Annotated in this window: 54 protein-coding genes and 1 riboswitch (2 of these 55 cut by a window edge); of the genes, 25 read left to right on the top strand and 29 right to left on the bottom strand. The window is 60.9% G+C overall.

The window, feature by feature from the left end; all coding sequences use genetic code 11:
- A protein-coding gene (locus ACM3N8_RS13095; RefSeq protein ID WP_290018920.1) for a carbon-nitrogen hydrolase family protein crosses the window boundary here: on the top strand, positions 1-226 show its final stretch. It extends 581 nt beyond the left edge of the window; the window shows 226 of its 807 coding nt (coding positions 582-807); its start codon lies off the left edge, out of view; its stop codon occupies positions 224-226.
- Positions 227-497: 271 nt separating this feature from the next.
- Positions 498-1946: a metalloprotease TldD gene (tldD, locus tag ACM3N8_RS13090; protein WP_181003619.1), complete on the top strand. Its 1449-nt coding sequence runs from the start codon at positions 498-500 to the stop codon at positions 1944-1946.
- 145 nt (positions 1947-2091) lie between these two features.
- Here the strand turns inward: tldD and ACM3N8_RS13085 are convergent, their stop codons facing one another.
- From ACM3N8_RS13085 to ACM3N8_RS13075, 3 genes are all read right to left on the bottom strand, one after another.
- On the bottom strand, positions 2092-2295 hold the full coding sequence (locus ACM3N8_RS13085; RefSeq protein ID WP_042868639.1) for a hypothetical protein: 204 nt from the start codon (positions 2293-2295) through the stop codon (positions 2092-2094).
- Positions 2296-2456: 161 nt separating this feature from the next.
- Entirely contained in the window at positions 2457-3173 is a 717-nt protein-coding gene (locus tag ACM3N8_RS13080; protein WP_043139769.1) for a MarC family NAAT transporter, read from the bottom strand.
- A gap of 135 nt (positions 3174-3308) precedes the next feature.
- The gene (locus ACM3N8_RS13075) at positions 3309-4625 is read right to left on the bottom strand and encodes an MFS transporter (protein ID WP_274453267.1); all 1317 of its coding nucleotides are present in this window, start codon (positions 4623-4625) and stop codon (positions 3309-3311) included.
- Between the two features lie 246 nt (positions 4626-4871).
- Here ACM3N8_RS13075 and ACM3N8_RS13070 point away from each other — a divergent pair, with 246 nt between their 5' ends.
- Positions 4872-5552, top strand: coding sequence for an adenine nucleotide alpha hydrolase (locus ACM3N8_RS13070; protein ID WP_274453268.1), 681 nt, complete (start codon positions 4872-4874; stop codon positions 5550-5552).
- Here the strand turns inward: ACM3N8_RS13070 and ACM3N8_RS13065 are convergent.
- Genes ACM3N8_RS13065 through ACM3N8_RS13045 form a run of 5 tightly spaced genes read right to left on the bottom strand, consistent with a single transcriptional unit; the run spans position 5549 to position 12037 of the window.
- Positions 5549-6679 (bottom strand): HD-GYP domain-containing protein, encoded by a 1131-nt coding sequence (locus ACM3N8_RS13065; RefSeq protein WP_043134915.1) that lies wholly within the window; start codon positions 6677-6679, stop codon positions 5549-5551. The two genes, ACM3N8_RS13070 and ACM3N8_RS13065, sit on opposite strands and share 4 nt — an antisense overlap.
- A 10-nt stretch (positions 6680-6689) precedes the next feature.
- Complete coding sequence (locus tag ACM3N8_RS13060; RefSeq protein WP_416016209.1) at positions 6690-9356, bottom strand: response regulator; 2667 nt, start codon at positions 9354-9356, stop codon at positions 6690-6692.
- Entirely contained in the window at positions 9357-10421 is a 1065-nt protein-coding gene (locus tag ACM3N8_RS13055) for a SpoIIE family protein phosphatase (protein ID WP_416016208.1), read from the bottom strand.
- Between the two features lie 5 nt (positions 10422-10426).
- On the bottom strand, positions 10427-10798 hold the full coding sequence (locus tag ACM3N8_RS13050) for an anti-anti-sigma factor (RefSeq protein WP_098984970.1): 372 nt from the start codon (positions 10796-10798) through the stop codon (positions 10427-10429).
- Positions 10799-10813: 15 nt separating this feature from the next.
- Positions 10814-12037: a PAS domain-containing protein gene (locus ACM3N8_RS13045; RefSeq protein WP_103471768.1), complete on the bottom strand. Its 1224-nt coding sequence runs from the start codon at positions 12035-12037 to the stop codon at positions 10814-10816.
- Between the two features lie 293 nt (positions 12038-12330).
- On the opposite strand from ACM3N8_RS13045, the gene aphA reads away from it, so the two are divergent.
- The gene (gene aphA / locus ACM3N8_RS13040; protein ID WP_416016207.1) at positions 12331-13041 is read left to right on the top strand and encodes an acid phosphatase AphA; all 711 of its coding nucleotides are present in this window, start codon (positions 12331-12333) and stop codon (positions 13039-13041) included.
- Between the two features lie 64 nt (positions 13042-13105).
- On the opposite strand, the gene ACM3N8_RS13035 is transcribed toward aphA, so the two are convergent.
- Both ACM3N8_RS13035 and ACM3N8_RS13030 read right to left on the bottom strand, forming a co-directional pair.
- Positions 13106-13951 carry a neutral zinc metallopeptidase gene (locus ACM3N8_RS13035; protein WP_416016206.1) on the bottom strand — a complete coding sequence of 282 codons (846 nt, stop codon included), beginning with the start codon at positions 13949-13951 and terminating at the stop codon, positions 13106-13108.
- Positions 13952-14058: 107 nt separating this feature from the next.
- The gene (locus tag ACM3N8_RS13030) at positions 14059-14322 is read right to left on the bottom strand and encodes a hypothetical protein (protein ID WP_043134924.1); all 264 of its coding nucleotides are present in this window, start codon (positions 14320-14322) and stop codon (positions 14059-14061) included.
- 174 nt (positions 14323-14496) lie between these two features.
- Here ACM3N8_RS13030 and ACM3N8_RS13025 point away from each other — a divergent pair, with 174 nt between their 5' ends.
- Positions 14497-15318 carry an HDOD domain-containing protein gene (locus ACM3N8_RS13025; RefSeq protein ID WP_043134925.1) on the top strand — a complete coding sequence of 274 codons (822 nt, stop codon included), beginning with the start codon at positions 14497-14499 and terminating at the stop codon, positions 15316-15318.
- Positions 15319-15435: 117 nt separating this feature from the next.
- A complete protein-coding gene (locus ACM3N8_RS13020; protein ID WP_416016205.1) occupies positions 15436-15957 on the top strand; it encodes a GNAT family N-acetyltransferase in 522 nt (173 codons plus the stop codon).
- Positions 15958-16109: 152 nt separating this feature from the next.
- Here ACM3N8_RS13020 and ACM3N8_RS13015 read toward each other — a convergent pair whose 3' ends face one another.
- Positions 16110-16286, bottom strand: coding sequence for a hypothetical protein (locus ACM3N8_RS13015; protein ID WP_098980954.1), 177 nt, complete (start codon positions 16284-16286; stop codon positions 16110-16112).
- Between the two features lie 465 nt (positions 16287-16751).
- On the bottom strand, positions 16752-18029 hold the full coding sequence (locus ACM3N8_RS13010; protein WP_103471759.1) for a cation:proton antiporter: 1278 nt from the start codon (positions 18027-18029) through the stop codon (positions 16752-16754).
- Between the two features lie 203 nt (positions 18030-18232).
- Here ACM3N8_RS13010 and metH point away from each other — a divergent pair, with 203 nt between their 5' ends.
- From metH to brnQ, 3 genes are all read left to right on the top strand, one after another.
- Entirely contained in the window at positions 18233-21928 is a 3696-nt protein-coding gene (metH, locus tag ACM3N8_RS13005; protein WP_416016204.1) for a methionine synthase, read from the top strand.
- A 238-nt stretch (positions 21929-22166) separates the two neighbouring features.
- A complete protein-coding gene (rimK, locus tag ACM3N8_RS13000) occupies positions 22167-23063 on the top strand; it encodes a 30S ribosomal protein S6--L-glutamate ligase (protein ID WP_043134929.1) in 897 nt (298 codons plus the stop codon).
- A gap of 514 nt (positions 23064-23577) precedes the next feature.
- A complete protein-coding gene (gene brnQ / locus ACM3N8_RS12995; protein ID WP_098980951.1) occupies positions 23578-24912 on the top strand; it encodes a branched-chain amino acid transport system II carrier protein in 1335 nt (444 codons plus the stop codon).
- Between the two features lie 74 nt (positions 24913-24986).
- On the opposite strand, the gene ACM3N8_RS12990 is transcribed toward brnQ, so the two are convergent.
- Both ACM3N8_RS12990 and ACM3N8_RS12985 read right to left on the bottom strand, forming a co-directional pair.
- Positions 24987-26246 (bottom strand): sensor histidine kinase, encoded by a 1260-nt coding sequence (locus ACM3N8_RS12990; protein ID WP_416016224.1) that lies wholly within the window; start codon positions 26244-26246, stop codon positions 24987-24989.
- 131 nt (positions 26247-26377) lie between these two features.
- Entirely contained in the window at positions 26378-27046 is a 669-nt protein-coding gene (locus tag ACM3N8_RS12985; RefSeq protein WP_241325999.1) for a response regulator transcription factor, read from the bottom strand.
- Positions 27047-27136: 90 nt separating this feature from the next.
- Here ACM3N8_RS12985 and ACM3N8_RS12980 point away from each other — a divergent pair, with 90 nt between their 5' ends.
- Together ACM3N8_RS12980 and ACM3N8_RS12975 are read left to right on the top strand one after the other, a co-directional pair.
- A complete protein-coding gene (locus ACM3N8_RS12980) occupies positions 27137-27553 on the top strand; it encodes a hypothetical protein (RefSeq protein ID WP_043134934.1) in 417 nt (138 codons plus the stop codon).
- A gap of 87 nt (positions 27554-27640) precedes the next feature.
- Complete coding sequence (locus ACM3N8_RS12975; protein ID WP_290018903.1) at positions 27641-28114, top strand: hypothetical protein; 474 nt, start codon at positions 27641-27643, stop codon at positions 28112-28114.
- Between the two features lie 35 nt (positions 28115-28149).
- Here the strand turns inward: ACM3N8_RS12975 and ACM3N8_RS12970 are convergent, their stop codons facing one another.
- Positions 28150-29679, bottom strand: coding sequence for an aryl-sulfate sulfotransferase (locus ACM3N8_RS12970; RefSeq protein ID WP_290018902.1), 1530 nt, complete (start codon positions 29677-29679; stop codon positions 28150-28152).
- Between the two features lie 652 nt (positions 29680-30331).
- On the opposite strand from ACM3N8_RS12970, the gene aerA reads away from it, so the two are divergent.
- From aerA to ACM3N8_RS12930, 8 genes are all read left to right on the top strand, one after another.
- Positions 30332-31813, top strand: a complete 1482-nt coding sequence (gene aerA, locus ACM3N8_RS12965; RefSeq protein ID WP_290018900.1) for a beta-barrel pore-forming toxin aerolysin — start codon at positions 30332-30334, stop codon at positions 31811-31813.
- Between the two features lie 105 nt (positions 31814-31918).
- Positions 31919-32032, top strand: a riboswitch (TPP riboswitch).
- Between the two features lie 279 nt (positions 32033-32311).
- Positions 32312-34345, top strand: coding sequence for a phosphomethylpyrimidine synthase ThiC (gene thiC / locus ACM3N8_RS12960; protein WP_290018898.1), 2034 nt, complete (start codon positions 32312-32314; stop codon positions 34343-34345).
- Entirely contained in the window at positions 34342-35916 is a 1575-nt protein-coding gene (thiE, locus tag ACM3N8_RS12955; protein ID WP_416016203.1) for a thiamine phosphate synthase, read from the top strand. Before thiC ends, thiE begins: the two co-directional genes overlap by 4 nt.
- Entirely contained in the window at positions 35906-36679 is a 774-nt protein-coding gene (locus tag ACM3N8_RS12950; RefSeq protein ID WP_290018894.1) for a HesA/MoeB/ThiF family protein, read from the top strand. Before thiE ends, ACM3N8_RS12950 begins: the two co-directional genes overlap by 11 nt.
- Positions 36676-36888 carry a sulfur carrier protein ThiS gene (gene thiS, locus ACM3N8_RS12945; protein WP_098980943.1) on the top strand — a complete coding sequence of 71 codons (213 nt, stop codon included), beginning with the start codon at positions 36676-36678 and terminating at the stop codon, positions 36886-36888. The genes ACM3N8_RS12950 and thiS overlap by 4 nt, the downstream gene beginning before the upstream one ends.
- 1 nt (position 36889) lies before the next feature.
- Positions 36890-37657 carry a thiazole synthase gene (locus tag ACM3N8_RS12940; RefSeq protein WP_290018891.1) on the top strand — a complete coding sequence of 256 codons (768 nt, stop codon included), beginning with the start codon at positions 36890-36892 and terminating at the stop codon, positions 37655-37657.
- A gap of 29 nt (positions 37658-37686) precedes the next feature.
- Positions 37687-38898 carry a 2-iminoacetate synthase ThiH gene (thiH, locus tag ACM3N8_RS12935; RefSeq protein ID WP_416016223.1) on the top strand — a complete coding sequence of 404 codons (1212 nt, stop codon included), beginning with the start codon at positions 37687-37689 and terminating at the stop codon, positions 38896-38898.
- 595 nt (positions 38899-39493) lie between these two features.
- A complete protein-coding gene (locus ACM3N8_RS12930) occupies positions 39494-40033 on the top strand; it encodes an REP-associated tyrosine transposase (protein ID WP_290018888.1) in 540 nt (179 codons plus the stop codon).
- Between the two features lie 501 nt (positions 40034-40534).
- Here the strand turns inward: ACM3N8_RS12930 and ACM3N8_RS12925 are convergent.
- From ACM3N8_RS12925 to ACM3N8_RS12910, 4 genes are all read right to left on the bottom strand, one after another.
- Positions 40535-42139, bottom strand: a complete 1605-nt coding sequence (locus ACM3N8_RS12925) for an anti-phage dCTP deaminase (RefSeq protein ID WP_290018886.1) — start codon at positions 42137-42139, stop codon at positions 40535-40537.
- 54 nt (positions 42140-42193) lie between these two features.
- Complete coding sequence (locus ACM3N8_RS12920) at positions 42194-42385, bottom strand: hypothetical protein (RefSeq protein WP_146047116.1); 192 nt, start codon at positions 42383-42385, stop codon at positions 42194-42196.
- Positions 42386-42626: 241 nt separating this feature from the next.
- On the bottom strand, positions 42627-43163 hold the full coding sequence (locus ACM3N8_RS12915) for a GNAT family N-acetyltransferase (protein ID WP_290018882.1): 537 nt from the start codon (positions 43161-43163) through the stop codon (positions 42627-42629).
- A gap of 22 nt (positions 43164-43185) precedes the next feature.
- On the bottom strand, positions 43186-43821 hold the full coding sequence (locus ACM3N8_RS12910; RefSeq protein ID WP_290018881.1) for a Vat family streptogramin A O-acetyltransferase: 636 nt from the start codon (positions 43819-43821) through the stop codon (positions 43186-43188).
- 237 nt (positions 43822-44058) lie between these two features.
- Between ACM3N8_RS12910 and ACM3N8_RS12905 the strand changes: the two genes are divergently transcribed.
- Positions 44059-44640: a penicillin-binding protein activator LpoB gene (locus ACM3N8_RS12905; protein ID WP_274453287.1), complete on the top strand. Its 582-nt coding sequence runs from the start codon at positions 44059-44061 to the stop codon at positions 44638-44640.
- A 33-nt stretch (positions 44641-44673) separates the two neighbouring features.
- Here ACM3N8_RS12905 and ACM3N8_RS12900 read toward each other — a convergent pair whose 3' ends face one another.
- From ACM3N8_RS12900 to ACM3N8_RS12890, 3 genes are all read right to left on the bottom strand, one after another.
- Positions 44674-45183, bottom strand: coding sequence for a hypothetical protein (locus tag ACM3N8_RS12900; protein WP_290018876.1), 510 nt, complete (start codon positions 45181-45183; stop codon positions 44674-44676).
- Entirely contained in the window at positions 45180-45593 is a 414-nt protein-coding gene (locus ACM3N8_RS12895; protein WP_290018875.1) for a GNAT family N-acetyltransferase, read from the bottom strand. The genes ACM3N8_RS12900 and ACM3N8_RS12895 overlap by 4 nt, the downstream gene beginning before the upstream one ends.
- 146 nt (positions 45594-45739) lie before the next feature.
- Complete coding sequence (locus ACM3N8_RS12890) at positions 45740-46057, bottom strand: DUF6968 family protein (RefSeq protein ID WP_103471742.1); 318 nt, start codon at positions 46055-46057, stop codon at positions 45740-45742.
- Positions 46058-46428: 371 nt separating this feature from the next.
- Here ACM3N8_RS12890 and ACM3N8_RS12885 point away from each other — a divergent pair, with 371 nt between their 5' ends.
- Both ACM3N8_RS12885 and ACM3N8_RS12880 read left to right on the top strand, forming a co-directional pair.
- Positions 46429-47319 carry a sensor domain-containing diguanylate cyclase gene (locus ACM3N8_RS12885; protein ID WP_241326012.1) on the top strand — a complete coding sequence of 297 codons (891 nt, stop codon included), beginning with the start codon at positions 46429-46431 and terminating at the stop codon, positions 47317-47319.
- 695 nt (positions 47320-48014) lie between these two features.
- A complete protein-coding gene (locus tag ACM3N8_RS12880) occupies positions 48015-49067 on the top strand; it encodes an amino acid permease (protein ID WP_240485580.1) in 1053 nt (350 codons plus the stop codon).
- A 66-nt stretch (positions 49068-49133) separates the two neighbouring features.
- Here ACM3N8_RS12880 and ACM3N8_RS12875 read toward each other — a convergent pair whose 3' ends face one another.
- Positions 49134-49772 (bottom strand): exopolysaccharide biosynthesis protein, encoded by a 639-nt coding sequence (locus tag ACM3N8_RS12875; RefSeq protein WP_042868709.1) that lies wholly within the window; start codon positions 49770-49772, stop codon positions 49134-49136.
- Positions 49773-50019: 247 nt separating this feature from the next.
- On the opposite strand from ACM3N8_RS12875, the gene ACM3N8_RS12870 reads away from it, so the two are divergent.
- Both ACM3N8_RS12870 and ACM3N8_RS12865 read left to right on the top strand, forming a co-directional pair.
- Positions 50020-50640, top strand: coding sequence for an outer membrane beta-barrel protein (locus ACM3N8_RS12870; protein WP_241280184.1), 621 nt, complete (start codon positions 50020-50022; stop codon positions 50638-50640).
- Between the two features lie 40 nt (positions 50641-50680).
- A complete protein-coding gene (locus ACM3N8_RS12865) occupies positions 50681-51214 on the top strand; it encodes a GNAT family N-acetyltransferase (RefSeq protein WP_241326014.1) in 534 nt (177 codons plus the stop codon).
- Here ACM3N8_RS12865 and ACM3N8_RS12860 read toward each other — a convergent pair.
- Positions 51195-51500, bottom strand: coding sequence for a monooxygenase (locus tag ACM3N8_RS12860; RefSeq protein ID WP_241326015.1), 306 nt, complete (start codon positions 51498-51500; stop codon positions 51195-51197). The genes ACM3N8_RS12865 and ACM3N8_RS12860 overlap by 20 nt on opposite strands.
- Before the next feature lie 121 nt (positions 51501-51621).
- On the opposite strand from ACM3N8_RS12860, the gene ACM3N8_RS12855 reads away from it, so the two are divergent.
- On the top strand, positions 51622-51990 hold the full coding sequence (locus ACM3N8_RS12855) for a winged helix-turn-helix transcriptional regulator (RefSeq protein ID WP_416016202.1): 369 nt from the start codon (positions 51622-51624) through the stop codon (positions 51988-51990).
- Here the strand turns inward: ACM3N8_RS12855 and ACM3N8_RS12850 are convergent.
- From ACM3N8_RS12850 to ACM3N8_RS12830, 5 genes are all read right to left on the bottom strand, one after another.
- Entirely contained in the window at positions 51987-52421 is a 435-nt protein-coding gene (locus tag ACM3N8_RS12850) for an N-acetyltransferase (RefSeq protein WP_378080808.1), read from the bottom strand. The genes ACM3N8_RS12855 and ACM3N8_RS12850 overlap by 4 nt on opposite strands.
- A 126-nt stretch (positions 52422-52547) precedes the next feature.
- Positions 52548-53120 (bottom strand): hypothetical protein, encoded by a 573-nt coding sequence (locus ACM3N8_RS12845; RefSeq protein ID WP_043556967.1) that lies wholly within the window; start codon positions 53118-53120, stop codon positions 52548-52550.
- A 146-nt stretch (positions 53121-53266) separates the two neighbouring features.
- Positions 53267-54304: an acyltransferase gene (locus tag ACM3N8_RS12840; RefSeq protein ID WP_241326018.1), complete on the bottom strand. Its 1038-nt coding sequence runs from the start codon at positions 54302-54304 to the stop codon at positions 53267-53269.
- Between the two features lie 177 nt (positions 54305-54481).
- Entirely contained in the window at positions 54482-55102 is a 621-nt protein-coding gene (locus ACM3N8_RS12835) for a PepSY-associated TM helix domain-containing protein (protein WP_290018865.1), read from the bottom strand.
- A 65-nt stretch (positions 55103-55167) separates the two neighbouring features.
- Positions 55168-56564, bottom strand: partial view of a TonB-dependent receptor gene (locus ACM3N8_RS12830; protein WP_290018864.1) — the 3' portion only. Its footprint extends 646 nt past the window's final position; only the last 1397 of its 2043 coding nucleotides appear in the window; its start codon lies beyond the right edge, outside the window; it ends in the stop codon at positions 55168-55170.

Here is a 56564-nt window from a genome sequence, read left to right as displayed (position 1 = left end):
GGCCCGCGCCATCGAGAACCAGTGCTATCTGGTGGCCGCCAATCAGGGCGGTACCCACGAGACGGGGCGCCAGACCTGGGGCCACAGCATGGTGATCGACCCCTGGGGCCGGGTGCTGGCCTGCCAGCCAGCGGGCCGTGCCACAGTGCTGGCAAAGATGGATGCCGGGCTTGTCGATGAATTGAAGCGCACCATGCCGGTGCTGAGCCACGCCCGCCTGCTTTGACGGTATGGTGGTGAATTGAAATGCAGCCTGTTGGCGGTGCTGAGCTGTGCCCGCCTGCTCTGATGGCGTGATGAAAAATTGAAACGCAGCCGCTGACCGCTACTAAGCCGGGTCCGGCTGTGGTCGGGTCGATTGGGCAAAGCCTGTTCGGCCGTGATGCAGACCCTATGCAATTGGATTCGCAGCCATTCGATGATGCCGCCATGCGGCCAATCGACCCTGCGAGTCGACAAACGGTTAAAACATCTCGTTACGAGAGTGGAGAAGAAGATTGAGTCTATTGAGCCAGGTTAGTGCCTCATTGTTGGCCCCGAACGACCTAGATGAAGGGCGGCTGCAACAGCTGCTCGGCAGCCTGATGAGCCATCAGGTGGAGTTCGGCGACCTCTATTTCCAGCGTAGCTGGCACGAGTCCTGGATGCTGGAAGACGGCATCGTCAAGGATGGCAGCTACAACATCGACCAAGGGGTCGGGGTGCGCGCCGTCAGTGGCGAGAAGACGGGCTTCGCCTATTCCGATGAGCTGAGCCTGCTGGCGCTGCAACAGTCGGTTACCGCTGCCCGTGGCATAGCCGCCGCCGGGGCGCAGGGCAAGGTGAAGGCCTGGGCCCGCACCGAGGCCAACCTGCTCTATCCGGCCATGGATCCGCTGCAGACCCTCGACAAGCACCAGAAGATCGCCCTGCTGGAGCAGATGGACAAGTTTGCCCGCAGCCTGGATCCCGCCATCAATCAGGTGATGGCCTCCATCAGCGGCGTCTATGAAGAGATACTGGTGGCCGCCACCGACGGCACGCTCGCTGCCGACGTGCGCCCGCTGGTACGCTTGTCGGTGACAGTGATCGCCGAGAAGGGGGATCGCCGGGAGCGCGGCAGCGCGGGTGGCGGTGGTCGCTGTGGTTACGACTATTTCCTGGAGCTGGACGGGCTGGAGAGCCGGGCCTTTGGCTATGTGCGCGAGGCGGTGCGTCAGGCGCTGGTCAACCTCGAAGCCATAGACGCCCCGGCTGGCACCATGCCGGTGGTACTCGGTGCCGGCTGGCCCGGCGTGCTGCTGCACGAAGCCGTGGGCCACGGTCTGGAGGGGGACTTCAACCGCAAGGGCTCGTCCGCCTTCGCCGGTCGCATTGGTGAACAGGTCGCCTCCAAACACTGCACCATAGTCGATGACGGCACCCTGCCGGGTCGGCGCGGCTCCGTCAGCATAGATGACGAGGGGACGCCGGGCGGTTACAACGTCTTGATTGAGAACGGGATCCTGAAAGGCTATCTGCAGGACAAGCAGAACGCCCGCCTGATGGGGGTGCCGCTCACCGGCAACGGTCGCCGCGAATCCTACGCCGCCCTGCCTATGCCGCGCATGACCAACACCTACATGCTGGCGGGTCAGTATGATCCGGCGGAGATCATCGCCTCGGTGAAGAAGGGCATCTATGCCCCCAACTTCGGCGGCGGTCAGGTGGACATCACCTCCGGCAAGTTCGTCTTCTCCGCCTCCGAGGCCTACCTCATCGAGGATGGCAAGATAACGACCCCCATCAAGGGCGCGACCCTGATAGGCAATGGCCCAGAGGCCATGAGCCAGGTCTCCATGGTGGGTCGGGATCTGGCGCTCGATCGCGGAGTCGGCGTCTGCGGCAAGGAGGGGCAGAGCATTCCAGTCGGGGTCGGCCAGCCCACCCTCAAGCTGGACCAGCTCACAGTGGGTGGCACCTCCTAGGTTGGGTCGGCCGCGCCGTGCATAACCCGACGTGGCATCTGCAAAGTCAAACCCCGGCACCTGCCGGGGTTTTGTCATTCAGGCAGATGGCAACCAACAAAAAGCCCCGGTACATGGCCGGGGCTGGTGGATAGGGGTGACTGGGTCAGTTGACCGATATGGCTCTGGCGTCTATGTAGAAGCGTGCATTGCCTTGTGGATCGACCCTGATCTGGGCAACCAGACGATCGCTCTGTTTGTATTCCCACCGTGTTTTTATCCTGGCCAGGGCGGGGCTGGCTGCACCGACCACATTCAGATATTCATGAAACAGGCTGTAGCTTCCAATCTCGGTCAGCATCTTTTCCATTTGCACATCTCCTGCAGTGAGTGGGTGTCTCCACCCACAAACCTATCAAGCACACTCTGAATCGAGTCTGTACAAAAAACACACTATCTCATTTATGTGTCAGCAACATGATCAGGCGCAAGATCAGTGACGATTGTCGGCGGTTATGACACCGTTTTCAGTCAGGGCTGGCGGGCCTCTTCCAATTGTTCGAGTGCACCGGATACATGTGGCAATGCAGGTGCCGTTTGTGCCGCAGTGGCGCCGTGGAACACGGGATCCTGTGCCACTTCCTTGATGCCGTTGATGCAGAACTGCATGCCCATGCACACCAGCAGGAAGCCCATGATCCGGGTCATGGCATCTATACCGGTGGCACCGAGGATCTTGCAGACAGGATCTGCCAGCTTGAGCACGCCCCAGCTGAGTGCGCTCATCAGAGCGAAGGCGGTCACCATGGCGGCATAGATGGTGAAGCGGTTGTACTCGTCGGGCAGCTCGGCTATCTGGGCGGCGCCGCTGATCACCAGCGCCATGGTGCCCGGCCCGCACATGCTGGGCATGGTCAGCGGCACGAAGGCGATGCTCTGGTTGATATCGACCCCGGCCGCCTGGCTGGGGGCCGGGAACAGCATGCGAAAGCCGATGAAGGCGATGATGAGACCGCCGGCCAGGCGCAGGCCGGGAATGGAGATCCCGAACAGATCCAGGATGGAGGAGCCGATGAAGAAGCTGACGCAGAGGGTGCAGAACAGATAGATGGCGGCCAGATTGATCTGGCGGCGCACGTGCTCGCGCGACATGCCCTTGCTCAGCCCCAGCAGCAGGGTGGCCGTGGTGGGTGGATTGACCATGGGCAGCAGGGCAAGCAAGGCGAGAAATACGACCTGAAAGAACATCATGAACCTCGGATGACTAGAGTGGAGGAGTGTCCTGGGCCGTCGACAGGCCCGAGAGGGAGGCTATCTTATGTCGGCCGGGCTGAACACCAGCCATATGAAAAAAGCCCCGATTTCAGCGGGGCTTGCGAGGGGTCAGGCGATTTGCGGTGCAGCCTGCCGCTGGTTGCGCCGTTGCAGCCAGAGCAGCAGGCCGATGGCAAAGCCCAGTGCCGACAGGCTCACCACATAGTGGGAGGGGGCCAGCACGTCGTTCTTCATCCACAGGGTCACCAGCATGGGCGTCAGGCCGCCGAAGATGGCGTAGGCCACGTTGTAGGAGAACGACAGCCCGGAGAAACGCACCACTGCCGGGAAGGCGTTGACCATGACGTAGGGCACGGCGCCGACGATCCCGACCGCGAAGCCCGCCAGCATGTAGAGCGGGATCAGCTGATCCATGCCGGCCGCCAGGCCGTGGTAGAAGGCGTAGCTGGCGCCAGCCAGCAACAGGGAGCCCAGCATGAAGGTGGGACCGCTGCCGAGGGCATCGATCAGCCGGCCATAGAAGATGCAGCCCAGGGTCAGGGCCAGGATGGCCAGGGAGTTGGCGGTCAGGGCATCGGCGGGGCTGATGCCATGCACCTTCTGCAGGTAGGTGGGGGTCATCAGGATCACCACGACTATACCGGCGGAGAGCAACCAGGTCAGCAGCATGGAGATCAGCACGCTGCCCTTGTGATTGCGCAGCACAGTCTTGAGCGGCAGCTCTTCCGCCAGCGCCTTGTTGGCCTGCATCTCGGCGAAGACAGGGGTCTCGTGCAGCCAGCGGCGCAGGTACATGGCGACTATGCCAAACGCTCCGCCGAGTACGAAGGCCAGACGCCAACCCCAGTCGCTCACCTCGGCCGGGCTCATGCCGCGGTTGATGGCGGTGGCCACCAGGGAGCCAAGCAGTATGCCAGCCGTCAATCCCGCGGTGAGGGTGCCGCAGGCGACGCCGACCCGGCGGGCGGGCACGTGCTCCGCCACGAACACCCAGGCACCCGGCACTTCGCCACCGATGGCGGCTCCCTGCAGGATCCGTAGCAGCAGCAACAGCAGGGGGGCGGCGATGCCGAGCGTGGCGTAGGTGGGCAGCAGGCCGATCAGCAGGGTCGGCAGCGCCATCAGCAATATGCTGAGGGTGAACATGCGCTTGCGGCCGATGAGATCGCCGAAGTGAGCCATGATGATGCCGCCGAGGGGGCGCGCCAGGTAACCGGCGGCGAAGATGCCGAAGGTCTGGAACTGGCGCAACCACTCGGGAATGTCGGCCGGGAAGAACAGCTCGCCGATCACCACGGCGAAGAAGACGAAGATGATAAAGTCGTAGAATTCGAGGGCGCCACCGAGGGCGGCCAGGCTCAGGGTCTTGTAATCCTGTCGGTTGAGGGGACGGCTGTGGTCGTAAGCTTGCGTGACTGTCGTCATATCCTTATGTTTCCCATCGTTTTTTTAGTTATTGTTCCCCATCCTTTGAGGGGACACGCTCATGACCGAGGGTATGCTTTTGCATCCCGGTATGTAAATCGCACAATTCGCAACACTGTCTTGCAGCTTTTTGGTGCAGTGAGACGGAGCGACACGCTCAAGCGCCGGGCTCCTCGCCCGGACGAATAATCAGGACGATGGCCGGCGCCTTGCCGGCTCCGACCTCAAGATAGCTGGAGAAATCATATGAAGACCAAGGTGCTGCTCTCCTGGAGCAGCGGCAAGGACAGCGCCTGGGCGCTGCACGCACTGCGGCAGGATCCGGCCATCGAGGTGGTGGGACTGTTCACCACCCTCAACCAGGCGTTCGAACGGGTGGCCATGCACGGGGTGCGCAAGCAGTTGCTGCTGGCACAGGCCGAGTGCGTGGGCTTGCCGCTGACCACCATCGACCTGCCCTGGCCCTGCAGCAATGAAGATTACGCCCGCATCATGACCGACTTCATCGTGGACATGGTGGCGCAGGGGATCCGCCACATGGCGTTTGGCGATCTCTTCCTCGAGGATGTGCGCGCCTATCGGGAGCGGCAGCTGGCGGGGACGGGGATCACGCCGTTGTTTCCGCTATGGGGCAGCAAGACCGACGAGCTGGCTGGCGAGATGATGGCAGCAGGGCTCAGGGCCAGGATCAGCACCCTGGATCCGCACAAGCTGCCTGCCACCCTCGGCGGACATGAGTTTGACGCGGCCTTGCTGGCGGTCCTGCCCGCCGGGGTGGACCCCTGCGGCGAGAACGGCGAGTTTCATACCCTGGCCTGGGACGGCCCCATGTTCCAGCGGCCGCTGGCCATCCGGGTGGGGGAGACGGTGGAGCGGGACGGCTTCGTCTTCACCGACCTGCTGCCTGCCGATCTCCCTATCGTCTAGTCGGTATTGGTCTCCCGCTCGCCCTTGTCGTCGTTGTAGCGCAGGGCTATGTCGTGAAACTGCGAGTGGATGCGGGCGAAGGTATCCGTGATGTCGGGGTCGAAGTGGCTGCTGCGCCCCGCCAATATGATGGGAACCACCTCATCGTGGGACATGGCGGCCTTGTAGCAGCGCTTGCTGATCAAGGCATCGTACACATCCGCCAGCGCCATCAGCCTAGCAGAGAGGGGGATCTCGTCCCCCATCAGGCCATAGGGGTAGCCGGTGCCATCCCACTTTTCATGGTGGTAACAGGCGATCTCCTTGGCCAGGCGCAGAAACTCGACCTCCACCCCCAGCGCCTCCTCGGCATGGACTATGGCCTCCTTGCCGAGGATGGAGTGATGCTTCATCTGGGCAAATTCGTCTGCATCCAGCTTGCCGGGTTTTAGCAGGATCCGGTCCGGCACGCCGACCTTGCCGATGTCGTGCAGGGGCGCCGACTTGAACAGCAGTTCTATGGTCTTGGGGGTCAGCTCGGCGCGAAAGCGGGGGTGATCGCACAGGGTCTCCGCCAGCAGCTTCACGTAGTGCTGGGTGCGCAGTATGTGGTTGCCGGTCTCGTTGTCGCGGGTCTCGGCCAGAGAGGCAAGGGAGTGGATGGTGATGTTCTGGATCAGCTCGTTCTCCCGGGTGCGCCGTTCCACCTCCTGCTCCAGATAGGCGTTCTGGTCGTGCAGCAGGTCCCGCGCGGCTTTCAGCTCCAGATGGTTTCTGACGCGGGCCAGCACGATGGCGGGGGTGATCGGCTTGTGGATATAGTCCACAGCGCCCAGCGCCAGCCCGTGTGCCTCCGCGCTCTCCTCCACCTTGGCGGTCAGGAAGATCACTGGAATGTCCCGCGTCTGCGGCATCTCCTGCAGCGCCTGCATCACCTGGTAACCGTCCATCAGGGGCATCACCACATCGAGCAGGATCAGATCCACCCGGGTGCCGGCCGACAGTATCTCCAGCGCTCGCCGGCCGCTGATGGCCACCTTGACTCTATAGTGAGGGCTCAGCAAGGCGCTGAGCAGGGAGAGATTCTCCGGCGTGTCATCGACCACCAGCAGGGTGGGTTTGGTGTCGGGATCCAGCAAATTGAGCATGATGGTGCCCTCACTCTTGGTTGAACAGATCGGGCTTGAGGGCCCGGACTTGTTGCAGATGTGCCAATGCGTCGGTGAAGCGGAACCGGGTCATGGCGTTGGCCATGGCCGGTGCGGCCTCCTCCAGCAAGGGGGCGAGCCTGGCCTGATGGTGCTGGAACAGGATGAAGGCCTCGGCATCATCCTCCAGCAGCAACTGGGTCAGCCGTGTCAGTACGGACGCTATGTCCGGTTGCGTCAGCTCGGATCGAGCCGGGGAGGCCTGGGGGGGCAGCAGGGGGAGCAAGCCATCGGTCAGTTGCTGCTGCATCTGCAATCCCTGCTCGGCCAGGGGTAACAGGCTGCTGGTATCGTCTCCCCGGGCGATGGCACTCTCCAGCCGGGCCGCTATGTCCCGTAGCGGGTCGGCGCCCAGGGTGGCGGCTATGCCCTTGAGAGTATGGGCTTGCCGATGCGCCTCTTCGCTATCGTTTGTCTGCAGGGCGGCGATCAGATGCTGCATGGGTTGAACGCCCTGCTGGGCGAAGCGGCGCAGCAGGTCCCGATACCACTCCCAGTTGTGCATCAGGCGTTGCAGTGCTGTCTCTGCCTTGAACCCGAGCGCCTGCAACTGCGCCTGCAAGGGCTCCTCGCGCTGGGTCACCGAGGACTTGATCCGCCCCCCGGTTTCACGGCTGAAGGAGGTCGCCCAGCGCTGCAGGGCGGCATAAAGCTTGTCGGGATCTATGGGTTTGGCGATGTGATCATCCATGCCGGCCTCCAGGCAGCGCTCCCGATCGCCGGCCATGACGTTGGCCGTCATCGCCAGGATCGGGATGTGATGCCCCTCGCGCTCCTGCAGGCGCAGTAGCCGGGTAGCGGCCAGCCCGTCCATCACCGGCATCTGCATGTCCATCAGGATCAGGTCGTAGTGCGCTTGCTCCGCCATTTTCAGGGCGATGGCGCCATTGGCGGCTATGTCGACCTTGGCCCCGACCGCTCGCAGCAGCTCCCGCGCCACCTGCTGGTTCAGCTCGTTATCTTCCGCCAGCAGTATGGTGAGCCCGTCGAAGCGGTAGCTGTGGGCCGGTTGTTGTGACTTGAAGGCGACCGGCGTGGCTTGCTGGCCAAACAGACCTATGACGGTATCAAACAGCACTGAGGCGCACACCGGCTTGACCAGTACCCGGTCAAATCCGGCGGCCTCCGCCTCGCGAAATACCTCCTCCCGTCCGTAACCTGTCACCATGACCCGGTAGGGGCGTTGGGTGAAGCCGCGGGCGATGAGGCGGCGACCCGTTTCTATGCCATCTAGCCCCGGCATGTGCCAATCCAGCAGCACCACCTCATAGGGTCTCCCCTCCTGCTCGGCGCTGGCGATCATCTGCAGCGCCTGCTGGCCAGACTCTGCGGTGTCCACCACGAAGCTCATGCTGCTCAGCAGGGCGGCCAGTATGGTGCGGGAGCTGGCGCTGTCGTCGGCTACCAGCATGCGGCGGCCGCGCAGATCCAGGCTGGGCAGGTAGCGGGATCTGTACCTGCCCCGGCCAAGGCGGGCGGTAAACCAGAAGGTGCTGCCCTGGCCCGGTTCGCTCTGCACCCCCACCTCGCCTCCCATCAGCCCAGCCAGTTTGCGGGAAATGGCGAGTCCGAGGCCTGTGCCGCCGTACTTGCGGGTGGTGGAGCTGTCCGCCTGCTGGAAGGACTGGAACAGCCGCTGCTGCTGTTCCTGGCTCATGCCGATCCCCGTGTCCTGCACCGAGCAGTGCAGCAGCACCTCCTGCGGCAGCTTCTCCAGGCAGCTGACCTTGACCAGGATCTCGCCCTGTTCGGTGAACTTGACCGCGTTGTTGGCGTAGTTGATCAGGATCTGGCCGAGGCGCAGCGGATCGCCATAGAGCAGGGTATCGAGCTGGTGGTCGACCTCGAACAGCAACTCTATGCCCTTGGCTTCGGCCTTCTCGCCCACCAGGGTCGCCAGGTTTTCCAGTACATGGTCGAGATCGAATTCGATCCGTTCCAGATCCAGCTTGCCGGCCTCTATCTTGGAGAAGTCGAGGATGTCGTTGATGATGCCGAGCAGGTGCTGGGCGGAGCGCTGGATCTTGCCCACGTAGTCGAACTGCTGCGGGTCGAGCCGGGTTTGCAGGGCGAGGTGGGCCATGCCGAGGATGGCGTTCATGGGGGTGCGGATCTCGTGGCTCATGTTGGCGAGAAAGTCGCTCTTGGCCCGGGTCGCGCTCTCCGCCAGTTCATAGGCTTGTTCCAGCTCCTGATTCTTGGTCTGCATCACGGCGAACAGCTCTTCCCGGGTCGGCTCGGCGAACTGCTGCTGCATCTGTTGCAGCATGCCGTCATCCGGCCAGTGGGGCAGGTGGCAGACCAGGGCGATGGCACTGTCCGAGTGAGAGACCAGCCGTATGGTGCCATGAGAGGCGCCAGAGGAACCGGGTTGCAGCGGTTCATCGGCGGCCAGAGAGAGCCAGAGCTCCTGCGTCTTGCTCTCCAGCCACAGCCGCAGTTGCAGCCAGCCGGTCGTCGCCGCCAGCTGGCGCACCAGCTCCGAGGTGGCCCCCGCCAGCGGGGCCACGAAGGTGGGGCTCTTGTCGATGCAGGTGAGAACCTGGATCACCTTGCGTCTGGCGGTGAGGGCCGCCGCCGGGCCAGAGAGCCGGATGTCACCTATCAGCTGTTGCATCTAGCTTTCCTCCTCCGGTTGCACCCGCAATATTATGCAGCTCGCATCGTCCGTGCTGCGGCCGCTGTGGGCTATGACCTGGCGAGCCAGGGTGGCGGGATCCGCCCCCAGTTCCAGTGCGCCGTCGCGCAGGTTGAGTGATTCGCTGATGCCATCCGAGTAGAGCATCACCACATCCCCCGGCACTATGGGTTGACGTTGCAGCAAGGGGGTTGGGAAACGCTCCCCCAGCACGCCGTCGCGGGAGATGCCGCGCCAGGGCTCGTGGCCACGCAGGCAGATGCGGGTATTGCCGATGCCGGCATAGCTCAGCTCGCCGCGTTCGCCATTGATCAGCGCCACGCCGGCGGCGGCTCCCCGGGTGCCGATGCAGTGCTGGTGGAGCAGTTGCAGCAGACGGGCAGGCTCCTGCTCCCGGCTGTTGTGCAGCGCCTCTTCGAGGATCTGCACCAGCTTGTTGGCCGAGGCGCCGTGGCCGCTCACATCGATCAGCACCAACGAGACCCCATCGGGGCCGGGGCGGATAAAGGCCAAGTCGCCCGAGACCCGCTCCGGATAGCAGGGCCGGTTCTCGCTGGCCCACTCCAGTGTCAGTGTGCGGGGGTTCGACACCTGAGTGGGCAGGGTGACGCGGGCCATCGAGGGTGCCGCCCCGAGCCACTTGCGGGCCTGTACCAGGGTGCCCCCCTCGGGCGGTGTGCTGATGGTGAGTTCGGACATCATGCGCCGCACGCCGGGCAGCCCCAGCCCAAGCGTGCCCGAGGTGCTGTAGTGATCCTGCATGGCCTGGTGCACGTCCGGGATGCCGGGCCCCTTGTCACGGGCGATGATGTCGATGCAGGGGCGTCCCTTGGGGTGATGGAGAGCCAGGGTGATCTCCCCCTTCGTGGCGTATTTCAGGATATTGCTGCCAAGCTCGGAGACCACGGTGGAAAGCATGGTACGGTCCACCTCGGACAGGCTGGCGATGAAGGGGAGGCGACGCACCGCCATCACCGTCAGGTGCAGGTCGATGTCGTGGCGCAACGGATACCTGGCTTCCTGCGCTGTCTGTTCCAGTTGCATGGGATTTACTCCTCGGCCTTGAGGCGATTGACATGGGCGAAGGCATCGTCCATGTCGATGAAGCAGCGCAGCTGTCCCGGCTGCGCCTCGGCCAGCGCCAGAAAGGCGGCGATCCCAGCATTCAACCCGACCAGCAGGCAGATGGCGCCGAGCAGGCGGCACACGTCGGCCAGCTTGCACACCTGTCTGAATTCGTGGTGATCGAGCAGCATGACGCCGGAGAAGTCGAGCAGCACGGCGCGCTGACGGCCCTGTACCAGCCGTTGGGAGAGGGTCTGCATCAGCAGTTGCATGCCGTCGTCACCGAGATCGGGACGCATGCTGACCACGACGCAGTCAGCCACATTGGCTATGCCCAGATCGTTGTTGAGCTGCATGGTCATGGTCGCCTCCTAGAGGGTGGATCCGACCCGCTTGAGGGCAATTTCGAAGGCATCCCTCAGGGTCGCCGTGGTGCGGATATCGCCGACCGAGACCCCCAGCTCCACCATGGTGCGGGCGATGGCGGGAGAGACCCCTGAGATGATGGCCTCGCACCCCATGAACTGGGTCGCCTTGGTGATCTTGATCAACTGGTTGGCGACCCCGGTATCCACGGTGGCAACGCCGGCTATGTCCAGCACGAAGACCCGGGCTCGGGTCTCGGCAATCTTGGTGAGCGACTTGTTCATCACGTCGGCGGTACGCATGGAGTCTATGATCCCCACCAGTGGCAGCAGCAGGATGCCGTCCCAGATGGGGGTGACCGGGGTCGACATCTCCTGCAGCGACTTGTGCAGCTCCTCGCGCACCCTGGCGGCCTCTTCCGCCTCCTCCATGGCTCGTTTGAGCTGACGGTGCTGCTCCACCTGGGCCGTGATGTCGGTGGCAAACTTGACGATCTTGCTGGGCTTGCCGTTCAGATCCAGCACCGGATTGTAGGAGCCCTGGATCCAGACCTCCTCGCCCTGCTTGCCGAGCCGGCAGAACTCGCCGGCCAGGTACTCGCCGCGGCGCAATGTCTCCCAGAAGGCGCGATAATCGGGCGACTGGGCGTAATCCGGGTCGACCAGCAACCTGTGGTGCTGACCCTTCAGCTCCTCCAGTTGATAGCCCACTATGTCGAGAAAGCGCGAGTTGGCATCCAGAATGGTGCCATCCAGGGAAAACTCCACCTTGCCCATGACCCGGCTCAGGGCATTGATCTGGCCCTCGAAGTTGGCGTTGAGCTGCTTTTGTTCGGTCAGATCCATGGCGTATTCGATGATCCGGATCAGCTTGCCCTGTGCATCCAGCATCGGGCTGCAGGTGCCCAGGGTCCACACATCTCGCCCCTGCTTGTCCAGCCGGTGGAACTCCCCCTCCTGTGGCTGGCCGCTGCGCAGTGCCTCCCAGAAGGCGGTATAGGATGGGGATTGCGCTTCATCCCGTGAGAGCAGCACCTCGTGGTGCTGGCCCTTGAGTTCGTCCAGCGAATAGTTCATGAGGGCGAGAAAGCGCGGGTTGGCGTCCAGGATCTGCCCGTCGGGGGAGAGTTCGAGCCGCGCCAGCATCTTGTCGATGGCGTCCATCTGGGCTTGGTGAGGGGATGATGCTGAGCCGGTCTTGGTGGAATGGGCAGAGGTGTGTGCGTCCATGGCATCTCCAGTGAGAGAATGTCGTTGATGTTGATGTCAATAATGGGTGTTAAGCAGTTATAGCTCACTCGGGCTCTTTAGGCCTGAATTAAGGGTCAAAAGGGGCTGATGGTGATCAGATGTGACGATCGCTCGGGTGAGGCCACATTCACGCGGCGCCTGGCGTTCATCCCGCGTGGAAAATGCCGGTTGGCGCGAGTCACCTGGTTCCGTTTTGTGGTCGGTTTCACGGTTTCGGTCGACAGCATGGGGCAGGATTGGCACCCTGTTTTATTCACGTCACGAGTCGTACCATGCCCGCTTTTCCCCGTCTTGCCCTGCTAGCCTCCCTGTTCGCCGCAACCCTCAGCCTGCCCGCCCTGGCCGATCAGGCCGTGACCAGCCCGACCGGTGTCACGACTGTGACTCTGGCCCAGCAGGCGCCCATTCACTGGGTGTCGGTGGCGCAGATTGCCGCCAGTCTGGATGGCCTGCCGCCGATGGCGGTGGGCTTCGACATCGACGATACCCTGCTCTTCTCCAGCCCGGGTTTCTATCGCGGCAAGCGGGAGTTCTCGCCCAACGACGAGAGCTACCTCAAGAATCCCGCCTTCTGGGAGAAGATGAACAATGGCTGGGATGCGTTCAGTGTGCCGAAAGAGGTGGGCAAGGCGCTGATCGCCATGCACCTCAAGCGCGGCGATCACATCTATTTCGTCACGGGTCGCTCGGCGACCAGGACCGAAACGGTGAGCCAGACGCTGCAGCAGACCATGGGGATCCCGGCCGCTCGGCTCAATCCGGTGATCTTCGCCGGCGATCAACCGGGTCAGAACACCAAGGTGCAGTGGCTCAAGGATAAACAGATGAAGATCTTCTACGGCGATGCGGATGGGGATATCAAGGCGGCGCAGGCCGTGGGTGTGCGCGGCATACGCCTGCTGCGGGCAGCCAACTCCACCTACCGGCCGCTGCCGCTGGCGGGCGCTTTGGGGGAAGAGGTGATAGTCGACTCTCAGTTCTGATCGCCGTCTTGCGGTTGGCAAAAGGGCCGGCTCCTGTCAGGAGCCGGCCCTTTTTTCCTGGCGTCTAGCGGGCGGCGAAGGTATTGCAGCTGGCGGGTTTGCCGCTGTCAAAGCCGCGCTTGAACCAGGCGTAACGCTGGGCCGAGCTGCCGTGGGTGAAGCTGTCCGGGATCACCCGGCCCTGGCTCTGCTGTTGCAGGCGGTCGTCACCTATGGCCTGGGCGGCGTTGAGCGCCTCTTCCAGATCGCCGTGCTCCAGCACCTGCTCCCGCTCCATGTAGTGGCCCCAGACGCCGGCGAAGCAGTCGGCCTGCAGTTCGAGTTTGACCGACAGCTTGTTCTGCTCGGCGCGGCTCAGTCCCTGTTGTTGCTGGCGCATCTTGCGCTCTATGCCGAGCAGGTTCTGCACGTGGTGACCCACCTCGTGCGCCACCACATAGCCCTGGGCGAAGTCGCCGTCGGCTCCCAGCTTGTCGCGCATCTCCTGATAGAAGGAGAGGTCTATGTAGACGGTGCGATCCGCCGGGCAGTAGAAGGGACCCATCACCGACTGGCCCTGACCGCAGCCGGTGCGGGTTGCGCCGCGATAGAGCACCAGTTTGGGGGCCTGATAGGGGTTGCCGCTCTGCTGGAAGATCTCGCCCCAGGCATCTTCGGTGGAGGCCAGCATCACCGAGGTGAACTTGGCCAGGGGATCCTTGGCCGGTTGAGACACCTCCTGACGCTTGGGCTGGCTCTGGGTCGTCGGCTCGCTGAGCAGGGGGGAGAGATCCACCCCGTAGTAGCCGGCCACCATGACCACCACCAGCAGGATCAGGCGACCCTTGCCGCCGATGGGAAGCCCGCCACCGCCGCCCTGCTGGCGCCTGTCTTCAACATTGTTGCTCTCACGGCGATTCTGCCAGCGCATAGCCTTGCTCCCCTCATGTGCAATGGCAGTAATGATAATGGCTGGCGGTGCGGCTTGCCTAACGGGGCCAGGCCTGCGGCCGGGCCGCAATCGGCTGGCAAGCGTGTTTATTCGGCCCAGGGCATCTCGGGCAGGGAGTCCAGAAACTGGGCGTAACGCTCGAGGTTGAAGGGACCCTGTTCCGCCTCCATCGCCATCAGTTCGGCGCCCAGGGCACAGGCGATGTATTGCAGCGCCTCTTCCCGTGGGGTGCCCTTCATCACCAGCCGCATCAGGGTCGCCTTGACCTGCAACGGGTGACCATCGATCAGCTGGTTGTCGACCATCTCCAGCAGGGTCTGTTCGTCAAAGAACTCGGTGGGTTCGCTCATGTTCAACTTCCTCGTCATGTCATAAAGGGTGCCAGTATAGCCATAATGCTATTAACACATTGAAATATGTCGATAAAAACATTCCTGTGAGGCCGCTTTTTGTTACCCATACTTACTGAGGGTTTGCTGTCGGCAAACGAAAGCCATCATAAAATTGCATGGACGGATATCAAGATGCCCACCATAGACTCGCTGTTATCCAAGCCCCAAAATCTGCCCAATGTGCCCGAAGTCATGCGCGATCTGGTGCAGACCTTCAGTGAGAAGGAACCGGATATCCTGTTGATCGCCAAGAAGATCAACAAGGATCCCGTCATTTCGGCCAAGCTGCTGCGGCTGGCCAATTCCGCCAAGTTTGGCGGCAGTCGCCAGGTCGCCACCGTCAACGAGGCTGTGGTGCGACTCGGGGTCGATGTGGTGCGCAACATGGTGCTGGCCTGCGGTTTGACAGGCTCCATCAATGCGGTGCCCGGCATCGACCTCAAGCACTTCTGGGGCAAGGTGTTCGACGTGGCCGAGCTGGCCAGACGGCTTGCCAAGCTCAAGGGCATGAAGGGGGAGGAGGTGTTCACCTGCGCCCTGCTCTACGACATGGGGCGGCTCATCATGCATGTGGGACTGCCGGAGAACATGGTGAACCACATCAAGGATCTGGAGCCCAGCAAGGGGCGCGCCAAGGCCGAGGAGCTGGTGGTCGGCTTCAACTATGCCCAGACAGGGGCCGAGATGGCCAGGCGCTGGCAATTTCCCCTCAGCATCTGCCATGCGGTGGAGTATCACTACAACCCCTTGCTGGCCAAGGAGTTCTCTGCCGAGGCTGCGCTGATCCACCTGGGCATAGTGCTGGCGGCGCAGTCGGATGTGGGGGAGGAGGCGCCACCCGAGTGGCCCGTCCAGGTGGCCGAGCGACTCGGCCTGGCCTGGCCGGATTGTGCCGCCGTGTTCATGGCCTTGCGCGAGCAGGGCAATGGCTATGCGGGTCTGCTGGCGGCCTGAGCCTGCTCATCCTGTTATCGGGGTCGCACTGCGGCCCTTTTTCATGGGGTTTGCCTTGCCAACGAGGCGGAGCAGGGGCAGTCTTGAGGGCCTGTTTTTGTTGAAAGAGTCCTTGCCATGATCCTCTCCGAGCGCCTGCAGCTGCGCGAACTGACCACAGCCGATGCCCCCTTCATTCTCGAACTGCTCAACGACAGCGACTTTCACCGTTATATCGGGGATCGCGGCATACGCACCCTGCTCGACGCCGAAAACTACATCCAGCAGGGGCCGGCGGTCAGCTATGCCCGCCATGGCCACGGCCTCTATCTGGTCGCGCGCAGGAGCGATGAGGCCAGGCTCGGCATCTGCGGCCTTATCAAGCGCGATACCTTGCCCTGCGAAGACATAGGCTACGCCTTCCTGCCCGCCTATCGGGGTCAGGGTTACGGCATAGAAGCGGCGCAAGCGGCGCTGCAAGATGGTCGGGAGAGGCTGGGGATAGAGCGGGTTATCGCCATCGTCACCCCGGGCAACGAGCGATCGGTGGCACTGCTGGCCAAGCTGGGGCTGGTGCGCAGTCGCCTGGTCAAGCTGAGCGAGGATGCTGATGAGTGTCTGCTGCTGGAGGCGGTCGGAACTCAAACCTGCCCGGTCTGAAGCGTGCAACGGCGAGGCGTGGCTGACAGTCTGTGATGGAAGGCGCTGTGAGTAACGCTGGTGCAGGAGAAATTAAGTTCAAGAGGTGAAACAAAGAGGCCGCCGTGAGTTGCGGCCTGTCTGCATCGGGCGCTGCCGGTTGGCAGGCAGGATCAGTTGAGGTCTTCGATGGAGAACTCGCCAGCGATACCATCACAGGAGATGGCGAAACCGCCGCTGAAGCGGGTGCTGAACTGGATCAGGAACGCATCGGAATCCTGCTCTTGTGGAGGCAGGTTGATGGGTTTGCTGCGACGCAGGGGCTTGTGTGTATGTATGGCTTTCATCATGGTATTTCTCTATATAAATTAAGTGTTTGCTCCTTGTTTTTGCAAATTTCAGGTTAATGGGCGCGGTCAACCGCCAGGGTCGACAAGCGCGCAGGAATACCCAGCCCGAGTCACGGGCGTCTGCACTGTCAAGGAATATGCTGATGCATAAATCAAATTGGGTGGGCAGAACGGGTCTGCGCCGTGAGAGCCGGGCAACGCAGGCAGACAGCCTGACGGTTCTCGAGGCGAGTAAATCAGAGGAAGGTTATGTAGGTACTGGCAGGATTCATCTAATGTTGAAGCATTGCGAACATAAACAGGGCTGATTAACTAGCCGGTGCGCATTCTCTCCTCGATATGAATAAAAAGCAAACAATTATTTGGCGATTTTATCTCAAATCCGTTTTTTCAGTATCGTCAGCCACAAAAAGGGCTCCCGTCGGGAGCCCTTTTGCATGATGCCTGCCGGGGTCAGCGGGTGACTCAGTAGTCGCCGGTGGCCTTCTTGGCGGCGGTGATCATGGGGGTGATGGTCATGCCCTGCACCACGATGGAGAACATCACCACAGAGTAGGTCATCACCAGGATCACTTCCCGCAGATCGACGCCGTGTTCCGGCAGCATCATGACGCCGGAGGGCAACGCCAGCGCCATGGCCATGGCCAGACCGCCGCGCAGACCGCCCCAGGTGAGGATCCGCACCGAGAACTTGTTGTAGCTGCGATAGCGGCGGAAGGCCATGTAGGGCAGCGACACGCTGATGAAGCGGGCGGCCAGACAGAGGGGAACCGCGATGACCAGCAGGATCCAGTCTTGCCAGGCGAGCTCCAGCAACACCAGCGCCAGACCGATCAACAGGAACAGCAGGGCGTTGAGGAACTGATCCATCAACTCCCAGAAGTGATCCAGGTGGTGCTTGCTCTGCTCGGAGAAGCCGGACTGGCGGGTCCAGTTGCCGATCATGATGCCGGTGACCACCATGGCCAGGGCGCCGGAGACGCCGATCATGTTGGCGAAGGCGAAGCCGGCGGTGGGAATGCAGAGGGTCAGCAGCAGCTCCAGGGAGCCGTCGTCGGTGGCGCTGATCATCACGTGGGCGATGAGGCCCAGCACGGCGCCGAACAAGATGCCGCCGAGGGCTTCATGCAGGAACAGGCCGGCCACGCTGCCGAAGGTGGGTTCAACTCCGCCAAAGGCGACGGCGAACACGGTGGCGAAGATCACCAGACCGACACCGTCGTTGAACAGGGATTCCCCTTCGATCTGGATGGCGATCTGGGGTGGCGCCTTCATCTTCTTGACGATGGCCAGCACGGCTATGGGATCGGTGGGGGAGATCAGGGCCCCGAACAACATGCAGTAGACCAGCGGCAGTTCCCAGCCCAGCAGCTTGGCGATGAACCAGAAGCCGTAGCCGATGAGGAAGGTGGAGAGCAGGGTCGCCACTATGGAGAGAATGGTGATCTCCCACTTCTGGCTACGCAATGCCTTCAGGTTGATGCCGAGACCACCGGCGAACAGCAGGAAGCCCAGGATCCCCTTCAGCAGGAAGTTCTGGAAGTCTATGCTCTCCATGGTTTTGACGGCCAGGGGTTCGAGATTGAACCAGCCCAGCTTACCGAACAACACCAGCAGCGCGGAGATCAGCATGGATCCGGCTGTGATGGCGATGGTGGTCTGGATCTTCACAACATACTGATTGGCAAAGGCGATGAAGATCGCCAAGGCTGCCAGGAAGCAGAGTGTGTAGTAGACGCTCATAGTTATTTTTCTCTTTAGTAAACAGCAAGCACGTATCCCTATTGAGGACGGGCATAGGGTACTCTGGGGTCACATGTTACTCATTACCCATTTATGAGTATATAGATCGCAATTACGGACAGATAGACGGCTAGATTTCCATTTGATTTGTTTGCTGCTAGGATGAAGTTCACGCAGTTGCATGGATGTAAGAGGAACGAGCGGTGTCGAGCATAGAGTCGAATAAAAAGTCGGACATAAAGAAGAAGCTGGAATCCTGTCTCAAGGAACGGATCCTGATCATCGACGGTGCCATGGGCACCATGATCCAGGGCTACAAGCTGGGTGAGGCGGACTATCGGGGCGAGCGCTTTGCCGACTGGCACACCGACATCAAGGGCAACAACGATCTGCTGGTGCTGACCCGGCCCGGGGTGATCCGCGAGATCCACGATCAGTACTGCGCCGCCGGCGCCGACATCCTCGAGACCAACACCTTCAATGCTACCCGTATCGCCATGGCCGATTACGAGATGGAAGCCTTCTCCGCCGAGATCAACCGCGAGGCCGCCCGTCTGGCCCGCGCCGTGGCGGACGAGTGGACGGCCAAGGACCCCACCAGGCCGCGCTTCGTGGCAGGGGTTTTGGGCCCCACCAACCGCACCTGCTCCATCTCGCCGGATGTGAACGATCCCGGCAAGCGCAACGTCACCTATGACCAGCTGGTGGCCGCCTACACCGAATCGACCCACGCCCTGATCGAAGGGGGTGCCGACATCATTCTGATCGAGACCATCTTCGATACCCTCAATGCCAAGGCCGCCGCCTTCGCGGTGGATCTGGTGTTCGAGGAGCTGGGCTATGCCCTGCCGGTGATGATCTCCGGCACCATCACCGACGCCTCGGGCCGCACCCTCTCCGGTCAGACCACGGAAGCCTTCTACCATTCGCTTCGCCACGTCAAACCCATCTCCTTCGGTCTCAACTGTGCGCTCGGCCCGGACGAGCTGCGCCAGTATGTGGAAGAGCTGTCGCGCATCAGTGAAACCCATGTCAGCGCCCACCCCAACGCCGGTCTGCCCAACGCGTTCGGCGAGTACGATCTGGACGCAGGCGAGATGGCGGAGCACATCCGCGAGTGGGCCCAGAGCGGCTTCCTCAACCTGGTGGGGGGCTGCTGCGGCACCACCCCGACCCACATCCGCGCCATGAGCGATGCGGTGGCGGGTATCCGTCCTCGCGTCTTGCCAACGCTGCCGGTCGCCTGCCGGCTGTCGGGCCTGGAGCCGCTGATCATCACGGCGGAGTCCATGTTCGTGAACGTGGGGGAGCGTACCAACGTCACCGGTTCGGCCAAGTTCAAGCGGCTGATCAAGGAGGGGCTCTACGACGAGGCCCTGGATGTCGCCAAGCAACAGGTGGAGAGCGGCGCCCAGATCATCGACATCAACATGGACGAGGGGATGCTGGACGCCGAGGCGGCCATGGTGCGCTTCCTGAACCTGATCGCCGGCGAGCCGGACATTGCCCGGGTGCCCGTGATGATCGACTCCTCCAAGTGGGAGGTGCTGGAAGCCGGCCTCAAGTGCGTGCAGGGCAAGCCGGTGGTCAACTCCATCTCCATGAAGGAGGGGGAGGAGAAATTCATCGCCCAGGCCAAGCTGCTGCGTCGCTATGGCGCCGCCGTCATTGTCATGGCGTTCGACGAGGTAGGTCAGGCGGACACCCGCGCCCGCAAGTTCGAGATCTGCCAGCGCGCCTACCGGATCCTGGTGGATCAGGTGGGCTTCCCGCCGGAAGACATCATCTTCGACCCGAACATCTTCGCGGTGGCGACCGGCATCGACGAGCACAACAACTACGCGGTGGACTTCATCGAGGCGGTGAAGGACATCAAGCAGCACCTGCCCTACGCCATGATCTCCGGCGGCGTTTCCAACGTCTCCTTCTCGTTTCGTGGCAACGAGCCGGTGCGCGAGGCGATCCACGCCGTCTTCCTCTATCACGCCATCCAGAACGGCATGGACATGGGGATAGTCAACGCCGGTCAGCTCGCCATCTACGAAGACATTCCGGCGGAGCTGAAGGCGAAGGTCGAGGCCGTGGTGCTGAACCTGAACAACAACGCCACCGAGGATCTGCTGGCCATCGCCGAGAAGTATCGCGGCGCCGGTGCCCAGGCGGAGGATCCACGGGATCAGGAGTGGCGCAGCTGGCCCGTGGGCAAGCGGCTCGAACACGCCCTGGTCAAGGGGCTCACCGACTTCATCGAGGAGGATACCGAAGAGGCGCGGGCCGGGGCCGAGAAGCCGTTGCACGTGATCGAAGGGCCCCTGATGGATGGCATGAACGTGGTCGGCGACCTGTTTGGCGCGGGCAAGATGTTCCTGCCCCAGGTGGTAAAGTCGGCACGGGTAATGAAACGGGCTGTGGCCTATCTGCAACCCTACATCGAAGCCGAGAAACAGGGCAGTTACAGCAACGGCAAGATAGTGCTCGCCACCGTGAAGGGGGACGTGCACGACATCGGCAAGAACATCGTCGGCGTGGTGCTGCAGTGCAACAACTACGAGATAGTGGATCTCGGGGTCATGGTCTCCTGCGAGACCATCCTCAAGACGGCGAGGGAAGTGGGAGCGGACATCATAGGACTGTCGGGTTTGATCACCCCGTCTCTCGACGAGATGGTGCACGTGGCCAAGGAGATGGAGCGCCAGGGCTTCAAGCTGCCGCTGCTGATCGGCGGGGCCACCACCTCCAAGGCCCACACAGCGGTCAAGATAGAGCAGAACTACAGCGAACCTGTGGTCTATGTGTCGAACGCCTCCCGCGCCGTCGGGGTGGCCCAGAGCCTGCTGAACCCAGAGCTCAAGCCTGCGTTTGTCGCCCGCATCGACAAGGAGTACGAGATAGCGCGGGATCAGCATGCCCGCAAGCAGCCGAGATCCAAGCCGGTCAGCCTGGCCCACGCCCGCGCCAACCGCCATCAGCTGGACTGGGTAAACTATCAACCGCCGGCCCCCCGTGAGCCCGGAGTGCAGACGTTCGAAAACGTGCCGGTTTCGGTGCTGCGCCCCTACATCGACTGGACGCCGTTTTTCCTGAGCTGGGAGCTGGCGGGCAAGTATCCGCGTATCCTGGAGGACGAGATCATAGGCGAGGAGGCGACCAAGCTGTTTGCCGACGCCAACGCCATGCTGGACCAGCTGGAGCGGGACAAGAGCGTGCGCTGCGCCGGCATCATAGGCCTGTTCCCCGCCAACGGGGTGGGGGACAGCATAGAGGTCTATACCGACGAGTCGCGCACCGAGGTCATCAAGGTGCTGCACCACCTGCGCCAGCAGAGCGAGAAGCAGGGCTTCCCGAACTACTGCCTGGCGGACTATGTGGCACCCAAGGAGAGCGGCAAGCCGGACTGGATCGGTGCCTTCGCGGTGACCGGTGGCATAGGTGAGGAGGTCATAGCGCAGGCCTACAAGGCCGATCACGACGACTACAACGCCATCCTCATTCAGGCGGTGTGCGATCGTTTGGCGGAGGCCTTCGCCGAGTACCTGCACGAGCAGGTGCGCAAAGTGCACTGGGGCTATGCCCAGGACGAGGCGCTCTCCAACGAGGAGCTTATTCGCGAGAACTACCGTGGCATACGTCCGGCGCCGGGCTATCCCGCTTGCCCCGAGCACACCGAGAAGGGCAGCATCTGGGAGCTGCTGGGGGTCGAGCAGACCATCGGCATGAAGCTCACCGAGTCCTACGCCATGTGGCCGGGCGCGGCCGTGTCGGGCTGGTACTTCTCCCACCCGGACAGCAAATACTTCGCGGTGGCGCAGATCCAGCAGGATCAGGTGGAAGACTACGCCGTGCGCAAGGGCATGACGCTGGTGGAAGCCGAGCGCTGGCTGGGGCCAAACCTGAACTGAATGGTGATCTCCCCGTGACACGGGTTGATCTTTGACGAGAAACGGCGGCATCCTTGGGCTGGTGGACAGACCAGCTTAGGGCCGCCGTTTGACATATCGGTGACAACGGGATTGCAGTGTGCAGTTCTGTGTGGTTTGTCTTGTTGTCAGGAGAAACAATTGGCGTTGTCTTGGCGCTGTGGCACCTTATACTCTCCCGCCCCATCCTGCCCAGGCACTGCCTTCTAGCGGAATTTTCATGAAGATCGCCATTTTATCCCGTGAGCCCAGAAACTATTCCACCCGCCGTCTGGTCGAGGTGGCACAGGCGCGCGGTCATCAGGTAGAGGTGCTCGACACCCTGCGCTGCTACATGAATATTGCCTCCCACAGCCCCTCCATTCACTACGAAGGACGCGAGCTGGAGAGTTACGACGCCGTGATCCCGCGCATCGGCGCCAGCATCACCTTTTACGGCACCGCCGTGCTGCGCCAGTTCGAGATGATGAACACCATGGCCCTCAACAGCTCGGTGGCCATCTCCCGTTCCCGTGACAAGCTGCGCGCCATGCAGTTGCTGTCGCGCCACGGCATAGGTCTGCCCATCACCGGCTATGCCCACAGCACCCACGATGTGCCGGATCTCATCACCATGGTGGGGGGCGCGCCGCTGGTGGTGAAGCTGCTGGAGGGAACTCAGGGGATAGGCGTTGTGCTGTGCGAGACCCAGAAGGCCGCCGAGAGCGTGATCGAGGCCTTTATCCAGACCAACAACAACATTCTGGTGCAGGAGTATATCCGCGAGGCCAACGGCGCCGACATTCGTTGTCTGGTGGTCAATGGCAAGGTGGTGGCGGCCATGCGTCGTCAGGCCCAGCCGGGGGAGTTTCGCTCCAACCTGCACCGTGGCGGTACCGCCGAGGCGATCAAGATAAGCCCGGAAGAGCGCGCGACTGCGGTGCAGGCCGCCAAGATCATGGGGCTGGATGTGGCCGGGGTGGATATTCTGCGCAGTGCCCGTGGCCCATTGGTGCTGGAGGTAAACTCCTCCCCCGGCCTGCAGGGGGTGGAAGCGGCCTCCGGCAAGGATGTGGCGGGCAAGATCATCGAGTTCCTCGAACTCAAGGCGAGCCGCAAGAACAAGCCTGCCGAATGAGTGCAGCAACCGGAATGGTTGGAACAGACGAGGCGCCTTCGGGCGCCTCGTCGTTTTTTGGCTCGCCGCTCGGGTGAGGGGCCGGGCCGCCAGGGTGAGCCCGATCTGGCCGTCGGTGCAGCTCAACCCCCCCCTCAATCAGGTTGCCGAGGGGTCGAGCAAGAGGGGGTGGAGAAGGTCATGGCGCTGCGCGAGAAGGAGGGTTCCAGGAGGCCCTGGCCGGCGGAACGAGCGGCAAGATAGGGTTGCAAATGACGCTCATGCTTGCGTTATCATCTGTTGCAAAATTGCACCACCTCACGATCAAACACCAATGCTTAATTATTTTCTGGATGAAGTGACTGGATTGCGGTGCCGCACTTGCCTCCAGGTGGCACAAACGCTCTACTTGGCGCCCTTCGCACGTCGCGGAACATAAAAATTTAATAAAACTATCTGCGGATTTCTTGCACGAATACGCCATTCGCGCCGACTTCCGTCATGATTTTACCTTGTCATAGGCAGACTACGCAGCATGAATAACCAAAAATTAACATCCAGAGACATAGTAGCTCTGGGCTTCATGACCTTCGCGCTCTTCGTCGGCGCAGGCAACATCATATTCCCGCCCATGGTCGGATTGCAGGCTGGTGAGCTGGTGTGGAGCGCCGCCGCCGGCTTCCTGCTGACGGCGGTCGGTCTGCCGGTGCTCACAGTGGTGGCGCTGGCCAAGGTGGGGGGCGGCGTGGATGCCCTGAGTGCGCCCATCGGCCGCAAGGCCGGGCTGCTGCTCGCCACCGTCTGCTATCTGGCCGTGGGGCCGCTGTTTGCCACCCCGCGTACGGCGACCGTCTCCTACGAGGTGGGGCTGGCGCCCCTGTTTGGCGATGATGGCTCGGCCTTGCTGATCTACAGCCTGGTCTACTTCAGCCTGGTGATCGGCATCTCCCTCTACCCGGGCCGGCTGCTCGACACAGTGGGCCACGTGCTTGCGCCGATCAAGATCCTGGCGCTGGCGGCGCTGGGCCTCGCCGTTCTGTTGTGGCCTGCCGGTTCTGCCATCCCTGCCATCGAGAGCTACCAGCATCAGCCTTTCTCCAACGGCTTCGTCAATGGCTACCTCACCATGGACACCCTGGGCGCCATGGTGTTTGGCATCGTCATCGTCAATGCGGCCCGCTCGCGCGGGGTGAGCAGCGCCAAGTTGCTCACCCGTTACACCATACTGGCCGGCCTCATCGCCGGGATGGGCTTGACCCTGGTCTACCTCAGCCTGTTCCGCTTGGGCTCGGTGAGCGGTGAACTTGTGCCCCATGCCCAGAATGGCGCCGAGATCCTGCACGCCTACGTCCAGCACACCTTTGGCAGCATGGGCAGCGGCTTCCTGGCGCTGCTCATCTTCATCGCCTGTCTGGTGACGGCCGTCGGCCTGACCTGCGCCTGCGCCGAGTTCTTCGCCCAGTACCTGCCGCTCTCCTACCGCACCCTGGTGTTGCTGCTGGGGGGCTTCTCCATGCTGGTCTCGAACCTGGGGCTGAGCCACCTGATCCAGCTCTCGGTGCCGGTACTGACCGCCATCTATCCCCCCTGCATAGTGCTGGTGGTGCTGAGTTTCACCCTGCGCTGGTGGGGCAACGGCACCCGGGTGGTGGGGCCTGTCATGCTGATCAGCCTGCTGTTCGGCCTGATCGACGGGCTCAAGGCCTCGGCCCTGGCCGACCTGCTGCCGGCCTGGAGCCTGGCCCTGCCCCTGAACGAGCAGGGGCTGGCCTGGCTGCCGCCCTCGCTGTGTGCCCTGCTGCTGGCGGCCCTCTGGGATCGCCTGCAGGGTCGCCCACAGGTGGCGCCTGTCAGTAAGGGCCTGGCCTGAATGCAAAACCGGCCTCCTGGCCGGTTTTGGTGGCGGAAACAATGAACAAGGCGCCCTCGGGCGCCTTGTTGTTTTCACTCCATCATCGCCAGTCTGGCGCTGAAGATGCCGTCCTCCAGCCGGGTCTCTATCTGCCAGCCCAGCTTCTCGCAGATGCGCTGGATGATGGTGAGGCCGCAGCCATAGCCCAGGATCTGATCCGGCGCGGCCGCCGTCGGGTTGCTGATGGTGAGCAGGGGCCCGCACAGCTCGATCTCTATGTGTCCTTCGGCATAGCTGAGGGCGTTCTTGAGCAGGTTGCCGAGCGCGATGGCGAGCAATGAGAGGGGGGCGTCCACCTCGCTCTCCTCGTCCAGATGTAGCCGGATGTCCAGCGTCTCCCGCTGCAACAGCGGGGCCAGGCGCGCCAGCTCCTGCTGGATCAGCGGCGCTACCCGTTGTGGGGGACGCTCCACCGCCTCCTTGCGGCCCAGCAGCAGGAAGGTTTCGGTGAGCAGCGCCATCTCGTCGGCGGCGGCGCGAATGCGCAGGGTGGCGCGGGCGGCCGGAGCCGGCAGGTCAGTTACCTTGCCGAGCAGGGCGGCGGACCCCTGGATCACCATGTTGGGGGTGCGCAGCTCGTGGCTGGCGAAGCGGCTGAACTCCTGTTCGCGGGCGAACACGGCGGCCACCTCGTGCTTGCCGGTCAGCAGCGCCAGCTCTATGTCCCGCAGCTCCTGCCAGGGGGCGTCGGGTACGAAATCCGCCTGATCCGGCGTGAGATGAGCCACCCGTTGACGCAATCGCTCAAGGGGGCGTGTGATGTGGCGCACCAGCCAGATGCCGAAGCCGATGCAGGCGAGCAGCAGGGCCAGCCCGATCAGCCGGGTCGCCAGATGCAGCTGGTCTTCATAGGGATCAAGGTAGTCGTCGGCGTCATCGTTGAATACCAGATAGAGCAGCCCCTCGCCGGACGGATGGGGCCGCACCAGGAAGTGCTTGTCTTCATCCCCCAGCACATGTTCGTAGAAGCCCGGGCTCTGATAGGGCTTGAGCCAGGCGGGCAGCCGGCCGGCCTGGGTCCAGTAGCTGGAGAACTGACGCGGGCTGGGGGCGGGGGCCGCCACGCCGAGCCGCAGCCAGTCGTCGTTGTAGCGGGTCACCTCGGCTTCCAGCCAGTGACGCAGGCTCAGCTCCTCCATCTTGTCTTCGGCCACCACCATCAGCAGGCTGATGATGATCAGCAGCAGCATGCCGGCCCCGCTCAGGGTCAGGATCAGGCGACGGCGCAGGCTGGGCAGGCTGTTCTGGGTATCTGGCCGTGTCTGGTCAAGGCCTTCGGCAGGCTGGCCCATTGAGTCACCCGATGGGGATGGCTCATGGCCTCCGGGTTTGGTCATGGGGTCGCCAGTCGCTGGTCGGTCATGGTCTCTTGGTTTGGTCATGGGGTCACCAGTCGCTGGTCGGTCATGGCCTCCGGGTTGGGTCATGGGGTCACCAGCCGATAGCCCTGGCCGTGCAGGGTTTCCAGCATAGGGGTGGCAAAGGGCTTGTCGAGCGCGTTGCGCAGGGCGTAGATGTGGCTGCGCAGGGCATCGGAGTCGGGCTCTTCATCGCCCCAGACTGTGTCGAGCACCTCCTGACGGCTTACCAGATGGGGGGCGCGACGCACCAGCAGGGTGAGGATCTGGAACGGGATCTTGCCGAGCTTGAGCTCGACCCCGGCGCGGGTGGCGCGGCCGCTGGCGGGATCCAGCGTCAGCTCGCCCACGCACAGCGCCCCCATGTCGCTGCGGGGGCCGCGCAGGGCCAGCGCCTGCAGCCGCACTTCCAGCTCCTCCATGGCGAAGGGCTTGACCAGATAGTCATCGCCACCGGCCCGAAAGCCCGCCAGCTTGTCATCCAGGCTGTCGCGGGCGGTGAGAAACAGCACCGGGGTCGCGACCCCGTCGGCTCTCAGTCGCTCTACCGTGCTCAGACCGTCCAGGCGTGGCATCATGACGTCCATTATGATGACGTCGAAGCGCTGCTGCGCCAGCAGTTGCAGTGCCGCCTGACCGTGATAGGCACAGTCCATCCTGTGCCCGGCCAGCTCCAGGTAATCCATGATGGTTTCCGCCACCTGGGGATTGTCTTCCACCACCAGTATTTTCATGTTTTGATCTCCTGGTTTTGACCGGCATTTCACGCTCGTCTCACACCGGACAAGCCATCCTGTGTGGCAGTGTAACCCCGAGGATCCCCGATGAAGAAGTCTCTCTGCGCGCTCTTGCTGTTTATCTTGTTGCCACTTGGCACCGCGCAGTCGGCCGAGTTCAAATTGACCGGCCGCACCACCTGGCAGCTGGGCCAGCTGATGGTCAACGGCATTCCCTTCGTGCTCGATGAAGGGACCCGCTTCAAGGACGGGCTGAGCGAGGACGATCTCGGTGGCACCTGGGTCGATCTGGAAGGGGTGATGGAGGGCGAGCTGAGGGTGATCCGCGAAGTGGAGGCGCTGGAGGAGGACGATGAGATGGAGCTGGAAGGGCCGGTCGCGCAGGGGCGAATCTGGGGGTATGTCACTTCGGATGACAGCCTGGCCCCCTTCGAAGGCCGCTGGCTGGAGCTGGAGTGCAAGTTTGACGGCATGCGGTTGAGCCGCTGCCGCGAGGACGACTGAACATAAGCTTCAATTGTCTACCGGCAAAATGGCCTGCTCAGATCCATAGTTAAACCTCGACACGAGTTTGACCATGGGCTTATTGCTATGACGCGCACCTCCCTTCTGTTGCTGGCACTGCCGCTCTGCACCCTGGCCGCCGATGGCGAGCTCTGGCTGGTGGAACTGGAACACAACGACGGCATTCGCCTGCAATTTCAGGGCGCCGAACTGGAACTGGGCAGTGCACGCCTGAGCGGGGTTCGCCACACAGACGAGCTCAGACCCGGCATGCGGCTCGCCATCCTCAGCCGTGACGGCGTCGCCGAGCATATTCGCCGCACAGATCTCGCGCCCGAGTCAGCTGCGGCCGTTCACTGGCGACGGGCGCAGGCCCCCTTGCTTGCGGTGGCCGGTCACTCGCTGCAATTGCAGGGGTTGGGCACAATCACCTTCGATGCCGGCACCCGCTGGCTCAACGGCGGTCCCGCCGATCTGCAACCGGGTCGCCAATTGGTGCTGAGCCGCGATGAAACGGGTCGGGCAACCGAGATCCTAATCCCCAACCCCGAGGATGAATAAGGAGATAGCGCCACAGGGTGGCGCTATCTTGCCGCTTATTTGAAGTGAATATTCTCGAGAGGTATCTGGGTTGCGTTCCATGATGTAGCGCAGGGGGTCGGGCTTGGATAGGTAAACTCGAACAGTTTCTGTTTATCCTTATTGAGACCCTGAATGATGACTCGGGTTCGGTTGTCGGCAGCGGCATAGTTGATCAGAAAGTCCCCTTGGTCAGACAACTTGTCTTCGTAGATGCTGGAGCAGATATCTGAATAGATGCCGTCGTCAAAACTCCAGGCCACCTGAGCCGTCTTGTTCTGGCTGTCGATATCGAAAATGGCGGTCTGACTGGTGGCGAGATCTATGCCGGTCGGGGTGCCTGCAGGGTTGTTGAAGCTTCTTCTCCCATTGTTGAACAGCATCAATTTTCCGCCTTTGGTGATGGACACTGCGTGTTGCCCTATGGGTGTTTGCCCCGATGAGAGTGACAAGGCCAGCTTTTGCAGGGAGGGGTAGGAGTACCAGTGTTTGGTTTCATCCCCCAGCAACCAGATGATTCTTCCTGTGTTGTAATCCAGCTTCACGACGAAATTTTCGCGGCTGGAGACTAATAAGGTGTCATCGGCAGGATCGTAAGCCGCTGCGTTCATGTGGAACCAATCCACGCCATCTCGGACAAAATTGCTGGGGTCATCCCCCTCCTGTAGCATATATTCAGAGAATATTTTACCCAGATCCCACTCTTGGATTATCTTGCCCTTGCTGTCTATTTCACTTAAAAATGACTCTATTTTCAATGCTCCGCCGGTAGTGCCATCCAGTTCAATCAACACACCGGTTTTTCCTTGGTCAATATTATGGTGAAAATAGGCATCACTGCCCATTACTGTTCCATCAACAGCGAATGAATCTGTTTTCCCATAGAGGGACAAGACATCTATAGTTTTGTTTTTTGTACTGCCAGTCAGGAAGTTATTTTCCATGAAAACAGATGAGCCTGAAGCCTTCTTTATATCAGCATCCCAACGGACCTCACCATCTATATCCATTATGATGGGCGATTTTTTTGACCCTTTTAGATAAAAATAACTGTAGCTAGGAGTCGAGCTCGGCTTGATGCTAATACCAACATTGTCATAAATACCTATGCTGTCTATATAGGCTGCCGTTGCGAGTGTTTTCTTGAATGAGTAGGTGCTGTCATCGATTAACTGGATGTTAATCGTCAGTTCATTGAGGTAATCACTATAAAGACCAAAAATCGGAATTTTTATTCTATTATTTGCAGTGTCATATAGGTTGTTTTTTGATAGGTAGTTCCAATCATATGTTGCGGAGACTGACTTGGCGTGGTTACCCTCTTTCGTTTTGATATTAAAAGAGACGTTTTTTATTTTGTTTGTATCCAGCCCAGTCAGATCCAGGGCGGAGATAAATACGGAATCATGAATATCATCTTCCATGGCCTGTGTCGTTGGATCATAAACAAGTTGTTCCGCCAGTGTTTTACTGCTGCTACTACCATTACAACCATATAACCCGGAGCAGACGAGGCTTAGCAGAAATGCCTTCTTCATAGTCATCATAAACATCATCCTTGTGTTAATGAACTGCATCCATTGTAGTGAAAAATTCATGGTTGAGCTGAAAAGTGAGCTTTGCATGTTGGCGCCATCTTGTCGGAGAGCCGACCGTATAGCAACGTCAGGCTGAGACCGTTAATTCGGGGGCCGGGCAAGCTGACCAGGCTAACAGCAGCCTGCGGCAAGGCGCGGGGGCACAGAAGAGCTCGATGTTCTCTGTACCATCTTCACTCAGGAGAGCCTCGCCGATGAAGAGCTGGGTTATCAGCATTTTGATAACTTATCCAAGCTCCACCGATCTGCAACTGGGTCAGGTGACCGAGATCCCGCTCCCCAACCCCGAGGATGAACTGGAGTAAGGTTTACACCATCCAATTCCGCAATATCGATATTGCTAATTTAGAAATATCTTTTATACGTATATTCTGAAAAATGATTAAGTAACGAATAAAATAATAGAGTGGATGCTCTGATATGATATCAATCAATATTGAATGAAGTTCAATTTATGATTTTGTTAATATGTTGTGCATATTAAAATGTGGGCTGGATCGCATATTGAGATTAATATGACTGATATTGTCGTACTCACATGCCACCCGCTGATATATAAAGTTGGTGAATGCATGTCAATGTTCAATATATTGGGGTTGCTATGCAAAAATTAAAACTAACTGGCTTGTCATTAATCATATCCGGCCTGCTGATGGCACAGGCGCAAGCGGCTGAGCCCGTCTATCCAGACCAGCTTCGCTTGTTTTCATTGGGCCAAGGGGTCTGTGGCGACAAGTATCGCCCCGTCAATCGAGAAGAAGCCCAAAGCGTTAAAAGCAATATTGTCGGCATGATGGGACAATGGCAAATAAGCGGGCTGGCCAACGGCTGGGTCATTATGGGGCCGGGTTATAACGGTGAAATAAAACCAGGGACAGCGTCCAATACCTGGTGTTATCCGACCAACCCTGTTACCGGTGAAATACCGACACTGTCTGCCCTGGATATTCCAGATGGTGACGAAGTCGATGTGCAGTGGCGACTGGTACATGACAGTGCGAATTTCATCAAACCAACCAGCTATCTGGCCCATTACCTCGGTTATGCCTGGGTGGGCGGCAATCACAGCCAATATGTCGGCGAAGACATGGATGTGACCCGTGATGGCGACGGCTGGGTGATCCGTGGCAACAATGACGGCGGCTGTGACGGCTATCGCTGTGGTGACAAGACCGCCATCAAGGTCAGCAACTTCGCCTATAACCTGGATCCCGACAGCTTCAAACATGGCGATGTCACCCAGTCCGACCGCCAGCTGGTCAAGACAGTGGTGGGCTGGGCGGTCAACGACAGCGACACCCCCCAATCCGGCTATGACGTCACCCTGCGCTACGACACTGCCACCAACTGGTCCAAGACCAACACCTATGGCCTGAGCGAGAAGGTGACCACCAAGAACAAGTTCAAGTGGCCACTGGTGGGGGAAACCGAACTCTCCATCGAGATTGCTGCCAACCAGTCCTGGGCGTCCCAGAACGGGGGCTCGACCACCACCTCCCTGTCTCAGTCCGTGCGACCGACTGTGCCGGCCCGCTCCAAGATCCCGGTGAAGATCGAGCTCTACAAGGCCGACATCTCCTACCCCTATGAGTTCAAGGCCGATGTCAGCTATGACCTGACCCTGAGCGGCTTCCTGCGCTGGGGCGGCAACGCCTGGTATACCCATCCGGACAACCGTCCGAACTGGAACCACACCTTCGTCATAGGTCCGTACAAGGACAAGGCGAGCAGCATTCGCTACCAGTGGGACAAGCGTTACATCCCGGGTGAAGTGAAGTGGTGGGACTGGAACTGGACCATACAGCAGAACGGTCTGTCTACCATGCAGAACAACCTGGCCAGAGTGCTGCGCCCGGTGCGGGCGGGGATCACCGGTGATTTCAGTGCCGAGAGCCAGTTTGCCGGCAACATAGAGATCGGTGCTCCCGTGCCGCTTGCGGCTGACAGCAAGGTGCGTCGTGCTCGCAGTGTGGACGGCGCTGGTCAGGGCCTGAGGCTGGAGATCCCGCTCGATGCGCAAGAGCTCTCCGGGCTTGGCTTCAACAACGTCAGCCTCAGCGTGACCCCTGCTGCCAATCAATAACGGCAGCGAGTTGTAGTGATGGAACCGGGCCTCTGGCCCGGTTTTTGTTTGCACTGGTCGGGCTTGTTAAAGGCTTGTGCTTTCCATTTCCCCACTTATACTGGCGCCATCTTGTCGGAGTGCCAACCGTCGAACGACGCGAGGCTGAGACCGTTAATTCGGGATCCGTGGAACCTGATCAGGCTAGCACCTGCGAAGGGAAACAAGGGTAACTTGCGGGTTGCCGCGCCGGGGGAGGGACAAGCCTCTCCCGCTCATCAAGAGGAGCCATTCCTCGATGAGTCAGGGCGCACAAGAGGGAGTCTGTCCCGTCCGGTCTGCCCAGGAGGGCGTCGTACGACCCACCTGACAAGGGGGGATCCGGACAGCAGAGCAGGGAGGAACAGATCCCGGGCTCGCTCCCTCTTGCGGCACAACTCACCCACAGGTTCATCACTTCTCCTCGAACTCCAGACAAGCAAACACCCATAACTTCAACCAGTTAATGAGAGTTTTGCTATGTCTACTTCCGTATCATCCGCCACTGAACAGGCCGTATCCGAGCAGGCTGTTTCCGAACAGCGCAAGCCAGCCCCCAGCCGTCGCGAGCAGCGCGCCAGCGCCCAGCGCTTTATCGACAACCTCAAGGGGATGGCCCACCCCAACTCCAGCCGCATCTTCATCGAAGGTTCTCGCCCCGATATCCGGGTGGGGCTGCGTGAAATCACCCTGGCCGACACCCTGGTCGGCGGCAGCAAGGAGAACCCGCAGTTCGAAGCCAACGAGCCTGTCCCCGTCTATGACACCTCGGGTGCCTATGGCGATGAGCATGCGGTCATCGACGTGCGTCTCGGTCTGCCGCGCCTGCGGCAAGGCTGGGTGCTGGAGCGGGGGGATACCGAGGAACTCTATGGCCTCAGCTCCGCCTTCACTCAGGAGCGCCTCGCCGACGAGGGGCTGGATCACCTGCGTTTTGATAACTTGCCCAAGCCCCGCCGCGCCAAGCCGGGCCGCCGGGTGACCCAGCTGCACTATGCCCGTCAGGGGCTGATCACCCCGGAGATGGAATTTATCGCCATCCGCGAGAACATGGGCCGCGAGCGGGTGCGCTCCGAGCTGCTGCTGCGCCAGCATCCGGGTCAGGGTTTCGGCGCCCGCCTGCCCGAGAACATCACCCCCGAGTTCGTGCGCGATGAGGTGGCCGCCGGCCGCGCCATCATCCCCAACAACGTCAACCACCCGGAAACCGAGCCCATGATCATAGGCCGCAACTTCCTGGTGAAGATCAACGCCAACATAGGCAACTCGGCGGTCAGCTCCAGCATCGAAGAGGAGGTGGAGAAGCTGGTCTGGTCCACCCGCTGGGGCGCCGACACCGTGATGGATCTCTCCACCGGTCGCAATATCCACGAGACCCGCGAGTGGATCCTGCGCAACAGCCCGGTCCCCATCGGTACAGTGCCCATCTATCAGGCGCTGGAGAAGACCAACGGCATCGCCGAAGACCTCACCTGGGAGCTGTTCCGCGACACCTTGCTCGAACAGGCCGAGCAGGGTGTGGACTACTTCACCATCCATGCCGGCGTCTTGCTGCGCTACGTGCCCATGACCGCCAAGCGCCTCACCGGCATCGTCTCACGCGGCGGCAGCATCATGGCCAAGTGGTGCCTATCGCACCACAAGGAGAACTTCCTCTACCAGCATTTTCGCGAGATCTGCGAGCTGTGCGCCGCCTATGACGTGGCCTTGTCGCTCGGCGACGGCCTGCGTCCCGGCTCAGTCTATGATGCCAACGACGAAGCCCAGTTCGCCGAGCTGTACACCCTGGGCGAGCTGACCAAGATCGCCTGGGAGTACGACGTCCAGGTGATGATCGAGGGGCCGGGCCATGTGCCCATGCACATGATAGAGCGCAACATGACGGAGCAGCTGGAACACTGCCACGAGGCGCCCTTCTATACGTTGGGCCCGCTCACCACAGACATAGCCCCCGGCTACGATCACTTCACCTCCGGCATAGGCGCCGCCATGATCGGCTGGTACGGCTGCGCCATGCTCTGCTACGTTACCCCCAAGGAGCACCTGGGGCTGCCGAACAAGGAGGACGTGAAGCAAGGCCTCATCACCTACAAGATCGCCGCCCACGCCGCGGATCTCGCCAAGGGTCACCCGGGCGCCCAGATCCGCGACAACGCCATGTCCAAGGCGCGCTTCGAGTTCCGCTGGGAGGATCAGTTCAATCTGGCGCTGGATCCCGAAACCGCCCGCGCCTACCACGACGAGACTCTGCCCCAGGAGTCCGGCAAGGTGGCGCACTTCTGCTCCATGTGCGGCCCCAAGTTCTGCTCCATGAAGATCACCCAGGACGTGCGCGACTATGCGGCCAGCCTGGAAGCGGTCGAGGTGAAGCTGGTGGGCATGGATGGCCAGCAGGAGCGGGTGGTGGCCGAGGTGGAAAGCGGCATGAGTCGCATGGCTGAGACCTTCAAGGAGAAGGGGAGCGAACTCTACCATCAGGCGGCGGCCCTCAAACCGGCGCGGGAGGAGGCATGAACAGCCGACCCATAGTCTGGACCATAGCCGGTTCCGACTCGGGGGGCGGCGCCGGTATTCAGGCCGATCTGCACACATTGCACAGCCTGGGTGTACACGGCTGCTCCGTCATCTCCGCCATCACGGCCCAGAATTCGGTGGCGGTGAAGATGGTCGACCCAGTGCTGATGCAGACCTTCTGCGCCCAGATCGACGCCCTCGGCGTCGATCTGCAGGCGGCGGCCATCAAGATAGGCCTGCTGCCGACCCGGCTCCATGTGGAGGTGTTGGCCCGGCGGCTCGATACTCTGGCAGCGCCTTTTGTGGTCTACGACCCGGTGGCGATTGCCAGCACGGGCACCCCCATGGCCGAAGCCAACATGCTGGCGGCGGTGCGTGAGCACCTGCTGCCGCGACTCTCCCTCATCACCCCCAACGGCCCCGAGCTGGAAGCACTGACCGGCATTCCCGCCAGCAGCCCTGAGCTGGTGCGGGCGGGGGCGGCGCGACTGCGGGAACTCGGCGCCCGCGCCGTGCTGGTCAAGGGCGGCCATCTGGGCTGGAGCGAAGAGCTCTGCCTCGATTACTACCAGGACGAGCACCGCGAGTTCTGGCTAGGGGCACCACGCCTCGACACCCGCCACGGCCACGGCACCGGCTGCTGCTACGCCAGCGCCATCGCCGCCGTGGTGGCGCAGGATCACCCGGTCGATGACGCCATCACGCTGGCGCGCGCCTACCTGCAGCAAGGCTTGGCGGGGGCGCAAGGGGTGGGGGCCGGCCCTGGCCCCATAGCCCATCTCGGCTGGCCGACCAGTCTCGCGCACTTTCCCCGCGCCGTACTGGCGGGATCGAGCCTGGATCGCCGCTTTGGTCTCTATCCCGCCAGCGAGGCTCGCCTGCCGGATGGCCCCTTCGCCCGGACCGAACATCGGCTCGGCCTCTATCCTGTGGTGGATTCGGTCAAGTGGCTCAGGCGCCTGCTGGGGGCCGGGGTCAAGACCATCCAGCTGCGCATCAAGAACCTGCCCGCCGCCCAGGTAGCACCGGCCATTCGCGATGCGGTGGCGCTCGGTCGCCGCCACGGTGCGCGGCTCTTCATCAACGACCATTGGCAGCAGGCCATAGCCGCCGGTGCCTACGGCGTGCATCTGGGGCAGGAGGACATGGAGACGGCGGATCTCTCCGCCATCCAGGCCGCCGGCCTGCGCCTCGGTCTCTCCACCCACGGCTACTTCGAGCTGATGCGGGCCCGCGAGCTGGCCCCCTCCTACATAGCGCTGGGTCATATCTTCCCCACCAACACCAAGCAGATGCCGTCCCGCCCGCAGGGGCTGGTGCGGCTGCAACGCTATCGGGCACTCATGTGCGACTGGCCGACGGTCGCCATCGGCGGCATCGGCGAGGATAGAGTGGCTGCGGTGCAGGCAAGCGGGGTGGGCAGCATTGCCCTGGTCTCTGCCATCACGGCCAGCGACGACTGGCAGGGGGTGACCGAGCGGCTGCTGGCGGCCGTGGGGGCGGGGGATGAGCCTTGCTCTGCGCTTACCCATAAGGCCATCACGCAGCAGGAGGCCGATCATGCTCTCTGATGCGGAGTACCTGCGCTACGGCAGGCAGCTGATGCTGAGCGAAATCGGCGAGGCGGGGCAGGCGAGGCTGAAAGCGGCATCCGTGCTGATCGTCGGCCTCGGCGGGCTCGGTTCGCCGTTGGCGCTCTATCTGGCCGGAGCCGGGGTGGGTACCTTGTGGCTCGCCGACGGCGACGTGGTGGATTCCAGCAACCTGCCGCGCCAGATCCTGTTCGATTCCGAGGCGGTCAATCGCTCTAAGGCCGAGCTGGCCCGGGAGCGGTTGGTGGCCCACAACCCCCATGTGGAGCTGATTGCCATCAATCAGCGGCTCGATGAGCAGAGCCTGCCGGCCTTCGTGGCCGAGGTGGATCTGGTTGTCGACTGCTGCGACAACCTGGCCAGCCGCCACGCCATCAACGCCGCCTGCGTGGCTCATAACAAGTCCTGGATCTCGGCCGCCGCCGTCGGCTGGCAGGGTCAGCTGATGGTGCGCACTGCTCCCGAACAGGCCTGCTACGCCTGCCTCTATCCGCTGGATACCCGCATCACGGAAAGCTGCCAGAGCAGCGGTGTCACAGGCCCGCTGGTGGGCGTGATGGGCGCCTTGCAGGCGCTGGAAGCCCTGCGTCTGCTGCTGGGCAAACCCAGCCCGGTGGCGGGCACATTGCGTCGCTTCGATGCTCTGACCCACGAGTGGCAGACCCTGGGGTTGTCCCCCGATCCCGCCTGCCCAGTGTGCGGCAGCGTCACCCTTGCCCAGCCCATGGAGGATGCGCAATGAAGATCCGATTGAACGACAGCGAGCTGGTGCTGACGACCAGCCCGGATAACCAGATCAGCGTGGCCGAGCTGCTGGCGGCCCGCGAGGTTGCCCCGCAGGGGGTGGCGGTGGCCCTCAACGGCGCCGTGCTGCCCCGCAGCCGCTGGCCAGACACCCGACTCAATGACGGGGACCAGATCCACCTTTTCACTGCCATCGCCGGAGGCTGAGATGCTGACCATAGCCGACCATGAATTTTCGTCCCGTCTCTTTACCGGCACAGGCAAGTTTGCCCGCCCGGATCTGATGGCGGCCGCCATCGAAGCAAGCGGCTCCCGGCTGGTGACCATGGCCATCAAGCGCCTCGAACCCGGCAAGCGCCACGATGACATCCTCACCCCGCTGCTCAAGCTCGGGGTCAAGCTGCTGCCCAACACTTCGGGCGCCAAGACGGCCGCCGAGGCGGTGTTTGCCGCCCATCTGGCCCGCGAGGCGCTCGGCACTCACTGGTTGAAGCTGGAGATCCACCCCGATCCCAAATACCTGCTGCCCGATCCCATAGAGACGCTCAAGGCCGCCGAACAGCTGGTGAAAGAGGGCTTCGTGGTGCTGCCCTACTGCGGGGCCGATCCCGTGCTCTGCAAGCGGCTGGAAGAGGTGGGCTGCGCCGCCGTCATGCCGCTCGGCGCCCCCATAGGTTCCAATCAGGGGCTGGTGACCCGGGATTTCCTCGCCATCATCATCGAACAGGCGCGGGTGCCCGTGGTGGTGGATGCGGGGATAGGCGCGCCGAGCCACGCCGCCGCCGCTTTTGAGCTGGGCGCCGACGCCGTGCTGGTCAACACCGCCATCGCCGTGAGCCGGGATCCGGTCGCCATGGGCCGCGCCTTCGCGCTCGCCTGCGAGGCAGGTCGCAGTGCCTATGAGGCGGGCCTCGGCGCGCGCGGTCTGCAAGCCAGCGCCTCCAGCCCGCTTACCGATTTTCTGGAGGCCTTATGAGCCTGAGCACAGGGCAAGACTCGGTGGTGATGGCCTCTCTCGTCCCGATTCCCGAGATGGATGGGATCCGCCCCCCTCTCCCTGTGGGAGAGGGGGTGAGGGCCGCGGCTGAGACAAAGGAAGCAAGCTTTGTCGAGCGCTGGCGCGAGCTGGAGTGGGACGATATCGGCATGCAGATCCGCGCCAAGACGACCCGGGATGTGGAGCGGGCGCTGGCCAATCCGCACCGCAGTTTGCAGGATTTTATGGCGCTGATCTCGCCAGCCGCCGAGGCGTTTTTGCCGCAGATGGCGGCTGAGGCCGAGCGCCTCACCCGCCAGCGTTTCGGCAATACGGTGGGCTTCTACGTGCCCCTCTATCTGTCGAACCTCTGCGCCAACGACTGCTCCTACTGCGGTTTTTCCATGAGCAATCGCTTGAAGCGCAAGACGCTGGATGCAGAGGAAATTGAGCGCGAATGTCTGGCCATCAAGGCGCGTGGCTTCGACAGCGTGCTGCTGGTGACCGGCGAGCACGAGAGCAAGGTGGGCATGGCCTATTTTCGTGAGCATCTGCCGCAGATCCGCCGCCATTTCAGCGCCTTGGCGATGGAGGTGCAGCCACTGTCGCAAGCGGATTACGCCGAGCTCAAAACCTTGGGGCTGGATGCCGTCATGGTCTATCAGGAGACCTATCACGCCCCCAGTTACGCCCGCCATCACCTGCGCGGCAACAAGCAGGATATCGAGTGGCGGCTCGCCACCCCGGAGCGGCTGGGCCGGGCCGGCATCGACAAGATAGGGCTGGGGGCGCTGATCGGCCTCTCATCTGATTGGCGCGCCGACAGCTATTTCGTGGCCGAGCACCTGAGCTGGCTTGAGCGCCACCACTGGCAGAGCCGCTATTCGCTCTCCTTCCCGCGCCTGCGCCCCTGCACCGGCGGCCTGCAGCCCGAGGTGGTGATGTCGGACAGGCAGCTGGTGCAACTGATCTGCGCCTGGCGCCTCTTCTCGCCAACCCTGGAGTTGTCCCTCTCCACCCGGGAATCCCCTGCGTTTCGCAACGGCGCCCTGCGCCTTGGCATCACCCAGATGTCGGCGGAATCACGCACCCAGCCGGGTGGCTACGCCGACGGAGACAAGGAGGAGCTGGAGCAGTTCGCCATCCACGACGATCGCCCGCTGGGTGAGGTCGCCGATGCCGTCAGGCAGGCGGGGTTGCAGCCGGTGTTTAAGGACTGGGAGCCGTTTTTGGGCCGATAGGGGCGGCCATGTCCCCCTTTTGCCGGTGGCATCCGGGCGTCCAGCCCGACGCTGTGCCTGTGGCAAGCAGGCACGGCTGCGCCGTGCAATCGTAGGGTCGATTAGCCGTCAGGCGTAATCGTCCGTTTTGCAGTTTTTGGGTGGGAATACGGCACGGCCTTGCCGCACAGGATGCGAGGCCGCTGGCCTCGACGAGGTTTCGCCCGCCCTTCGGGCCGGGGCGAGTGACTTTGGAAAGACCCAAAGTCACCAAAGGTCTTCTCCCCCGCCAATCTGACCGCTGCGCGGTTTCCCTCGGGTCAGGTGCAAGGTCGGACGGACCGCCGCAGACGGCACATCCCTGTGCCGGCTGCGTCTGCGCCATCATCCCTGATGGCGCTCCTGACCTTGCCTCTTCCCCTCGGCGGATTGGAGGGGGGACCAATACCGTGCCCGCCATAACATCAGGGCAATCGTAGGGTGCAATAAGCGAAGCGCATTGCACCGCCAACAAACTTGCCATGGTAAGCGGTGCAATTCACGTTGTTCATTGCACCCTACGGATTCCTGTTATTTGAGCCACATTTATCTCCATGGCTGATGATAGGGGGACGTGATGGCAGATTACAGGCGGGCATGGCAACCGGGGGGTACCTGGTTTTTTACGGTCGTGCTGGCTGAACGTCAGAACAACCATCTACTGGTCGAACGGATTGATCTGCTCAGGCAGGTTGTCAGAGAGGTTCAAGAGCGACACCCATTTCGGATCCATGGCTGGGTGGTCTTGCCCGAGCATTTACACGCCCTGTTGGAATTGCCGCAAGGGGATACAAGTTTTCCCCTGCGCTGGCGCCGAATCAAGAGCAAGTTTTCGCGAGCAATCCCCAATTCAGAGGCTCGCTCAGAATCTTGTTGGCGTCGTGGTGAACGAGGTATTTGGCAGCGTCGCTATTGGGAACATTTGATCCGGGATCAGGAAGATTTCAACAATCACCTCGACTACATACATATCAACCCCGTCAAACATGGGTTGGTAACAGCCCCGAAAGATTGGCCATATTCCACTTTCCATCGTTGGGTTCAACAGGGCAGGTATCCCTTGTCATGGGGAGATACCGCCATACCAGAATATAAAATCCCACACGACAATAAATAAACAGCGTTAACGTAGGGTGCAATAAGCGGAGCGCATTGCACCATTTTTGGCATCTTGTGGTTGAGTGTATTGAGGTGCAATTCACTTCGTTCATTGCACCCTACGGCACTTCTTGGGCCGATAGGGGCGGCTATGCCTCTTTGCCGCGCAGGACGCGAGGCCGCTGGCCTCGAAGGGGTTTCGCCCGCCCTTCGGGCTTGGGCGAGTAACTTTTCTTTGCGTGGCCAAAGAAAAGTCACCAAAAGAAAGGCCACCCCCGCTTATTCGCCCGACTTCGTCGGGTTTCTTCGGCTCACCCGCTTGTCCGACGGCACGCGCCGACAGGCCATCCATGGCCCGACGCCGCTCGCTCGACATCCTGTCTCGCGGCCTGGACAAGCGGTCTCGCCTCAGCGAATAAGAGGGGGGGGGCAGGACCGTGCCCGCCTTTGAGAAAAGTTACCCTGCCATATTGCCTTTATTTGCTACAAGATTATTAGGTTTTTGTGGCTGATACAGCCATCATGTAGCGTCAGGAAGAATATGGAGCTTACTATTGAAGTTCCGAACAACTTTTAGCTCGTAATCTATAAAAGAATCTTTGAACTGATTGTCAGCATGGGAACCATACCTTACGGTTGTTTTGATCACGTTCCCACTTTTATCTTTTCTTTCTGTCCTTGATAAAAAGAGAGTTGTATATCTGCGTGGCGAAACACCTTCAAATTGTTCAAATGTGACTTTGTCTGGTGATTTGCTATTAGAATCACAAATCGCATCATCATGTAGGTCTAAAGCCAAACTCTTCTCATAAGGCTCTATATAAATGGCTTTTTTTATCCCCGCCGCAACAATATGTCTGGCGCAGTTATGACATGGATATGTAGTAGTGTATATTATTTTATTCTTGCTGCTTGGACCATCTAGCCGAGCGAGAGAAGTGATTGCATCCATCTCTGCGTGAATTGCCCTAGAGTATTCTATTAGTGCGTTGATAGGGCTGCTCTCATGGATTTTATCAACTAAATCCTCTATCGCATCATTGTTAATATATTTATTGAAGATGACTTTATCTTCTGTGGTGACAGTTTCTAGGCATTTACGTGTAAAAAAATCCCTCGTGATTTTTACAATTGTTTTTCGCATTTTTTCTTTATGGAAATCGTTGTAGCATTTTGCTCCTTTGTGTATACAACGATAGTCTTTGTCTCCATCTTCGGTACTATATAATCCCCCTCCAAACTTAGGGACATCATTACGACCAGTAACGATCAGGTTACCATGCTCGTCAAAAATAGCTGCACCGACTTGTCGTGAAAGACATGCTGATTGCATAGACGCGCTATAAGCTGAATACATTCCTTTTTCATCCATGGTGGGAGTAATTCCATTCACCCCATGGATGAGGTCAATATAGCGACCAATCTTCTGGTCTAGTTCTGCTGCATGGCTATGATTGTTTTTAATAAAGAAGTCGGCGTCTCTTATGGTCTTTTCTGTTTGCTGCCCATTTCCATTGGTGTCACCAAATCGTCTGTCGCGATGAAATAGCTCATCAATGTGACTAGGCGATATTCCCTCATCTCTGAGATTACGTTTTCTTTCTGAATCAGTACGGATAATACCAAAAAGATAGAAATTATGCTGATAAATCAATCTGAAAAGTTCGAGTTCACTTGGATGTTTTAGTTGGTCTATTATATAAGCAACTCTATTCGGGGTTTCACTTTGCTCATCATGTTCGCGATAAAATGATATTTTGGCTATAGCCGCTTCTGACAAAATATGGTTGTTATATGTTTCTCTTAATTTGTTGCCAAGATCTTGAAGGCCTTTGTATCTATTATAGGAGTCCGATTCGATCTGAGAGGCATAGTCAGAGTAAACGTCAGGGAAAAACTCTTTCATTAATGAGCTAATATGTATATGTCGGACAGTATAGCTATGTGTTGATAATCTAGATTCAATGCTAGTTCTAAGGGCGTGTATGCCTGAGCCTAATGTTCCACAAAGGCCAATGATGAGGTCATTTGAGGTTCTTGAAGATATATCTTCAATTGAATTACTGGAGGTGGGGTTGGAATGACGAACTACATCATTTGTTCTCTGTGCTCTCGGTAAGCTCATGATGGAATCCTAGACTGAGTAGAATAACATCAATATATCGAGAGCACATACACATTACCAGCTTAAATTCCGTGCCTTCTTCAAAACTCTCTCGAGGATAGCAATATCTATACCTGAGCTACTGTCTTTTGAATTTTGAAAATGCAATATTCTTCCTGATGGTTTAGATGCATCATAGTAAATCTTAGTAAGAGAGGTTTCATTTTTCTGTTTCTCTTTATAAACCTCAAGCTCAACTACTTTCATGATCTGGCTCCTGATTGGACGCATTATTCTACTAGTTATTTTTTGAGCGTCAACATGTAGCATCCTTTCTAGCTCGTTCCCCAAATGTAGTTGTCTAGCGCCGGTATGTCTATGATCTTTATCCCATTTTTACCATTTATGGAAGAGAGGTGAAAAAATAGAAAAGTTATTTAATATCATATGGTTAGTGTTGTTTTGATTAATCGTGCCTTTGTGTATCAGGGGGCGGACAGTGAGACATTCACTGCTTTGCTTGGGTGTAGTGGGCTGATGGTTGGCCATGAAGGAAGATGCTATTTTTGGCCCGGCATTCAAAGGAACCCCCTGCTGCGATGGCGACGGCTTCGCTGGCGGTGTTGCCAACTCCCATCACGATCTCCAGCCGAAATAGACCCAACTGCGTAAAGCCGAAGTCACGCAGCAGGGCGACCGCCTGTCGGGCGATGCCTTGGCCTTGTCTGGATTGGCGCACCCAATAGCCGATATTGCCGTAGCGATGATGGGAAGCCAGTTGGTTGATACCGGCGCCACCCAGTAGCTGGCCGGTGGCGGCGCAGAAGAGGCCCATATCATAGGCTCGCCCCGCCTCACGATCCTGATCGCAGGTGGCAAACCATTCCAGCGCTCTGTCCCGAGTGAATGAATGGGAGCACCAGCTCATCCAGGTGCCAACCGTGTCGATGGATTCGTGCGCCGCGCGGACAAACTCATCGGCATCGCCCGGTTCAAAGGGGCGAATCACTATATTGGCATTGGCCAGGGGTGTGGTGATTTGCATCGGACTTCCTGCTTGATGGTGTTTATCGGGCCGCAGCTTCCAGCGCGGCTATGTCGCCGCCGCCAATCAACTGCAAATTCCGGCTGATCTGCTCCACCGGCCAGTTCCACCAGGCGAGGGTGTTGAGGCGGGCTATGGTGTCGTCGTCGAAGCGGTAGCGGATCACCCTGGCTGGGTTGCCGCCGACGATGGCGTAGGCGGGCACATCTGTGGTGACCACGGAGCGGGCGGCGATAATGGCGCCGTTGCCGACCTTGACGCCCAGCATGATCAGCGCTTCATAGCCAATCCAGACGTCGTTGCCGATGACCGTATCCCCCTTGTAAGGAAGCGTGCCCGGTGCGGGGGCTGCGCTCTCCCAGCCGTTGCCGAAGATAAAGAAGGGGTAGGTGGAGAAGCCGGAGGTCTGGTGGTTGGCACCGTTCATGATGAACTTGACCCCGCGGGCGATGGCGCAGAACTTGCCGATGATCAGCTTGTCGCCGATGAAGGGGAAGTGATAGAGGACGTTGCGCTCAAAGCCTGCCGAGTCTTCCGGGTCGTCGTAATAGCTGTAATCGCCCACCTCGATATTGGGCCCCTTGATGGTGTTCTTGATAAAGCACACCTGGGGAAAGCCCTTCATGGGGTGGGGGTTGGCGGGATCGGGTCCGTGCAAGGTGCTCTCCTTTCGAATCTGTCAGCACAATACCGTAAAGGAAGTTGATGGCGGTCTACCACCTTTTTGTGGTGCAGCACCGGCCGGGTGCGGGTTGGCCAGGCTCTGTCGTCCCGTGTCATCTGGCGTATCGACCCGGGGCGGGTTTGTCTCTAGCATGGAGCCGATGCGGGGCAAGGGCTCCGCCACGGGCTTTTGGTGAAGTCCGTCCTACGGACTTTTGGCGGAGAGAACAAGATGAAGATGCGTCACCTGCTCATGCTGAGCGCCCTGCTGCTGGGCGGCTGTGCGGTCAATCCCTACGACGGCACTCAGGCCCCGGTCAGTGAACCGGACCAGCCAGTGAGCCAGCCGGACAAACCTGTTACCAAGCCGGATGCCGGGGCGCCCCTGCCCAAGCCGGTGGCCCCGACCGGGCTGGCGCTGGCCATGGCGGATGCCTTCGTGCAGGCCCCCGAGGTGCGGGAGCTGGTGAAGAGCGGCAATCCCGTGCTGCTGCTCACCCCGCCCCGAGACGGCACCAATGACGAGCTCGATACCCGCACCATGGCGGCGGCCATGAGCAAGCGGATCCAGTCCAAAAGCGGTTTTCGCTTCGTCGATCCCGGTCAGGTCGCCGCCATCACGGGGCAGCTCGAGTATCAGCAGGGGGGCATGAACCCGGCATCCCTGGTGCGGCTCGGCCGCCAGACAGGGGCGGGTTACATGCTCTATGGGGATCTGGTGTCCGAGGGGAGTCGCTATCGGCTCACCATGAGCCTGATGGAGCTGCGCAGTGGCGAGCTGCTCTGGAACGGCAGCCGCTCCGCCAGCCACTGACGATGCCGAAGGGCTGGCAAGTTTGTCAGCCCTTCACTCTTTGGCCGGTGCAAGCTGGTTAAGGTAATCGAGCAGCGAGAAGGGATGTGCAAAGCCAGTCATCGCGGCCAGCCTGTCCAGCTCTATCTGTCCTACTTGCTGGAGTTGTGCCTGCTGGGCAGGCGCGAGTGTCGTGGCGCTTGTCTTGATCAAGGTATCTAGCAAGGTGCGGTCTCCCGCGACAGCCTGATGGAACGCCTTGAGAGCCAAGTCATCCACCGCTGCGGCGGTGCAGCGTTCCATGCTCTTCTCATGCAGATAGATAAGCACGGTCGCCTGTTGTTCCCTCTCCAACGACCAGAAACGATCCTCTTTGGGTGGCAACGCGGGCTTGTGCCGGGCCTTGCTCGCCTCACATCGTTCAAACGCCGGATCCAGATCGTGCAGCGACAGGGCCATGACACCTTGGCCTGTTGTCAGCAACAGGCACAGTGCACCCACGGTCCAGTTGATGAGCTTGGGTTTTGACTTGCCCTCAGTGGTGAGCGGGGACAGTGACTTCATGCCTGCTTCTTCAGAAAATAGGTGATATGCCCCGGCGGCATATCCGGCAGTTCGCCAAAGACGGTGTAGCCCTGTTTCTGGTAGAAGGGCAGCGCCTGGAAGCTGGTGGTTTCCAGATGAAAGTGGGTGATGCCCTGGTCGCGGGCATATTGCTCCATGGCGCCGAGCAGGCGGGCGCCCCAGCCATCCTTGCGGATGCGCTCGTCGATCCAGAGCCAGTCCACGTGCAGCCAGCCCCACTTGATATCGGCGAGGATGCCGCCCAGCACCTTGCCCTGTTCATCCTTGATAAAGCTGGCGATCCGCTCGCGCAGGTGTGTGCCCGCCTTGTCCGTGTTGTAGCCAGACAGGCCGATCCGCAGGGCATCGAGCTCCTCATCCTGCGGCGGTAGGGGTGGGGTCAGTCGCATATTGGCTCCAGGTCCATGAAAATAGCCTCAATAAATAATGGCTTGGACTCAATCTAGTCAAGCACTCTGACCACGGAACCGGACATCCGCTATTGCCCTGTGACCCGTTTCGATGAGCAGATAAAGGCGTTGCTACCGGGGGTTCGTCAAATCTCGGGGAAATAGCAGGCGGCGATATCCACGGGCTGATCGGGGCAACCGGGGAGGTAGAATTGCCAGCCGGCGTCGGAGAAGGCACGCAGCTCATTTTCGACGAATTTCAGGGCCAGGCTCAGGGCCTGCAGGGCATCGACGCCATAGATGAAGGTCTTGTCGCTCAGCCCCTCCAGCTTCACCTTGCAGCGCCAGTCGCCACTGGCGGATTTGGGGTCCGGCTCCGGCGCCTTGATCGCCATTTTCAGGGTTACTTGCTCGCCTTCGATGCTCACGGCCTCGAACTTGGCGGTCACTATGCTCTTCTTCATCTGGATATCCTTTCTCCGCTTGCCCACAATCCTGTTTCGCCAAGGCGATGAGCATGAAATGGTGAGTCTGGACAGACAGCAAAGACAGACTCAGGAAGGCCAGCCTAATGGAAGCGAGGGCGGGAAACAATCTGCGCACGCACGGCCTGTGAGATGGCTTGAATATCCGCGTGCCGCAGCCGACGAGTCTGGCTTGTTGCCTGTTTTTCATTCGACCCAAGCTGACTGCGCATCTTATTTTCTTGAATGTATTGATTAATATCTATTAATGACAGGATCCGTTATTGGCCCAGAGCCAGCCTCGGGACGATAATCGGGATCAGGTGGCAAGTCTGGCGCTCGCCTCTCGGCAATCGGATTAAGGAAATGGTATGGCTCTCTCGGTCAAACAACTATACGAAGTGATGGCCCAGCTGCCTGATCCTGTCTTCATCCTGAGCGAGGATGGTTACTACATCGAATACATAGGCGGCATGGAGCAGCAATCCTATCAGGATGGCAATCCGCTGGCGGGCAAGCGGCTGGCCGATGTGCTGCCCGCCGACATGGCGCAGTGGGTGATGGAGCAAGTTGCCCTGGCCCTGAGCTCGGGCCAGGTGCAGGTGGTGGAGTACGGCCTGGCGGCGGTGGAGGTGGTGGGGATCGATTCCTCGGTGGGGCCACAGGGGGAGCAGAGGTTCGAGGGCAAGATAGCCCCGCTGCCATCTCGCTACGATGGCAAGCGGGCGGTGGCCTGGGTGACCCGCAGCATCACCCGCCAGTACGAGCTGCAGCAGCGGCTCAAGCTGCAGAGCGAGACCGACCAGCTCACCGGCCTCTACAACCGCCGCTTCTTCTTTGAACACTGCCAGCAGCAAAGGGTGAACCCCGAGTGCAGTGGCCTCATCATGCTGGATATAGATCACTTCAAGCAGATCAACGATCGCTTCGGCCATCAGCAGGGTGACAGGGCGTTGCAGCGTTTCTGCGAGTGCGTGGCGGCCCAGTTGCGGAGCGAAGACCTGTTTGTGCGCAGTGGTGGCGAAGAATTCCTGATCCTGTTGCCAAGGCTGGGTGAGTCAGAGCTATGCATGATAGCGGAGCGGATCCGTGCCGCCGTGGAGGCGCTGGCGCCTGATCCTGTGGCCTTCACCGTCAGTCTGGGCACGACTCTGGTGACGCCGGGGGAAGAGATCAACCTGGCATTGGCGCGTGCCGATGAGTGGTTGTATCGGGCCAAGCGGGCGGGGCGCAACCGGGTTGCTCATTGCCCGGCAACCTGATGACGGGGACTGTACTCGTTGCATGAAACAAGTTGATTTATATCGGTAAAATCCATCAATGACACCGATGTCAATTGGGTCGAAATATGACTCGCTTATTCCACTGATATTCCCGGTTTGATGGTGCTAATATTATCGGCCTGATTGCTGATTTTATTCATGTTGTTGGACAACGCGCAGAGGTTTTGTCTTATGTTATCAGCCGGGAATGAACTGGTCATATTGAGACCAAAATGATACATCTCATTGTCTTTTGAAACAATTCTATTCAAACAGTCATGAATTATTAACCTTGACCTTTATGGCGATTTCAACGATGGTAGCGTGACATTCCCGTTTCATATTGGCTGTCTTATTGACCGCTGGCGGGTTTGCTTTTTCTACAATCTGGTGATGTGCACAGACATATCGCCCGCCTATTACACGGGCTAATAAAATAACAAAGATGACAGACAAATAAGGTGTATATCGCAATGAGTATTGCTATTGCTGAAAAGAAGAACCCAGCTTCAAAGTTGAAATGGGAGAAAAGTGATTCGGTATGGACCATGGGCTTGTATGCCACTGCAGTCGGTGCCGGTACACTCTTTCTCCCTATTACCGTAGGCAGTAATTCGCCGGTTATTTTGCTGTTTATATTATTGATGGCATTCCCGCTCTCTTATTATTCCCACCGAGCGCTGAGTCGCCTGGTATTGTCCAGCTCCCATCGGGAAGGGGATATTACCCATGTGGTGGAGGAGCACTTCGGTGCCAAGGCGGGCAAGCTGCTGATGCTGGTCTATCTGATGGCCTTCTACCCCATCATTCTGGTCTACAGCATCTCCATCACCAATGCCATCGAGAGCTTCATGGTGCATCAGCTGGGGGGCGCAGTGCTGAGCCGTGGCTGGCTGGTGCTGGCTGTGATGCTGGGTCTGCACCTGATCCTGCTGACCGGCAAACAGGTGGTGGTGTCGGCCATCAGCGTGCTGGCGCTGCCCATGGTCGCCTTCCTGCTCGGCATCTCCATTTATCTGCTGCCCCAGTGGAGCCTCTCCTATTTCACCGAGAGTCAACCGGTGGAGTGGCGCGATCCCGCCTTCTGGAAATCCCTCTGGCTGATAGTGCCCGTGATGGTTTTCTCGTTCAGCCATGCCCCCATCATCTCCTCCTTTACCGCCGCCCAGAAGAAGCGCTGCCATGTGAGCGCCGACGTGCGCAGCAAGCGCATCATCAAGTGCAGCAGCCTGCTGATCTGCGGCAGCGTGCTGTTTTTTGTCATCAGCTGCGTGATGAGCCTGAGTCAGGCGGAAATGGCGCTGGCCCGCACCGACAATATTTCCGTGCTGTCGGCGCTGGCGAACAAGTTTTCCAATCCGCTGATCGCCTATGTGGGTCCGCTCATCGCCATTCTGGCCATGTCCAAATCCTTCCTCGGCACCTCCATGGGGGTGAGCGAGGGAACTGTGAGCATGGTGAGCGGTGCCTGTCAGGGGTTGGGGCTCTCCCTCAGGGAGACCACCATAGCCCGGGTCTCGTCCGTCATCCTGTTTGTCGTGACCGGGATCATCACCTATCTGAACCCCAATGTGCTGGACATCATAGAGAAGGTGAGCGGACCGCTGATCGCTGTGATCCTGTTCCTGCTGCCGGCCTGCTCCATCTATCGCCTGCCGGCGCTCGCGCGCTATCGCGGCCCCAGCACACTGTTCGTGATGGTGGTGGGGCTGCTCGCCATCTCGGCCCTCATCTACGATCTGCTCTGACGAGCGAGAGACGGCGCAAAACAACAGGGGCGACCACTTGGTCGCCCCTTTTTCATGTCCGCGTCGTCAGCTCAGCAGGGTCGAGACGCTCTGCCCCGCCATCAGCAGGCCTATGGCCAGCGCGCTGAACCAGACCAGGGTCGCGCTGACCAGCAGGTAGCCGCTGGCGACGAACAGGCCGTCCCGCTGCAGCATGCCGATGGCCAGCAGCAAGATGGCCCAGGCGGGCATGGCATTGGTGAAGGGAATGGCCCCGAGCGGCAGCATCAGCAGCAGGGCCGCCAGCATGAGCAGCAGGCCGTTGCAGCGGTTGATGGTGCCGCTGCCGGTCAGCAGCAGGAGGCGCGGGCGAATGAAGCGATCGATGCGGGCCAGCAGGTCGGCGCCCTTGTGCAGGGTCGGCTTGAGCTGATCGGCGGCGAAGCGGCGCTCCATCAGGATGGCGGGCAGCCAGGGCACCCGGTTGAGGGTGATGCCGATGCCGATAAACAGGATCAGCAGGCCAAACGGGGTGCTGACGCCCGGGATCGAGACCGGCAGCAGGAAGGGCACGGTGAGCAGCACGCAAAACAGCAGCATGCCCTGCTCACCCACCAGGGCCAGCATCTGGCGCAGGCTGATATGGCTCTCCTCGATGGCGTGGGCGGTCGCCCGCAGGGTGTCGGAGAGCTTGTGTTGTGGGTCTTTGAGTTGCGCGGCAACCATTCCCGTATGTCCTTCTGGTGACTTGAACCGGCTCACCATGAACCGGTTGCGCGCCAGCATACGTGGCAGAGGTTAATCCCCGATGAATAACGGCAGCGGCGATGAGCGGGGTGGTGGCGGGAGATGGTCGTGGCAACAGAGTGTGATCCTCCCTGCGAAAATGGGTTGATACAGGCCAGGTTTAGGATGGGGGTCAGGGGGCTCTGATATGCTTGGTGGGCACTGGTGCACAAGCAGAGGGATTGCGATGAAACGAGCAGGGATCATGATGATGGGGCTCTTGCTGCCGCTGGGGCAGGCCTGGAGCGCCGACGGCGAGGCTGGGCTTGGCTGGCAGGTGACGCCATTTTTCGGTTACAGCTCGTCCATCGACTTTGAGGCAAACGATGACCCGCAGCCCATGCCAGTCTCCACCCAGCTGCAATCCTTGCAGGGGGAGGGCTCCGGCAGCTGGGGCCTGTTCATCAGCAAGGAGGTGGATGACCCCGGCATGATAGAGCTGCTCTACAGCCACCAATCCACCCGCCTCTCCCCGGATCAGTCGGAGCGGCTGACGGTGGACACGCTGCACTTCGCCGGGGCCCTCACCCTGTCGGACAACCTGATGGCTCCCTACATAGGCGCCGGCATAGGGGCGACGCGCTTCGCCGCCTACGACAGCGAGGTGGCTCCCTCAATGTCGCTGGCGCTCGGGGTACAGCCGCGTCTGACCGAGCGTCTGGCGCTGCGGGCCGAGGTGCGCGGCTACGGCACCCTGGTCAACGACAACAGCCAGTTCCTCTGCAACCCGGATAACTGCGTGTTCAAGGTGCGCGGCGAGCTGGTGACCCAGTGGCAGGCCAATATCGGCCTGACCCTGAGGTTTTGAGTCTTATTATGGGGATTACCGTCCTACAGGAGCAGGCGCCTTGAATGTGTTGCAACCACTGCCCCGCGAACTCCCCATCCTGCGGACTCCGCGGCTATTGCTGCGTCCGCTCGGCGAGCAAGACAGCGCGGATCTGTTCGCCATCTACGGGGATCCTGCTGTGATGCGTTTCGTCGGGGAGCCGCCTTTCCCTGAACTCGCCACAGTGGCGCAGATGTTGGCAAGCGTAGAGCGCTTGCTGGCAACGGGGGTATCTCTGGAGTGGGGGCTGGTGGCACGCGACAGCGGCCGCCTGATCGGTACCTGCGGCTTGCACAGTTTCGAGGCTGCTTTCTGTCGGGCCGAGCTGGGCTGCATGCTGGCCCGCAGCCATTGGGGACGGGGCCTGATGGGCGAGGCACTGAACTGCCTGACGGAGTATGCCGGGCAGCTTGGCATCGCCACTCTGTTGGCGGATATCGAACCGGACAATCAGCCCAGCCAGCGGCTGTTTCGGCGGCTGGGCTTTGTCTGGCAGCGGGATACCCATTACCAGCGGAGACTGGCTGATGTGATCACGGGATGCCGCGGGTGATCCGGCTAAGGGGCTCGTTGACGTCGAACAGCTTGTACTGCACCGCGCTGGCGCCCATGGCGAGCACCCGCTGCTCGTGCATTGTCGCGTAGGCGAGGGCGCTGGCCTCATCCTCGAACAGATAGATGCCGCCCGCCTCGCCGGTGCGCGGGTTCTCGGTCCAGATCTTGGAGATGAAGCCGGGCTCCCGGCTGATGGACTCGGCCAGCGGCATGGCGGCGGCTGTCAGGGCCTGCCCCATCTGCTCGGCGGGGAAATTGAAATGGATTTGCAGCAAACTGGGCATGATGCTCCTCTCGTGTGGATGGAGTGACAGAGTCCGCATCATAGGAAGCCGGCATCTTGTCCGCAAGAAGGCACCTTTTCGTGGCATAGTTACCGCAAAGTAACCACTCGCGAGCCATCACGTGTCCCCACTCCCTTGCCCCGCCTATCGGGTGCTGCGGCTGCTGACCGGTAAATGGAAACCGGCCATCCTGTTTCATCTGCGCAGCCAGACCCTGCGTTTTGGCGACCTGCGCCGCTGTCTGCCCGAGGTGAGCCAGAAGGTGCTCACCGCCCAGCTCAAGGAGCTGGAGAGCGACGGCGTCATCACCCGCACCCTCCATCCCTATGTGCCGCCCCGGGTGGAGTATGCTCTGAGCCCGCTTGGCGTCGCCCTGCTGCCCCTGCTACAGCAGATGCACGACTTCGCGCTGAGCCATGTCGACCTGCTGGTGCGGGCCGGGGATGGCCCGGCGAGCGAGCCACACTCAGCTGTCATTGAACGGGGTTAGTCTGGCGCCGACCAGACCATCACCCACTCGGCGCAGCCGGTGTGGGTATCCTGTTGTTCACCCTCGATCTGAAAGCCCTGAGATAGATAGAAGTCGCAAGCGGCCAGGTTCTGCCGGTACACCTGCAGTCGCAGGGCCGGCCGCTGCCGTTTGGCGTGGGCCAGCAGAGCCTTGCCATAGCCGCGTCCCTGCTGAGGCGGGGCAACGAAGATGGCGGCCAGGGTCTCTTCATACAGGGAATAAAACCCCAGCGCAGCACCATCTTGCCAGAGCACATGAGAATCGGCGGCGGGCAGGTAGGTCTCCCGCATCGGCGCCAGGTTGGCGTGCCAGTAAGCCGGGTCGATGAAGTGGTGGGCCTGCAGGGAGGCTTCCAGCCAGATGGCGAGGACGGCCTCGGTGTCGGCCGGGGTGAAGGGGCGGATCTGCATGGGTGTCTCATCTGGGTTCGTCACAAGAGGGGCATGGTAACAGCGCCAGCCTGGCCGTCACCCGGCGGTTGGCCAAAGTGGCGCCCTCATAACAAAAAAGGCGACCCGCGGGTCGCCTGTTGCCGCTTAACCGGCGTAGGGGAGGGAGGAGTGGTGCAGCACTATGCGCACCTTGCCGTCGTCCCCCTTCTTGAAGCCCCAGGTCTTGTCGACCGTGGTCTCCTTGTTGTCCCTGTCTATCAGGTGAACCTTGCCCATGGTGAGGGCCATGTCGCCGTTGATATAGACGGCGGCGTTGTCGTAGTTGTAACTTTTCCAGTTCTTGAGGGCGAAGCCGGTGTCGGCGGGATAGGCCTGATTGTTGCCGACGAAGTAGGCCAGCGCCCCCTCCTGGTTGAGGCGGAAGGTCTGTTCGCCCCCGGCCAGGGTGGGTTTGAACAGGACAGGGCCATTGTTGTAGCCGTAGGCGCCGTCGAGCACGGCAGTGGCCGTCGTTTTGGCCTTCGCTATGCCACCGCTGCGGTAGTCATCGCTGATCTGGATCAGGGCCTTGCCCCAGGCATCCTGCGCGGCCTTGATCTCGGCTTCGGTGATGTTGTTGTTGGCGATCTCGGCGGCGCTGAGAGAGCCGCTGGCCGCGAGCAGAACGAGAACAAGGCCGGATTTCTTGGTGAACAGCGTTTTGGTGAACAACGTCATGGGATGATGACTCCTGGGTTCGCGTTTAAGGAGACCCGGAGTTTATCTATCCGAGATGAATAAAAATTGAACCAACCGTTCAGCCGCGAGCAGGGAGGGATCGGCATTGCTCCCGTCTCCTCTCCCTCCATCTCAGATGTCTCTCGTCAGCGGGCGCGCAGCAAGCTACGGCTGGCCGGGGTTGCCGCCAGCAGCCGATAAGCGAGCAGGGAGAGGGCGAGCAAGGCCGGTACCTTCAGCAATTCCCACCAGAGCAACTTACCCTGCGGGCCAAAGATCATCAGCCATACCACCAGCATCATGTGCAGGCAGTAGATACCGAGCACTTTCGGAGCCTGGCGTTCCAGCCAACTGCCTTGGCCCCAGCCCGGATTGGCCAGCAGCAGGCCGAACAGGCCCAGGCCCCAGAGCAGCGAGCCGAGCAGGAAGTCGTGGCGGCTGAGGGGCACCGAGGCCCAGTGCAGCAGGCCCCAGGCCTCCAGGGCGTAGAGTGCCATCCCCACGATCAGCAGCAGGGCGCTGCGCCTGGCATCCGGCTGCCAGGCGCGAAAGCGCAGCTCGGCGCCCAGCGCCACGAACAGCAGCGAGAAGAAGGGGCCGTTGCGGGTCAGCAGGGCCCACTCGCCCCCCAGCAGCGGCTGGCCATAGGAGCCGCCGAGCAGGGCCAGCAGGTAGAGCAGCACGCCGAGCACCAGCGCCAGCCGGGGCAGCCCAATCCGATGACACAGTGCCTGCAGCAAGACGGCCAACATCAGGGCCGGCAGGAACCAGAGATGGATCATGCCGCCCACCCACCAGGCGTTGAGAGGATCCCCCAGCTGCATCTGCCACTGGCTCGCCATGGCCGGCAGATAGCCGTCGCTCAGTGCCGCCGGCGGGTTGAAGGGGATCAGCAGATAGAGCAGGCTCCACGCCAGCCAGAGCCCCAGCAGGGGGCGGCAGTAGCGCAGCGCCACCGCCATGGGGTTGCCTGCGGCGAGGGCGGGTTGCAGAAAGTAGCCGGCGCACAGGAAGAAGAGCGGCACCGCGAAACGGCACAGCTGGTTGATGACGCCCCCCAGCCAGAAGTAGAGGGTGCCGTCCCACAGGGCGGGATCGAACGGATTGCTGAAGGGGGAGAGGTGAATGGTCATCACGGCCATGATGGCCACTACTCGCCCGCACTCTATGCTGGAGATGCGCATGATACCTCTTGGCGCCAGGAATTCTGGCCGCACCCTAACAGCCGCGAGCGGCCCCCATCCAGTCATGGCGCCGACAAGTGTGACCCCCATCGGCACCCGCTTACCTTTTGTTACCTCGGGTGCGGGCAAGGTTACCCCCCGTGGGCGCCAGATCCCGTTTTGGTGTCGGTAAACGCGCTAGAGCAGGGCAATCAGCACAGTGGCGAGGGCCCCGAGCAGCAGCAGGGCTATGCCGCGACCGGCCGGGCCGTGCAGCTTGTTCCACATCAGCAAACTGGTGAGAGCCAGCAACAACATGGCCAGTGCCGCCAGATCGCCGAACAGCTGCCAGGAGAGGCCTGTGCCCATGCCGCGATGCAGCCGGTTGAGGCTGGCGGCGAAGTTGGCCTGCTGCCGCTCGGTGCGCACCAGCAGTGTGCCCTCCACATAGCTGGCGGCCAGGCTCTGGCTGAGGGTGACGCCGCGCATCTCCCAGCGGGCCGGCAGTGTGAGGGGGCCCGCCGGGGTGGGCAGGGTCTGCGCCGGGGTGATCATGGCGCGGCCTTCCTCGAAACTGTCCGGATAGTGTTGCTGCAACAGGGTTTTCAGCTCGTCCGGGCTGGCCAGGGGCGCGTCCAGCCCTATCTCCTCGCTCGATTTGTCGGTGTGGGGGCCGGGAATTGGCAGCACGGCCCTGTGTTGCAGCCAGAGGCCGGTCAGGCCGTAGAGCAGCATCAGGGTGAGGGTGGCAAAGCCGGCCCAGGCGTGGATGCGGCGCACCCACTTGTTGTTGTGAAGGGGGAGTCTTCTGCGTTTCATCGGTTGCGCTTCATAAAAATCTGGCCAGCGAGGGCTGGCCAGAGAGATCGGGGAAGAGGGTGGGATCAGAAGCGGTAGGCGGCGCTCAGATTCAGCTGACGGGGCGTGCCCGGCATGATCTGGGAGGCGCTGGTGGCGCTGACGAAGTAGTCGTGGTCGGTCAGGTTCTCCACGCTCAACTGGGTTTCCCACTGTTGCCAGCGGTAGCCGGCGCGGGCATCGAAACGGGCATAGCCGGGCAGCGTGGTGGTGTTGGCGTTGTCGGCGAAGCGATCGCCCACCGCAGTCACCCCTGTCTCGCCGAACCAGCCCTGCTTGCCGCTCTGGTAGCCGGCGAACAGCTGGCCGTTCTGGCGGGAGACGTTCATCGGCCGCTTGCCCTGCAGATCCGCATCCGCCTTGACCTGCTCGGCGTCCTGGATGGCGATGCCGCCGCGCAGGTAGATCTCGTCGGTCAGCTGGGCGCGGGCGCTCAGCTCTATGCCTTCGGTACGTTGCAGGCCGGTGAGGATCACCTTGGTGGGATCCAGCGGATCCTTGCTGCGCTTGTTGTACATCTCCAGCCGGTAGACGGAGAGGGTGGTCGCCAGCCGGCCATCCAGCCAGTCGCTCTTCACGCCGCCCTCGTACAGCCGGGTGTTCTGGGGATCCAGACTGTTGTTCTTGTCACCCGGAGTGATGCCGATCAGCTCGCCGCCCACCGGGGTGAAGGTCTTGCTGTAGGAGGTGTAGAAGGCGTGTTCCTCGATGGGGTTCCATACCAGCCCCAGCCGCGGGCTCAGGCTGGTGACAGAGACGGTCTCCTCCTTGTTGAGGTCGTTGCGGCGGCTGGTGACTGTGAAGTCGTCGCGGCGCAGGCCGCCCAGCAGATGCCAGTCGCCCAGGCTGAGCTGATCCTGCAGGTAGAGACCGTAGCCGCGCACCTTGTGGTTGGCGTCGCTGGAGAGCTTCATGGCGCCATCATAGGTGGGCAGGGAGCCAGGATCGTAAAGGTTGCCGGCCGGGATCGCGGTGGCGTTCTGGTAGAGCTTGGGGGTGCGCTCCTGCCAGTTCTGCTCGAAGCCGATTAGCAGGCGATGCTCGATGGGGCCGGTCTGCAGCTGGCCTTCGGCCTCGGTGTTGCTGATCAGGCTGTTGGCCTTGAGATCCTGCTGCCAGCGGGAGCGGGTCACCTGGTCGCCCTTGACACTGGTGACATAGGTGTTGTCGAACTGGCTGTCGAGGCTGGTGTAGCCCAGCTGCTGGCGCAGCTGCCACTGATCGTTGATGTCCCAGGAGAGGCGGGAGCGGGTGGACTGGGCCACATCGTCGATGAAGTCGCGGCGGGTGTCGCTGTAGACGTACTCCTTCGGCACGTCGGCCGGGCGGCCATTGACGCCGGGGATGCCGCGATCCGGGGTGCGGTCGTGCTCGTTGCGCTCGTACTGGACCAGCCAGTTCAGCCTGTCGTTGATCTCCCAGT

Source organism: Aeromonas sp. A04 (assembly GCF_047780465.1).
Lineage (GTDB): Bacteria > Pseudomonadota > Gammaproteobacteria > Enterobacterales > Aeromonadaceae > Aeromonas > Aeromonas bestiarum.
The sequence above is the reverse complement of the archived record's forward strand: the minus strand, read 5'-3'. Positions and strand labels throughout refer to the sequence as shown.

Coding starts and splice junctions, on each gene's coding strand:
- ACM3N8_RS12860 (WP_241326015.1), bottom strand. CDS start 51,500: ATGCCCAGTTTGCTGCAAATCCATTTCAATTTCCCCGCCGAGCAGATG.
- ACM3N8_RS12875 (WP_042868709.1), bottom strand. CDS start 49,772: ATGGTTGCCGCGCAACTCAAAGACCCACAACACAAGCTCTCCGACACC.
- ACM3N8_RS12900 (WP_290018876.1), bottom strand. CDS start 45,183: ATGAAGTCACTGTCCCCGCTCACCACTGAGGGCAAGTCAAAACCCAAG.
- ACM3N8_RS12850 (WP_378080808.1), bottom strand. CDS start 52,421: ATGCAGATCCGCCCCTTCACCCCGGCCGACACCGAGGCCGTCCTCGCC.
- ACM3N8_RS13070 (WP_274453268.1), top strand. CDS start 4,872: ATGAAGACCAAGGTGCTGCTCTCCTGGAGCAGCGGCAAGGACAGCGCC.
- ACM3N8_RS12885 (WP_241326012.1), top strand. CDS start 46,429: ATGGCTCTCTCGGTCAAACAACTATACGAAGTGATGGCCCAGCTGCCT.
- ACM3N8_RS12905 (WP_274453287.1), top strand. CDS start 44,059: ATGAAGATGCGTCACCTGCTCATGCTGAGCGCCCTGCTGCTGGGCGGC.
- ACM3N8_RS13050 (WP_098984970.1), bottom strand. CDS start 10,798: ATGCAGCTCAACAACGATCTGGGCATAGCCAATGTGGCTGACTGCGTC.
- thiE (WP_416016203.1), top strand. CDS start 34,342: ATGAACAGCCGACCCATAGTCTGGACCATAGCCGGTTCCGACTCGGGG.
- thiS (WP_098980943.1), top strand. CDS start 36,676: ATGAAGATCCGATTGAACGACAGCGAGCTGGTGCTGACGACCAGCCCG.
- ACM3N8_RS12840 (WP_241326018.1), bottom strand. CDS start 54,304: ATGCGCATCTCCAGCATAGAGTGCGGGCGAGTAGTGGCCATCATGGCC.
- ACM3N8_RS13055 (WP_416016208.1), bottom strand. CDS start 10,421: ATGCAACTGGAACAGACAGCGCAGGAAGCCAGGTATCCGTTGCGCCAC.
- aphA (WP_416016207.1), top strand. CDS start 12,331: ATGCCCGCTTTTCCCCGTCTTGCCCTGCTAGCCTCCCTGTTCGCCGCA.
- ACM3N8_RS13010 (WP_103471759.1), bottom strand. CDS start 18,029: ATGAGCGTCTACTACACACTCTGCTTCCTGGCAGCCTTGGCGATCTTC.
- ACM3N8_RS13035 (WP_416016206.1), bottom strand. CDS start 13,951: ATGCGCTGGCAGAATCGCCGTGAGAGCAACAATGTTGAAGACAGGCGC.
- ACM3N8_RS13025 (WP_043134925.1), top strand. CDS start 14,497: ATGCCCACCATAGACTCGCTGTTATCCAAGCCCCAAAATCTGCCCAAT.
- brnQ (WP_098980951.1), top strand. CDS start 23,578: ATGAATAACCAAAAATTAACATCCAGAGACATAGTAGCTCTGGGCTTC.
- ACM3N8_RS12990 (WP_416016224.1), bottom strand. CDS start 26,246: ATGGGCCAGCCTGCCGAAGGCCTTGACCAGACACGGCCAGATACCCAG.
- ACM3N8_RS12890 (WP_103471742.1), bottom strand. CDS start 46,057: ATGAAGAAGAGCATAGTGACCGCCAAGTTCGAGGCCGTGAGCATCGAA.
- ACM3N8_RS12895 (WP_290018875.1), bottom strand. CDS start 45,593: ATGCGACTGACCCCACCCCTACCGCCGCAGGATGAGGAGCTCGATGCC.
- ACM3N8_RS13015 (WP_098980954.1), bottom strand. CDS start 16,286: ATGATGAAAGCCATACATACACACAAGCCCCTGCGTCGCAGCAAACCC.
- ACM3N8_RS12845 (WP_043556967.1), bottom strand. CDS start 53,120: ATGACGTTGTTCACCAAAACGCTGTTCACCAAGAAATCCGGCCTTGTT.
- ACM3N8_RS13020 (WP_416016205.1), top strand. CDS start 15,436: ATGATCCTCTCCGAGCGCCTGCAGCTGCGCGAACTGACCACAGCCGAT.
- ACM3N8_RS13080 (WP_043139769.1), bottom strand. CDS start 3,173: ATGTTCTTTCAGGTCGTATTTCTCGCCTTGCTTGCCCTGCTGCCCATG.
- ACM3N8_RS12870 (WP_241280184.1), top strand. CDS start 50,020: ATGAAACGAGCAGGGATCATGATGATGGGGCTCTTGCTGCCGCTGGGG.
- ACM3N8_RS12930 (WP_290018888.1), top strand. CDS start 39,494: ATGGCAGATTACAGGCGGGCATGGCAACCGGGGGGTACCTGGTTTTTT.
- thiH (WP_416016223.1), top strand. CDS start 37,687: ATGGCCTCTCTCGTCCCGATTCCCGAGATGGATGGGATCCGCCCCCCT.
- ACM3N8_RS13075 (WP_274453267.1), bottom strand. CDS start 4,625: ATGACGACAGTCACGCAAGCTTACGACCACAGCCGTCCCCTCAACCGA.
- ACM3N8_RS12835 (WP_290018865.1), bottom strand. CDS start 55,102: ATGAAACGCAGAAGACTCCCCCTTCACAACAACAAGTGGGTGCGCCGC.
- ACM3N8_RS12915 (WP_290018882.1), bottom strand. CDS start 43,163: ATGCAAATCACCACACCCCTGGCCAATGCCAATATAGTGATTCGCCCC.
- ACM3N8_RS13060 (WP_416016209.1), bottom strand. CDS start 9,356: ATGCAACAGCTGATAGGTGACATCCGGCTCTCTGGCCCGGCGGCGGCC.
- thiC (WP_290018898.1), top strand. CDS start 32,312: ATGTCTACTTCCGTATCATCCGCCACTGAACAGGCCGTATCCGAGCAG.
- aerA (WP_290018900.1), top strand. CDS start 30,332: ATGCAAAAATTAAAACTAACTGGCTTGTCATTAATCATATCCGGCCTG.
- ACM3N8_RS13030 (WP_043134924.1), bottom strand. CDS start 14,322: ATGAGCGAACCCACCGAGTTCTTTGACGAACAGACCCTGCTGGAGATG.
- ACM3N8_RS12980 (WP_043134934.1), top strand. CDS start 27,137: ATGAAGAAGTCTCTCTGCGCGCTCTTGCTGTTTATCTTGTTGCCACTT.
- ACM3N8_RS12940 (WP_290018891.1), top strand. CDS start 36,890: ATGCTGACCATAGCCGACCATGAATTTTCGTCCCGTCTCTTTACCGGC.
- rimK (WP_043134929.1), top strand. CDS start 22,167: ATGAAGATCGCCATTTTATCCCGTGAGCCCAGAAACTATTCCACCCGC.
- ACM3N8_RS12950 (WP_290018894.1), top strand. CDS start 35,906: ATGCTCTCTGATGCGGAGTACCTGCGCTACGGCAGGCAGCTGATGCTG.
- ACM3N8_RS13045 (WP_103471768.1), bottom strand. CDS start 12,037: ATGGACGCACACACCTCTGCCCATTCCACCAAGACCGGCTCAGCATCA.
- ACM3N8_RS12970 (WP_290018902.1), bottom strand. CDS start 29,679: ATGATGACTATGAAGAAGGCATTTCTGCTAAGCCTCGTCTGCTCCGGG.
- ACM3N8_RS12925 (WP_290018886.1), bottom strand. CDS start 42,139: ATGAGCTTACCGAGAGCACAGAGAACAAATGATGTAGTTCGTCATTCC.
- ACM3N8_RS12975 (WP_290018903.1), top strand. CDS start 27,641: ATGACGCGCACCTCCCTTCTGTTGCTGGCACTGCCGCTCTGCACCCTG.
- ACM3N8_RS12985 (WP_241325999.1), bottom strand. CDS start 27,046: ATGAAAATACTGGTGGTGGAAGACAATCCCCAGGTGGCGGAAACCATC.
- ACM3N8_RS12920 (WP_146047116.1), bottom strand. CDS start 42,385: ATGAAAGTAGTTGAGCTTGAGGTTTATAAAGAGAAACAGAAAAATGAA.
- ACM3N8_RS13065 (WP_043134915.1), bottom strand. CDS start 6,679: ATGCTCAATTTGCTGGATCCCGACACCAAACCCACCCTGCTGGTGGTC.
- ACM3N8_RS13085 (WP_042868639.1), bottom strand. CDS start 2,295: ATGGAAAAGATGCTGACCGAGATTGGAAGCTACAGCCTGTTTCATGAA.